Source organism: Ruegeria sp. CL5, from assembly GCF_056536485.1.
In genome coordinates this window covers 280,841-336,480 of record NZ_JBQFPS010000001.1, presented here as the reverse complement: position 1 = coordinate 336,480, position 55,640 = coordinate 280,841, and the positions used below count along the sequence as shown (strand labels likewise).

Here is a 55,640-nt window from a genome sequence, read left to right as displayed (position 1 = left end):
CTTCAATCCTGGCTCACTGAAAAACGGCATGAGCTGCATCAGGTCCCGGAGATTTCGGGCGAGGAGCGCGGAACCGCCGCAAGTATTTCCAATCTTCTGCTGGCTTGCGGCCCCGATGCGGTTTTGACCGGAATCGGTGGTCATGGCGTTGCGGCAGTCTACGAAAGCGGCCAGCCGGGGCCAACGATAGGTATTCGATGCGAACTGGATGGTTTGCCGATCCAGGAAATATCTAGCGCGCGATACGCGTCGCAACATCCGGGCAAGGGGCATCTGTGTGGGCATGATGGTCACATGGCAATGGTTTTGGGTGTCGCTTTTGTTCTTGGTGATAAGCGCCCAGCAAAAGGGCGCGTCGTTCTGATTTTTCAGCCTGCTGAGGAAACTGGGCAGGGTGCTATAGCCTTTCGCGCCGACCCCAAGTTCGCCAATATTGCACCGGATTACGTGTATTCTTTGCACAATCTTCCGGGTCTGGAATTGGGTGCGGTCGAGCTGTGTTCGGGCCCGGCCAATTGCGCCTCCCGCGGGATGCGGATCGTGCTGACAGGCAAAACCTCGCATGCAGCCGCACCGCAAGACGGGCTTTCACCGGCTGGAGCCTTGGCTGAGCTTATACCTGCATTAGCCGCATTGGGACACGGTGGGGTGCTGGATGCAGATTACGCTCTGACCACTGTAACCCATGCGCGACTAGGTGAGACCACGTTCGGGGTCGCACCTGGCATGGCCGAGCTTTGGGTTACTCTGCGGACGGTATCAGATACGCGAATGACCGGTTTGATCCGCGAGGCGGAGCAGCTTGTGAGCACAAGCGCTCAAGCGCATGGGCTGGATGTCGAAATCAGCTATGACGATGTGTTTGAGGCTTGTGTAAATACGGATGAAGCCGTGCAAATTCTGTCAGAGGCTTGCCAAACACGCGATATACCTTGCAAACTGGTGCCGACGCCACAGCGGTTCTCGGAAGATTTCGGGCAGTTCGGCAAAGGCGCGAAAACTGCGATGTTCTGGCTTGGAGCAGGCCGGGATCATCCGCAACTGCACAACCCCGACTATGATTTCCCAGATGCTCTGATCCCGATCGGGACCGACATATTTCTTGCAGCGATCGAACAAACGCTCAAGGCTTGAGCTTTCTGGGCTGGCTTTCTGCCCATTCGGGCCACCAGCCCATATATTCAACGCCGGCAACCAAAAGACAGACAAGGATTGCGCCGAACACCAGTTTCACCCGCCGTTCCGAGGGCGGATTTCGCCCCCATTGCGACATGCGAAGGAAGTGGCGCAAATTCATCAATCCTGATCTTCGACAAATCGAACCTTGCCAATAAACGGCAAATTGCGATTGCGTTGCGCATAGTCGATCCCATAGCCCACGACAAATTCATCAGGGATTTCGAACCCGATCCAGTCCGAACGGAAATCGACCTCGCGTCGGCTGGGTTTGTCCAGAAGGGCGATGGATTTCAACCGTTGTGGCTTGCGGGTGCGGAGCAGCTTAGAGACGTGATTAAGGGTATGGCCGGTGTCCACAATATCCTCGACCACCAGTACATCACGACCTTCAATAGCGCCGCGCAAGTCTTTGAGAATGCGTACTTCTCGGCTGCTTTCCATCGAGTCTCCATAGGACGATGCCTCAAGAAAATCGACCTCAATGGGCAGGTCTAGCTCACGCACTAGATCGGCGATGAAGACGAAACTGCCGCGCAGCAGGCCGACAACAACCAGCTTGTCGGTACCGCCAAACTCGGCTGTGATTTCGCGGCAAAGTTCTTCGATCCGGGCGGCAATTGCCTTGGCCGAGATCATCTCATCTATCACATATGCGCGTTGGCTCATCGCTGCCCCCTTGATCTTTGGCGCGCAACATACGAAATCACGCGCCATTGTCACCAGTTAATCCCGGATATCATGCCAACCCACTCCGAGACCCGCCCGCTGCCTTACACCGCTCAGCAGATGTATGATCTGGTCGCGGATGTTGCAAAATACCCTGAGTTTTTGCCCTGGTGCGCCGCGGCCCGTATCCGTCGGACCTATACCGCGGGCGAAGGCAAGGTGATGGAAGCGGATCTTGTTATTTCATTCAAGGTGTTCCGCGAACGCTTTGGCAGCCGGGTTACGTTGTTTGATGCTCATAAACGGATCGATACCGAGTATCTGGACGGTCCGTTCAAATACATGCGTTCCGATTGGGAGTTCGAAGATACGGATGACGGCTGCAACGTCTCGTTCCACGTTGACTTCGAGTTCAAAAATGCGGTTCTGCAAGGGATCATCGGTGTCGTGTTCAACGAGGCCATGCACCGTATCGTGCGCGCATTCGAACAACGTGCTGCCGTCCTCTACGGCTAAGGCTTTACGCCCGTGACGCGCGCGCTAGACTGCGCGCCATGACCGATCTCACATCCGCCCTTGCCGAATTCGCCGCTGGTCCTGTGTCGACCACTTCACAGGCTCGAATCGTGACATCGCTTTCCGCGTTGGATTGGCTCGCCGTGGGGCGGGCGGGTGCGGAAGAGCCTGTTTCCCGCATCGTCCGCCAGATGGTTTTTTCCGAAAGCGGTGCAGCACAAGCACGCCTATTCGGGGGTGGTGAAGCCCCTTTGCGCGCTGCGGCGCTGGTGAATGGTACCGTTTCCCACGCGCTTGATTACGATGACACCCATTTTGCCCATATCGGTCATCCATCGGTTGCTGTGTTTCCGGCAGCCCTTGCGCTTGCGGCGTGGGAGGATCGACCGCTCGTCGATTTGCTCGAAGCAGCGCTTGTTGGGATGGAATTGTCGATCCGCGTTGGACTGTGGTTGGGCCGCGGTCACTATCAGGCAGGCTTTCACCAGACCGCCACGGCGGGCGCGTTTGGGGCTGCTGTAGCTGCGGGGCGCATTATGTCCTTCGATGCCAAGCAGATGCGTGATCTGTTGGGGCTGACCGCAACAAGAGCATCCGGACAGAAATCACAGTTCGGAACCATGGGCAAACCCTATAATGCCGGGCTTGCGGCCTCGAATGGCGTTGAGGCGGCTCAGTTGATCCGCAATGGATTTCAACCCGGTTCTGACGCGTTGGAAGGTCCGTTTGGGTTTGGGGCGACACATCTGGGGGCAGACGATATCAATGCAGCGCTCGATGGGTTGGGTGATGAATGGTTGTTCGAAAACGTAAGCCACAAGTTTCACGCCTGCTGCCATGGCCTGCACGCGGCGCTTGAGGCCGCGCGCGATCTTGACATTGCCGAACCAGAGGTGGCCGAGATCAAGGTTAAAACGCACCCCCGCTGGATGAGCGTTTGCAATCAACTGCAGCCGACTAGCGGGTTGGGTGCGAAGTTTTCTTATCGCACAGTGATCGCAATGCAATCGATGGGGTACGATACGGCACTACCGGGCAGCTATACTGCCAAGATTTGCGCGGACCCGAGGCTTCAATCCCTGCGGGATCGGATTAGTGTAGAGGCAGATGAAAGCTTGTCCGAGACCCAAGCTCATCTGTCCCTCTTGCGCCGCGATGGCGCCCGCCGCGAGGCCAGCTATGATCTGCTCGCCGCGATGTCTCTTTCAGACCGCGAAGATCGGGTTAGGGACAAAGCATCAAAACTGATCGGGGGGGATGAAGCAGATGCGGTCTGGTCGATGCTGCGCACCGGTGGGCGCGCAGCGGATTTGGCAGATAGACTAAATGATTAGGCGACTCGCCAGTGCAGTGGGAAGCCGGGATCGAAAACTGTGACAGGACCGTCCGCGCATTCGATTTTGGCGGGATAGACAACCTCATCGCCCTTTGTCAGCGTGATGGTCTCTTCGTTCACCGGCAGGCGATAAAAGGCCGGGCCGTTAAGGGAGGTAAACGCTTCCAGTTTGTCCAACGCATCAGCGCGCTCGAACATTTCAGCCAGCAGTGACATCGTATTGGTCGCAGTGAAACACCCAGCACAGCCACAGGCCATTTCCTTGTTCGCATCCGTGTGCGGCGCGCTGTCAGTGCCAAGGAAGAAACGCGCATCACCCGAGGTTGCGGCGGTCAACAGCGCCAGCCGATGCTCTTCGCGTTTGGCGACTGGCAGGCAGTAATAGTGCGGCTTGATGCCACCAACCAAGATATGGTTGCGATTGATGATCAGGTGGTGCGTCGTAATCGTCGCACCCAGATCTTTCTCGTTCGCCTTGACGTAATCCACGCCGTTTGACGTCGTGATGTGCTCCATCACCACCCGCAGCCCGGGTGTTGTTTTGCGAATTGGATCAAGAACGCGGTCGATGAACACGGCTTCGCGATCGAAGATATCGATTTCGGGATCCGTGACTTCGCCGTGCACACACAGCGGCAGACCGATCTCGGCCATCTTCTCCAGCACCGGGCGCACCTTGTCGAAATCGCGGACGCCCGAAGAAGAGTTGGTTGTTGCCCCAGCCGGGTAAAGCTTGACCGCCTTGATCAATCCCGTCGCATGCGCCGCTGCGACATCGGCAGGGTCCGTGTCTTCGGTCAGGTAGAGCGTCATCAGTGGCTCAAACGTCATATCATCGGGCAAAGCGGCCAGAATACGCTCTCTGTAAGCGGCCGCATAATCGCCGGTCACAACGGGCGGAACCAGATTCGGCATGATGATGGCACGGGCAAAATGGCGCGCGGTTTCAGGCAGGACGGCTTGCAGCATCGCGCCATCGCGCAGATGCAGATGCCAGTCATCGGGGCGGCGGATCGTCAGGGAATGGGTCATGGCCCCCGGCTAGCACAGCCGCTTGGGTGGTGAAAGACCCTGTTGCCCTTGCCGGTGAGGCAGATCGTCGTAAGTCTCTGACGGATGGCGGTCTTGACCTCTGGTTGTGGTCATGACCTGTTGGGGCGGAGAAAAAAGGGGAACTCATGACACAGCCAAACTCCATCGATGCCGTGCAGGACCTTTTGGGTTCTGAGGGCTATGTCTGTGGCCGGGCTTTGGCGACGGTTGTGTTTCTTTCGCTGAAGCTTGGTCGGCCTCTGTTTCTGGAAGGTGAGGCGGGCGTCGGCAAAACCGAAATTGCCAAAGCGCTGGCCGCGGGATTGGGGCGTCGCTTGATCCGGTTGCAGTGTTACGAAGGCCTTGATGCCTCCTCCGCTGTGTATGAATGGAATTTCCCCGCCCAGATGGTGGCGATCCGTACCGCCGAAGCGTCGGGCGGTGCGGATCGAGGCGCGCTACAGACCGAGTTGTTTTCGGACGACTATCTGATCGAACGCCCTTTGCTGCAGGCCATGCGCCCGGATGAAAACGGGGCGCCTGTGTTGCTGATTGACGAATTGGACCGGACCGACGAACCATTTGAGGCTTTCTTGCTGGAGGCGCTCAGTGACTTTCAGGTAACGATCCCTGAGTTAGGTACTGTTAAAGCGCCTGAACCGCCGATCGTGATCGTCACTTCGAACCGCACACGAGAGGTACACGACGCGCTGAAACGCCGTTGCCTCTATCACTGGGTGGATTATCCGGACTTTGACCGAGAGATCGAAATCCTGCACGCCCGAGCGCCTGAAGCGGCTGAGGCGCTGAGCCGCGAGGTTGTCGCCTTTGTTCAGCGCCTACGTACTGAAGATTTGTTCAAGAAACCGGGGGTGGCCGAGACCATCGATTGGGCTAAATGTCTGCTGGCGCTGGACGTCATCAACCTCAGCCCCGAGGTGATTGGCGATACGTTGGGTGCGATCCTGAAATACCAGGACGACATCCAAAAGCTGCAAGGGTCCGAGGCCAAGCGCATTCTCGATCAGGCCAAGGCCGACCTCGAACCGGCCTGATGCTTCATCCGCTTGCAAATATTTCGGGGGTGTGATGGCCGAACAACTCCCACTCGATATCCCGGACAACCCCAAGCTGGCCCAGAACATCACCCATTTTGCGCGCGCTTTGCGTAAGGCCGGGCTGCCGATTGGAACCGGACGTGTGGTTGATGCGATTCGCGCGGTGCAGGCTGCGGGCTTCACCGAGAAACGAGATTTCTACTGGACGCTACATGCCTGTTTCGTAAACCGGCCTGAACACCGCACGGTTTTTGCGCAGGTCTTCCGCCTGTATTGGCGCGATCCGCGCTATCTCGAACATATGATGTCCATGATGCTGCCCGCCATTCGCGGTGTGCAGGAGGAGCGCAAAGCGGATGCGGCTGAAAAGCGCGCGGCTGAGGCGTTATTGGATGGCGTCGAACGCGACTTGCCGGAAACGACGGAGCAGGAAGAAGGAAGTGAGATCGAGATCGACGCGACCCAAACCGCATCCTCCGAAGAACGCTTGCGCAACCTCGATTTCGAACAGATGAGCACATCCGAGATCGCCCAGGCGAAACGCATGCTGTCGCGCCTGAATCTACCGGTCAAACCCATCGAGTCTCGGCGTGGTCTGGCCAGTCATCTCGGTCACCGCATCGATCGCGCACGCACCCTGAGGTCAGCCATGCGGCAGGGTGGCGAGCTACGCGATATCGCGCGCCTGCAACCAAAACCTCGCTGGCCGAATTTGGTAGCGCTCTGCGACATTTCCGGATCGATGAGCCAGTACAGTCGGATCATTCTGCACTTTCTTCACGCGGTTTCGAATGCCAAAGGCGCAGGTTGGGCCAAAGTGCACGCATTCACGTTTGGCACACGCCTGACCAACATCACCCGCCATCTGCATCAACGTGATGTCGATGCAGCGCTGACCGCTGCCGGGGCCGAGGCGCAGGACTGGGAAGGCGGAACACGGATCGGAGAATGCCTGCATCAGTTCAACCGCGACTGGTCGCGGCGTGTCATGGGGCAGGGGGCGGTCGTGTTGTTGATCACCGACGGTTTGGAACGGGGCGATCCCGAGATGCTGGAAAAGGAAATCGAGCGTTTGCACCTGTCGTCGCGACGCTTGATCTGGCTGAACCCATTGCTGCGCTGGGATGGGTTCGCGCCAAAGGCTCAGGGCGTTGCGACAATGCTTCCACATGTCGACAGCTTCCGCGCCGGGCATTCGATTGCGTCGCTGGAAGATCTGGCCGCCGTGATATCTCAGCCTGACGATCAGGGTCAGAAAGCGCGGCTGATGGCCGCGCTTTCTGACTAGATATTAAGACAGCTGTTCTTCATTGCACTTTCGCGCCATCTCCATGGCTTTGTAAGTGCCAGTCAGATCGACTGTGAAGGCGAACTCTTTTTCCGGGAACACGACCATCACCTTCTTCTTGGCAAGGTCATCGGCGAATTGCGGGTCGTCCGACAGGACATATCCGCCTGAATAGCCCTTGGTGATATTCCCCTTCATGCCAGTGGCCTCACCAACATAAATGTTGTCGCCGATGAGGATGGCGACGGCTTCTTTCTCGCCCTTCTTGATATTGGTTTTTGCCTTGGTGAAAACACCCACATAGCCGACACCGCGATCTTCGGTCAGCCCCATCTGCACGACATTTTCCGAGTCATCCACTGCTTCGATCAGGCAGGATTTCTTGTCTTGATCGATGAAGACTTTCCAGCCTTCAACCTCACCGTACTTCAAAAATGTATCAGCCCATCCGGCGCTGGCAGCCATCATGCCAAGCGCCGTTCCCAGTGTAAGAATACGTTTCAACTGTTTGTCTCCGCTTTGAAATATGCAGGGGTGATTTCGGGAAGTACCCGAAACTGCGTCCAAGCTAGAGTGCAGTCAGATGACAATCAATCTTTTGTGAATATGAGTTCAAAACCGGCCTGTAAGCGCCGGAAACTTAGACCTTGGACCGCTTTTCATTGTTGTAAAGCTGACTATGTTGAAGCCGAGCACGGTCGGAGGTCTCAATGGAACGATTCGATAGCAGCCCGGAAACCGCATTGGAATGGTATCGCGCCGGTAAGGGCGCGGCTCTGGCGACTGTAGTCGAGACCTGGGGCAGCGCACCACGCCGCGTCGGTGCGCAGCTCGTTATTGCAGGCGACGGTCGGATCGAAGGTTCGGTTTCAGGCGGCTGCGTAGAGGGCGCAGTGATTGTCGAGGCGTTGGAGGCCATCGAAGAAGGTGAGGCCCGGCTGCTGGAATTTGGGGTCAGCGATGATGACGCATTTGCCGTCGGATTGGCCTGCGGTGGGACGATCAGGGTTCTCGTTGAACCGGTTGGAAAAGTCCTGCCCGAACCGATGCTGGCTGAACTGGTCGCCGCACGGGCGCGGCGTGAACCTTTGGCGTATGAGGTAAACACTGAAACCGGCCACCGAGCATTGCGTCGAAACGCCTATACCGAACGATTGCGCATGGATAGGTCTGGGTTCGAAGAAGATGGTCAAACCTTTGTTGCGGTTCACAATCCTCCTTTGCGATTGATCGTGGTTGGAGCTGTGCATATTGCCCAAGCACTTGTGCCGATGGCACGCCTCGCTGGCTACGATCCAGCGATTGTTGATCCACGCGAAGCTTTTGCCTCGGACGCTCGATTTCCCGGAGAGACTATCCTGACAGACTGGCCGGATGAGGCGGTGTCGAAATTGGGGCTGGACACAAGAACGGCGCTTGTTCTGCTGACCCACGATCCCAAGCTAGACGACCCAGCGCTTCAGGCCGCATTGTCAGCCGATGTGTTTTACATCGGAGCACTTGGGTCCAAGCGCACCCACGCCAAGCGTATCGATCGGATGAAACAATCTGGGTTTACAGACGAGCAGATTTCACGGATTCACGGACCGATCGGGCTGGATGTCGGTGCGGCCAGCCCTTCCGAGATCGCTGTGGCCATCCTTGCACAAATGACAGCGGTTCTGCGGGGCAAGGCGTGAAGTTTGGTCCGGTAGCCGTTGCCGACGCCAGCGGCGCGATTCTGGCTCATTCCGTCAAGGCAGGTGACCGGAGGTTGCGCAAAGGTATCACGCTGACGCCCCAGCATATCGACGAATTAAAGCAGGCCGGTCTGACTGAGGTAACGGTCGCCAAGCTTGAGCCCGGCGATTGTCATGAGAATGAGGCGGCGGCAATGCTGTCTGCAGCCCTAGTGCCGGACCCTGCAAAGGCCAACCTGCGCGTGACCGACTCCTTTACAGGGCGGGTCAACTTGCTGGCTGATGGTCCAGGCGTGGTAATCTTGGACACTGATGCATTGCAAAACTTCAATCGGGTCGATCCGATGATCACGGTCGCAACCGTACCGCAGTACCAACAGATGACGGCAGGCGGCATGGTCGCGACGATCAAAGTCATCTCGTATGCGGTGCAGCAAACCGACGTTCGCCGTGCAGCCGAACAGGCGCAGAACTCCATTCGACTTTCGGTGCCGAAATACAAGAACGCCGGGCTCGTCATCACCGATATTGCCGGCGGGCCTTCGAACGAAAAAGGTATTGCCGCCATTCGCGGACGGGTTGAGGCATTGGGGATGGACCTGTGCGACGTTATAGTTGTACCACATCGACAGGGTGATTTAGCAGCCACGCTAAAGTCCGTTCGCGGCGAGATCGTCATGATTCTGACCGGATCGGCCACGTCGGATGAAAATGATGTGGCACCGGCCTCTGTTCGAGAAGCCGGAGGCGCAGTCGACCGATTTGGGATGCCGGTTGATCCGGGAAACCTGTTGTTTCTGGGGTCTTTAGGTGGTCGCCCAATCATCGGTCTGCCTGGATGCGCCCGTTCGCCTGCACTGAACGGGGCGGATTGGGTGCTGTCTCGAGTCGCTTGCGGGATCGAGACGACGGGTGCTGACATCGCAGCGATGGGTGTCGGAGGGCTACTGAAGGAAATCCCCACACGGCCGCAACCTCGCGCTGCCAAACAAAAGTGACGTAACGGCATTTTTGCCGTTTCGATCATACGCTTCATGATTAGTGAGATGAGCAAAGAAGTTGCGGAAAAATCGGGCAAATATTTTTGTTCTCAAACAAAATTTCCCGTGTTTAACTTGGGACTAAGGAAAAACAATAAATTGGGAGGATCTCATGACACAGGTCTCAATGACCGTGAACGGGAAAGCCGTTAATGGTGATGTTGAAGGCCGGACGCTTCTGTCCAGCTTTTTGCGTGATCATCTGTCGCTGACTGGAACACATGTCGGATGTGACACAGCACAATGTGGTGCGTGCGTCGTGCATGTGAACGGTGAGGCGGTCAAATCCTGCAATATGCTGGCCCTGGAAGCGAATGGTGCCGATGTGGGTACGATCGAAGGGCAGGCTGCAGAAGATGGTTCGCTCAACGTCATTCAGCAGGCCTTTCAGGATCATCATGGGCTGCAATGCGGGTTTTGTACTCCTGGCATGGTGATGAGCGCTGCGGCACTGCTCAAGGATAATCCGCGCCCGACCGAAGGGGAAATCCGGAAGTACCTTGAGGGTAATCTGTGCCGGTGCACAGGCTATCACAACATCGTCAAGGCGATCATGGCCGCTTCGGGCCAGGACGTTTCCAGCATCGCCGCCGAGTAAGGCGGGTAAGAATTTTCGGCGAAAATTCTTTTCCAGGGAGGAGAACAAGCAATGCCCAAAGACAGTGGCATCGGAGCCAGTTCCAAGCGGCGTGAAGACGTACGCTTTCTGACCGGAGCAGGCAATTACACCGACGACATCAACGTACATGGCCAGGCCTATGTACATTTTCTACGGTCCGACATCGCACATGGCCGGATCACCAATATCGACACATCTGCTGCCGAGGGCATGCCGGGTGTGGTGAAGGTTTTCACCGGCAAGGATTTTGAAGGCGTGGGCGGAATGCCCTGCGGTTGGGAAGTCACCGACCGGCACGGCGCCCCGATGCAGGAACCCCCGCACCCCATTCTGGCACAGGGTAAGGTCCGCCATGTAGGCGATCCGATTGCCGCTGTTGTGGCCGATAGCCTCGAGCAAGCCCGCGATGCGGCTGAGGCGATCGAGCTGGCGATCGAGGAACTGCCCGCGGTTCTGGACATGAAGGCTGCGGCGCAGGATGGCGCGACGCTTGTCCACGACGATCTGAAGAACAACATCTGCTATGACTGGCACTTGGGCGAAGAAGACAATGACAAGGTCAACGCGGTCTTTGCCGATGCGGCTCACGTCACCACGCTGGATCTGGTCAACAACCGATTGGTTGCCAACCCGATGGAGCCGCGCGTGGCCGTGGCCGAGTACAGCCGAGGCACGGATGAGTACACGCTCTACACCACGTCGCAGAACCCGCACGTGATCCGTTTGTTGATGTGCGCGTTTGTTCTGGGCCTGCCCGAGCACAAGGTGCGTGTGGTCGCCCCGGATGTGGGCGGCGGCTTTGGAACCAAGATTTTCCACTATGCGGAGGAGGCATTCTGCACCTTCGCTGCCAAGGTCTGCAATCGTCCCGTCAAGTGGACCTCCAGCCGGTCCGAGGCGTTCATGTCGGATGCCCATGGTCGCGACCATGTAACGACGATCGAGTTGGCGCTGGATGCGGAGAACAACTTCACCGGTTTGCGCACCAACACTCATGCCAATCTGGGTGCTTATCTATCGACCTTCTCCAGCTCGGTTCCGACCTGGTTGCACGGCACGCTGATGGCGGGGAACTACAAGACGCCAGTCATTCAGGTGAATGTGCGGGCGATGTTCACCAACACGGTGCCGGTGGATGCCTATCGCGGCGCGGGCCGGCCTGAGGCGACATTCCAGTTGGAGCGGGTCATCGACAAGGCCGCGCGAGAGTTGGGCGTTGATCCGATTGCGCTGCGTCGTCAGAACTTCATTACCCAATTCCCGTATGACACGCCGGTCGCGCTGACCTATGACACCGGGGATTATAACGGGACGATGGACAAGCTTGAGGCCGCGGCCGATCTATCTGGCTTTGCCGCTCGGCGGGCGCAGAGCGAGGCCAATGGCAAGCTTCGCGGTTTAGGTGTCAATTGTTATATCGAGGCCTGCGGTATCGCGCCATCAAACATCGTTGGCATGTTGGGGGCCCGGGCGGGTCTATATGATGCTGCCACGGTGCGGGTAAACGCCACCGGTTCGATCAGCGTTATGGTGGGCGCGCACAGCCACGGGCAGGGGCATGAGACGGCCTTCCCGCAGGTTGTGGCCGACATGATCGGTATCGATGAGTCGATGGTCGAGATTGTTCATGGCGATACCTCGAAGATCCCGTTCGGGATGGGCACCTATGGCTCACGCTCGCTGGCGGTTTGCGGTTCGGCCATGGTCAAGGCGACAGAGAAGGTAATCGACAAGGCCAAGAAGATCGCGGCCCACCTTCTGGAAGCCTCCGAGGCCGATATCGAGCTGAAAGACGGTCAATTCAGCGTCGCGGGCACTGACAAGTCGGTGGCCTGGGGTGATGTGACACTGACGGCTTATGTACCGCACAACTTCCCATTGGAGGTTGAGCCGGGGCTGGAGGAGACCGCGTTTTATGACCCGGCCAACTTTACCTTCCCGGCCGGCGCCTATGCCTGCGAGGTCGAGGTGGACCCCGAGACCGGTCAGGTCAGCATCGAGAAGTTCACCGCCGCAGATGACTTTGGCAATATCGTCAATCCGATGATCGTGGATGGTCAGGTACATGGTGGTATTGGTCAGGGCATCGGTCAGGCGCTGTTAGAGAACTGCGCCTATGACGAGAACGGCCAACTGCTGAGCGCGTCCTTCATGGACTACGCGATGCCACGCGCCGATGATCTGCCATTCTATGAGGTCGACCATTCCAGCCAGACGCCGTGTACACACAACCCGTTGGGTGTGAAGGGCTGTGGCGAGGCCGGAGCAATCGGTTCGCCACCTGCCGTTGTCAACGCGGTTTTGGATGCGCTGAATTCGGGTGGAAAGGCTGTTGATCACATTGACATGCCGATGAGCCCGTCGCGTGTTTGGACGGCAATGCATGGTTGAAAGATTGGGGTGCGAGGGGCCAACCCCTCGCGCTCCCCGAGATATTTATAGCCAGATGAAGGGCGGATCCACGCCTTTCGGAAAGGAAGAACGAAATGTACAATTTCGAGTTTGAGAAGCCTTCGACCATTGCTGACGCGGTTGCCGCGTTGGCGGGTGAGGATGCGCAGGCGTTGGGGGGTGGTCAGACCCTGATCCCCACGTTGAAGCAACGATTGGCGGCGCCATCAACGCTGGTTTCGGTCAGCGGGATTGCCGAGATGAAGGGCGTCTGTGTCGAGGATGATGGTTCAGTTGCCATTGGTGGTGCCACGATCCACGCAAATGTAGCAGCGGATGCAGCGAGCAGCTATCCGGCGCTGGCGGCCTTGGCTGGTCAGATCGGAGATCCGGCGGTGCGTAATCGCGGCACCATTGGTGGCTCTGTCGCCAACAATGATCCGGCAGCCTGTTATCCGGCGGGAGTGCTGGGTTCAGGGGCGACCGTTGTCACTAATACGCGACAGATTGCGGCAGATGACTTCTTTCAAGGCATGTTTACGACTGCGCTGGAAGAGGGTGAAATTATCACCTCGGTGCGTTTTCCCGTGCCGCAAGCTGCGAGCTATCAGAAGTTCTTGCAACCAGCGTCCCGTTTTGCACTGGTCGGGGTCTATCTTGCCCGGTTCGCGGATGGCGTGCGGGTTGCTGTAACCGGCGCCAGCGAAGATGGCGTGTTCCGCTGGTCCGAGGCCGAGGAGGCCTTGAACAAAGAGTTCCGTACGGATGCTTTGATGGGTCTGCACATCAATCCGATGAACATGATCGGAGATTTGCATGGCAGCAAAGAATACCGGGCGCATCTGGTCGGCGTGATGACAAAACGGGCCGTCGAAGCCTGCAGTAAATCAGGTTCGTAGCCAAATAAATAAGCCCCGGTGAAAGCCGGGGCTTTACTTTTTTCTGACCCGAGGCGGCTTGGCCGGTCGCCAATATGCGCCAGTGTCTTCTCGGGCCGTCTGATACCGTTCGACGCGGTCGCGAGCTGCCGATCCTCCTGCAGCAAAAAGGTGACCGATCAGGCATTCGAGTACAGCCATGGCCCCGGAGAAGCTGGAAAAGTGATGTTGAGTGCGGGTGCTGGCTGGCAGCACGACATCCGGGTCAACACCAGGGGCAATAACCTCGCTATCCGACAATAAGACGATCCGCATCCCGCGTTTACGCGCAAAACGCATGGATTGGATAGTGTCCGAGGAATAGGGATGAACGGTGATAGCGAACAAGCAGTCCGCTGAATCGGCCTCGAGCAGATCATCGACGGCTGACCCCATGTGCCGGGGAACCAATTGAAATCCGGGGTGTGCCATCCGACCGGCATAGTGAAAATAATAGGCCAAAGCATAGCTGGCTCGGGTTGCTGTGATATAGCAGCGATTTGCTGACAACATGTGGTCCATGACCTGCTTTACCAACGCGGGATCAGCCAGACGCAGGGAGCGGGTTACGACATTCAGCTCATTTTGCGCGAACCCTGCTTGAGCCGCGCTGAAGTCATCACCTGACCGCATGCGGCCCAACCAATCTTGGCCCAACCGATCCTCGCGATCGGTGACAAGGGTCTGCCGAAATGGTTTTCGAAAAGCTTCGAAACTGTCGAAGCCCAGACGGTACGCCAGACGCACGAGGACATTTGAGCTTACACCGATTTTCTCAGCCGTAACGCGGACCGGGTCGAGCCCAAAATCCCCGGGATGGTCGATGATGTATTTTGCTGCAGCCTGCATCTGTTGAGGCAGGGATTCGATATCGGCGCGCAGCTGCTCGGTCAGTTGGGCTGGTTTGTTTTGCATCGTTAAAGAAAAACAAATGTTATGGAGAATGCAAATTGAAAACACTCGGGCTGCATATATTTCGGGATCAGATTAAGCCGTTTGGAAATGTCAGAAGGTAGTTTGGGGATGTCGGTAAGCGAAGCCCTGCCTTACATATTGGTCGCGCCAAATGGAGCGCGCAGAGGGCACCGGGATCACCCTGGCTTGCCCGTCACAATGGAAGAAATCGTCGAAACGGCGAAAGCCTGCAGCCTGGCAGGTGCCAATGGATTACATCTGCATGTCCGTGATCAGGCGGGTCAGCATTCTCTGGATGCAGGTTTGTATCGAGAGACGCTTGCGGAATTGCACCACGCCGTACCGCAGATGGACATCCAGATTACCACAGAGGCTGCCGGAATTTTTGACGTTCAGACCCAGTTCGATTGCTTGAAGAATGCCAAGCCGGATTGGGCTTCGATTTCGGTACGCGAGATTGCTAGGTCGCCGGAGCTTGCGCCAAGTGTTTATGCGCTGTGCGCGGAACAGGGGACGCGCGTTCAACACATTCTCTATGACGCTACCGACGTTGAGTTGCTGGTCCGGTGGCAGAAGGATGGAGTTGTTAAACCCCATCAGGTCGAACGTTTGCTTGTACTTGGCCGCTACTCGACAACGCAGGAATCGACACCGGAAGATCTGGATGCATTCCCGGCTACGACAGACCCATGGATGGTCTGTGCCTTTGGCGGGCAAGAGCATGCTTGCCTGCAAAAAGCTGTACAGCTTGGCGGTGATGTGCGCGTGGGGTTTGAAAACAGTATTACGGGCTTTGATGGTCAGGCCTGGGCCGATAACGCCGCATCCGTTGCCGCTCTGATTGATCTTTTGAAAAGGACTTCGAAATGAGTCACGTTTTTCCGCGCCACACTAAGTCTGAATTGCCGGTCGCTGCAGGTGGTGAGGGTTGTTATCTGATTGATTCAACCGGTCGCCGCTATCTGGATTGCGGGGATGCAGCGGTTTCGTGTCTTGGTCATTCCAATGATACTGTGGTCAAAGCGGTGCAGCAGCAGGTAGAACAGATCGCGTTTGCCCATACCGGCTTCATGACCTCGGAACCGGCTGAGGCGCTTGCTGATTTGTTGATCGAACATGCTCCGGGTGATTTGGACCGCGTGTATTTCGTGTCGGGCGGGTCCGAGGCGACCGAGGCTGCAATCAAGTTGGCACGGCAGTACTATCTGGAATCAGGGCAGCCTGAGCGCCGTCATGTCATTGCACGTCGGCAAAGCTATCACGGTAACACACTGGGGGCACTGTCGGCGGGGGGCAACGAATGGCGACGGGCTCAGTTTGCGCCGATGCTGATCGAGATGACCCATATCGCACCCTGTTATGAATACGCTGAAAAGCCTGAGGGCGAGAGCAGCTACGACTACGGGCAGCGTGTGGCTAATGAATTGGAGGCCGAAATATTGCGTCTGGGGCCCGATACGGTGATGGCCTTCATGGCAGAACCCGTGGTCGGCGCGACTTTAGGGGCCGTTCCTGCGGTTGAAGGATATTTCAAACGTATTCGTGAGATTTGTGATCAATATGGTGTTCTGCTGATCCTTGATGAAGTGATGTGTGGCATGGGGCGTACCGGCCATCTGTTTGCTTGTGATCATGACGGCGTGGCACCGGATATTTTGTGTATAGCCAAGGGGTTGGGGGCCGGGTATCAGCCAATCGGGGCGATGCTGTGTTCGGCTCGGATCTACGACGCAATCCAAAACGGATCGGGATTCTTCCAACACGGTCACACTTATATTGGTCACCCGGTTGCAACAGCTGCCGCATTGGCGGTCGTGACGGAACTTACGCAGAACGATCTGCCATTGAGGGCGGCGCTGATGGGCGAGAAACTGCAGTCAGCCCTGACCACTGCGTTTGGTCAGCATCCCCATGTTGGCGATATCCGCGGGCGTGGTTTGTTCCGGGGGATCGAACTTGTGGCAAATCGCGAGACCAAAACGCCGTTTGATCCAGCACTTGGAGTTGCGGGCAAGATCAAGAAGGCGGCGTTTGCGGAAGGATTGATTTGTTATCCGATGTCCGGAACACGCGATGGTCAACATGGGGATCATATCCTTCTGGCGCCTCCATTCATTATAGAAGGCAAGCAGATCGATGAGTTGGTCGCCAAGTTGGATCGCGCGATCTCAAACGTTATCTGAGAAAACTGAAAGCTGTCTTCTCAATCAAATAGTTCGCGGCACGTTGAAAATCCGCAGAGCGGATTCGAGACGAGCCAGGCATGAAAAAAGGCTCCGTCCAGACTGGCGGAGCCTTTGAACACGTCCTGAAGCGCGGTTACTTCTGCGGCAGAGGGCCGATCATCATGATCATCTGACGGCCTTCCATCTTGGGCATGTTCTCTATCTTGCCCAGATCCTTGACGTCTTCGGCCACACGTTCCAGCAGCTCACGCCCCAGGTTCTGGTGCGCCATCTCGCGGCCCCGGAAACGCAGGGTGACTTTGACCTTGTCGCCGTTTTCAAGAAACTTGAACACGTTGCGCATCTTGACGTCATAGTCATGCGTGTCGGTGTTGGGCCGGAACTTGACCTCTTTCACCTCGATGATCTTTTGCTTCTTGCGGGCTTCGCTTTCGCGTTTCTGCTGTTCGTACTTGAACTTGCCGAAATCCATGATTTTGCAGACCGGAGGGTTCGCGTTAGGCGAAATCTCGACCAGATCGAGACCGACATCGGCGGCCATCTGCATGGCTTTTGCGGGATGAACCACCCCGACATTTTCACCTTCGGCGCCAATCAGGCGAATTTCGGGAGCACGGATCTTGTCATTGACGCGCGGGCCGGTATCTCGCTGTGGCGGCGCGTTGTGAGGTCTGCGGGCTATGGGTTCATTCCTTTGATGATTGCAGAATTTCGAGCCCGGAATTTAGACCGGGCTGAGAGGTGTTTCAAGCGGCATAAATTGCAAGCCGCATGAATTTTCGATGAATTTCGGGAGTTTTTGCAGGTTTAGGGTGTCGATAACCCTTCCGGCAAACCCCTTTAGCCTACAAAGGCCTTTTCAATCACGAATTCCTTGGGTTCGGAATTGGCGCCTTCGCGCAGGCCGAACTCTTCCAGAATTGCTTTGATGTCATGGTTGAAGGCAAGGCTGCCACAAACCATGGCCCGGTCGGTGTCCGGCTTGATGCCACCTTCGATGCCCAGATCGGCAAATACGGTACCATCTTTCAGCAATTCGGTGATGCGACCCATCTTTGGGCTCTCTTCCCGCGTGGTGGTCGGGTAGTAGCGAATCTTGTCGGCAAAGCCTTCGCCCATCAGTTCAGCCAGCAGTTCGTCCTGTTTGACGTTCTCGATCAGCTCACGACCATAGTCCAGCTCGGCCACGTCGCGGCAGGTATGGGTGATGATGACTTCGTCATAATCTTCGTAGGTCTGCGGCTCGCGCAGCAGCGATGCGAAGGGGGCAAAACCTGTTCCCGTAGCAAAGAACCAGATGCGCTTGCCGGGCAGCAGCGCGTCATGGACCAGTGTGCCAACAGGCTTGGGCCGCAGGATGATCTGATCGCCGGGCTGAATGTGCTGCAGCTTCGAGGTCAGCGGGCCATCCTGCACTTTGATCGAGTAGAATTCCAGTTCTTCATCCCATGAAGGCGAGGCGATGGAATAGGCACGCAGCAGCGGTTTGCCGTTGTCGCCTAGCAGACCGATCATCACGAACTCACCCGAGCGGAAACGCAGCGACGCCGGGCGCGACACCTTGAAAGAAAACAGGCGGTCGGTCCAGTGCTTGACCTCGGTCACGGTCTGAGCGTCGGGCAGGACGGGGGCCTTTACGGCGGTTGCTTCACTCACGGGCTTCATCTCTGTCATAATTTCACCACCGGTCTGCTAAACCGGTATCTCCGTTTAATCTTTGATCCAAGTCAGGAAAAGGGGCAGATTGCCCCTTTCGTATCACAAGCTGCCGATGGCGAGTTAGCCGCGCAGGCGGGCCTGGTAGTTATTGTCCTGCCAATTGGCGCGGGCCAGCCATTGATCTTCGGGTTGACGGTTGGCCAGTGCGTGATCAATTTCGACCTCATCAAAGCCGCTGCGACGCGCCATGGCGTATTGGTCGGCAAGTATATGGCCTTTGGCCCGCAGGCGGCCTTTGTAACCCTTCAGGCGCAGAACGCGCGCAATGGTGAAGCCGCGCCCATCTGCCGACGATGGAAAATCCACACGCACCATCTGGGCGCTGCCCAGCCGGTCAAATAGTTCATCGGGGTCAGTGTCCGAAGCGATATCCAGCGCAACCACGTCATTCGCTGCGTCGTCCAGCGTGACATAGCCATCGGTCCAGTCATCCGGGGCAAAGCCCTCATCGTTTATGATTACGTTCATGTTTTCTCTCCGATGCGGACCATTTTTCCATCGACAAAATGGATGCCGCATTCTTCCTTGTTCTGATCGCGCCAGCGCCCGGCGCGTGGGTCTTCGCCCTCTTTGACCGGCGAGGTGCAGGGCGCACAGCCAATCGAAGGGTATCCTTTGGCCACTAGCGGGTGCCGGGGCAGATTGTTTTCGTCCATATAGGTGCGCACGTCTTCGGGCGCCCAATGGGCCAACGGGTTCACCTTGATCCGGCCCGTGCCATCCTCGACTTCAAAGAAATTGAGCGCTGCGCGCGAGCCAGCCTGAAACCGCTTGCGCCCTGTAATCCAGCCGCAATAGCCGGTCAGGGCCCTTTGCAGCGGAAAGGTCTTGCGCAGGTTGCAGCAAGCATCTGTATCGCGCATCCGCAACGCACCGTAAGGGTCGTCACGCTGAATGTCGTCCTCGTCCGCGCGAATGATCTGAACATTCGTCAACCCAAGGCGCTCGCTGACTTCCTGCTGATACTCCAGCGTCTCGGTGAACAGCATCTGGGTATCAACGAACAGGACGGGCGTGGCCTTGTCGACCACCGCCGCCATATGCAGCAATACCACCGATTCAGCCCCAAAGCTTGAGACAAGCGCAAGTGCTTCGATCTCTTCGATGGCGCCGTGCATCACGTCATGAGCACTATGATGACGGAACCGGGTATTCAGCGCGTCGGCCTTTTCGGTCAGTTCGCGTCTGTTGGAACCCAGTTCCGTCTGGATCAGGTCAAGCGGCATTGGCCCGCGCCTCGGGGTAAAGCACGGCCTTGAACGGAGCCATTCCAACGCGGCGATAAGTTTCGAGGAAAGTTTCCTCGGCGCTATCACGCAGCTCAAGATAAGCCTCTACGATGCGTTCCACGGCTGGAACGATCTCATCATAGGCAAAACCCGGACCCGTGCGATCACCGACGGCTGCCGTCTCGGTCGCATCACCGCCCAGCGTGATCTGGTAGTTCTCAACACCTGCGCGATCCAGACCCAGGATGCCGATATGGCCCACATGGTGGTGACCACAAGCGTTGATGCAGCCCGAGATTTTGATCTTCAAGTGGCCGATATCATGCTCCAGCTTCATGTCCTCGAACCGGGTCGCGATTTCCTGAGCAACCGGGATCGAACGGGCCGTTGCCAGCGCACAATAGTCCATGCCCGGGCAAGCGATGATGTCGCTGATCAGCCCGATATTGGCTGTGGCCAGTTCGTATTCTTTCAGCTTCGCATGGATCGTAGGCAGGTCCGATTTGTGGACATGCGGCAGGATCACGTTCTGCTCGTGGCTGATGCGTAGCTCGTCATAGGCGAACTCTTCGGCCAGATCGGCCATCACGCGCATCTGCTCGGCAGTTGCGTCGCCCGGCGTCTGGCCGTGCTTCTTGATCGAGATGGTGACGATCGCGTGGTCTGCGTTCTTGTGTGGCGCGATATTGGTGTCGACCCACGACCGGAAAACCGGATCGTTGGTGTAGGCGCTCTCGAACGAGGCAACCGAACCCTCACGGAAGGCCGGAGGCGCAAAGTGACCTTTGATTTCTTCCAGCAGGTTTATGTCAGCACCTTTGAACTGCGGGCGGACCTGCAAGAAGCGCTCGTTCACCTTGGCGCGGATGGCGTCGATGCCATGTTCATGCACCGTAATCTTGATGCGGGCTTTGTACTTGTTGTCGCGTCGGCCAATCTGGTTCCACACCGAAACAGTCGCTTCGAGATATGCCAAGAGATCGTCGAAGGCGACAAATTCGGATAGTTCTTTGCCGATCATCGGCGTACGACCCAAACCGCCACCGACGATGACGCGGGCACCGAGAACGCCGTCACGCTCGACCAGTTGCAGTCCGATGTCATGCGCCTTGATCACGGCGCGATCGTTTTCGCTGCCGGTGATGGCGATCTTGAACTTACGCGGCATGAATTGGAATTCCGGGTGATCGGTAGACCACTGGCGCAGCAGTTCAGCATAGGGGCGCGGGTCGGCGATCTCATCCGCGGCAGCACCGGCGAAGTGGTCGGCTGTCACGTTACGGATGGTGTTGCCTGAAGTCTGAATGGCGTGCATACCAACCTCGGCAAGCGCGTCCAGCATATCCGGCACGTCGTTCAGTTTGGGCCAGTTGTACTGGATGTTCTGACGGGTGGTGAAATGGCCATAGCCCTTGTCCCACTTCTCGGCCAGTAAGGCCAACTGACGCATCTGTGCACTGGACAGAGTTCCGTAGGGTATCGCAACGCGCAGCATATAGGCGTGCAACTGCAGATACAGGCCATTCATCAGGCGCAGGGGCTTGAATTCGTCTTCGGTCAGCGAACCGTCTATGCGGCGCTCAACTTGCGCGCGAAACTGTGCGTTGCGTTCTGCCAAAAATGCTGTGTCGAACTCGGAGTAGCGATACATGTTTAGCTGTCCTTAGTTGCAGCCCCGGACCTGGGGCCTTGAAGGGGAGAGAGAAGAGCCTGAAATCAGACCCGGGGCTGCGGGGAGGTTTCCTGTTTGCCGTGGGCATAGTTGGACGGACCAGTCCGGCGGAAATCCTCCCGGAAATGGGTGGGTTCAGGTCCTTTGTCACCGGCGATCGCGTCGGCGAGATACGCGCCAACGATCTTGTTTGCCTGACGCGCGGCATCCAGCAATCGAACCTGCGCATGGGCTTCATCGGTGATCAGCTCGGCCTCGGACAGATCGCGCGACCAGCGGTCATCTTCGGTCTGATAAATCACATCGCCTTCCAACAGGTCGTTGGCGGTGACGACTTTAGGGGTAAAAGCGCGGGCCATCAGGCAAACTCCTTATGAAAAACCGAGATCAGGTGCAGGCCGAACACGGCTTGGGCTAAGCCGGGCTTGTTCATGCGTTCATCTGACTGTTTGACCTGCATCGGATCATCTCGTGACTGAATTGACTTGAATGGCAATATAGGAAATATTCCCGGTAAATCGCCATATGCGCCGACAAATAAGGACACATGTTCTTTTGCGGGCTGCAGGCGGAACCTTTGTCCTGAATTGGAAGGAAATTTGGAATGTCGGTGCGGATAGACGACACGGATCGGAAAATTCTAGCCGAGCTGCAGCGGGACGCGAGCCAGTCGCTGGATGAAATCGCGGCCCGTGTCGGCAGTTCGAAGACGCCAGTTTGGAATCGCATTCGCAAGCTGAAAGGGGCAGGAGTCATTGGGCAGCAGACGGTTCTGTTGGATGCTGAGGCGCTTGGATTCGAGGCCACTTTCTTTGTGCTGATTCGTACGTCGGAACATGAAGCGGAATGGCAGCAGAAGTTCCTGAAAGCTTTGCGAGACCGTCCTGAGGTGCAGGAAGCGCATCGGTTGGCGGGCGACATCGACTACATCCTGAAGGTGCGAGTTAAAAATGCGCGTGCCTATGATGCATTTTACCAGGCACTGATATCAGAGGTTAGGGTGCACAACGTTACGGCTTTGTTGTCGATGGAAGAGATCAAATCGACCACCATGCTGCCATTAAAATCTGTCGGTTGAATTAAGGCGAGTGATTGGGGGCGCTGCCCCCGTCGCCCAAGGGCGACTCCCCGGGGATATTTTTGGCCATATGAAGAACGGATCCGGGATCGACTGACCGGCTGATGTTTTATGCGCGTCTGGGATTCACGGTTCCACCATCAGTTTGGTTAGCCCATGGAAATGATAGCTGTTCGAGTATTCAGGTTCATCTGCAAGCCGCAATTTTGGATGTCTGTTGAACAGGATCGGAAGCGCGATACGCATTTCCAATCGTGCCAGAGGGGCGCCGACGCAGAAATGGAGACCTCCGCCAAAACTGGTGTTGGCGCTGATGTCTCGTGTTGGTTTGAACGTATCAGGTTGGTGCCAGACCGTTGAGTCACGATTGGCGGCCCCCAGAAGCAATGCGACCTGATCTCCGCGGGAAAAGCGGTGCCCCAATAGCTCGACCTCTTCATAGGCATAGCGTGTGAACATATGAAGGGGCGGATCATATCGCAGAATTTCCTCGACGACCCCATCAATGGAGTTGGGTGACAGCGCAAGCTGCTGGGTGCGTGTTGTCAGTAGGGTTTTCACGCCATTGCCGATGGCATGCACCGTCGCTTCGTGACCGGCATTCAGCAAAAGGATACAGGTTGTTATCAGTTCATCGCGTGAGAGTTTTTCGCCGTCTTCTTCCGCTGCGATTAACCGCGTGATCAGGTCATCGCGCGGGTCTCTACGTCGCAGTTCGATGTAGTCTTCAAGATAGGCCGTAAACTCTTGCGAGGCCTGAACAGCATCATCCTCGATTTCGCGGGTTCGGTTTGCCTGATACATGGACACCATCGCGTGGGACCAATGCAGGAATTTTGGTGCCATCTGTTCGGGAACGCCCAGTAGGCGGCAGATCGTAATGACAGGAACCTGTGTGCAATAGGCCTGCAATAGATCGAAGGGGCCATCGGGAAATCTCTCGATCAAATCGTTGCATAATTCTTCTATGGCGGGCTCCAACGCGGCAATCGCGCGGGATGTAAAGGCCCGCAGGACTAACGATCGCAGCCTTGTGTGCCTGGGTGGTTCGAGTTCCAACATTGAATGCGACTCAACCTCGAGCCACGGGGCAAGGTGGCTTGGGCCGGGTTTTGCAAATTCCGTTGGTATTTCGCGCCCAAAGCGCCGATCACGCAACAATGTATGCACCGCCTTGTACGAAGCGGCTGCAACCAAGCCATACTCCTCCCAGTAGAACAGATCGCCGAATTGACGCGCAGTGTAATAGAACGGGTAGGGATTTTGCACGAATGCCGGGTCAGTCGGGGATTGGTGGAGCGTCTTCATGCGCTGCACACTTGCCATGGGCGTCGCTGAATGCAAGACCCTAGATATGCAACGGATTTGGATCATTGCAGGGTTTTTGTGCGCAGTTGGTTTGTTGTCGGCTGGGGTTTGGACATATGGCTATCGTCAGGCCTTGTCGCAGCTGAGCGAAAAGGCCGAGGCGGATCTGGAGCTGGCGGCGGACCGGTTAAGCACACAGATGCAAGTATATCAGGAAGTGGCTGCGTTGATGGCGGACCATCCTGCATTACAGGCGCTTGGTGCCGGGGCGCAGCAGCAAGCAGCACGAAAAGTGTTGCTGGATGTGGCTGACAAGACCGCTGCGGTTAATGTGATCTACCTGGACACAGATGGGCAGGCTCTGGCGGCGGCACAGCCCGTGGCGCAGCGCGATATGTCTGAGCACCCGGCTTTTAAACGCGCCATGCAAGGCGCGTTAGGGAGCGCGCATGGAGTCGAAGACGAGAGTGGGGATCGTATATATTCGTACGCAGCGCCAGCGTTTGGAGATTCAGGGCAAATAATGGGTGCACTGATGGTTCTGGCCGACGTGCAGGATGTCGAGCAGACATGGCGTGGAAGTACGGATGCGGTGTTCTTTGTTGATGCGGATGGGGTCGTTTTTATTTCGAACCGCTCGGACCTGTTGCTTTGGCACCGTGCGCAAGGCCAGCAGGGTTTGATGTCACCAGCAGGTGAGAATGTTGAATTTGCGTCGTCACGAGTTGCCGGGCATGAAGTTTGGAAACTGAATTGGGGGCGTTATCTGCCTCGCCGTGCGTTGCACCTGACTCTCGACCTGCCGGTGATTGCGATGACTGCCGAGATGCTGGTTGATGTCGCGCCTGCTCGTCGTCTGGCAGGATTACAAGCAGCAGCGGTTGCAGCGATCTGTTTCGCGTTTGGAGCGTTGTTGTTTCTGGCCTCAGAACGTCGGCGAACATTAGCGGATGCCAATACTGTATTGGAAAGCAGGGTGGCCCAGCGCACGCGAGCGCTGACAGCGGCAAACTCGGCTTTGCGCCGTGAAGTCGCTGAGCGTGAAGAGGCCGAGGCGGCGCTTAAGCAAGCTCAGGCTGAACTGGTTCAGGCGGGAAAGCTGAGCGCTTTGGGCAAGATGTCAGCGGGGATCAGCCACGAACTGAACCAACCGTTGATGGCTATCCAGCAATTCGCTGATAATGGGTCAGCATTTCTGGAACGCGGTAAAGAAGAAAAAACCGGCGAAAACCTGAGCCGTATTTCCGACATGGCTGCGCGTATGGCCCGGATCATAAAAAACCTGCGTGCATTTGCCAGAAACGAAAGCGAGCCGATGGGGCGCGTCAACTTGGTTGAAGTTTTGAACACGGCTGCCGAATTGACTGAGTCTCGATTACGAGAGGAAGGCGTCGAATTGAGTTGGGAGCCGCCAAATTCGGCGGTTTACGCATGGGGAGGTGAAGTGCGTTTGGTGCAGGTTTTCGTCAACCTGATCAATAATGGCGCAGACGCCATGGCCGAACGGGCAGCACGCAAAATCTCGATCACTTTGACGGAGGGGCGGCCCATTCGTGTTTCGGTCAGAGATACCGGGCCGGGTATCGAAGACCCAGATCGCGTGTTTGAACCATTCTACACCACGAAAACCGTGGGTTCGTCCGAAGGAATGGGTCTGGGACTATCCATCTCCTACGGTTTGGTTCAAAGTTTCGGGGGTGACATTCGCGGCATGAATACCGGCGACGGTGCTGAATTTACCGTCGAACTGGAACCCTTCAGCGAGGATAAGGCTGCATGATCCGCAAAGTGCTTTTGGTCGACGACGATGCCGCTGTTCGTGAAGCTTTGGCACAGACGCTTGAATTGGCAGAATATGAACCGGTTACAGCGGGATCATTTGTTGCGGCGAAAGATCATATTCATAGCGAATTTGACGGTGTGATAATCTCGGATATTCGGATGCCTGGCCGCGATGGGTTCCATCTACTGAACTTCGCGCGCGAGGTTGATCCTGAACTACCAGTTGTTTTGCTGACCGGCGAAGGAGATATTCCAATGGCTGTGCAGGCCATGGGACAAGGCGCTTTCGATTTTCTTGAAAAACCCTGTGCGGCAGCAGATCTTCTGGCGGTTCTGGAGCGTGCGATTGCCGCGCGGTCAGAGGTGTTGCGTGATCGTGAGCTCAAGCGCGAGTTAGAGCGAGGCGATCCTGCAGCCCGAATGCTATTCGGTTTGTCAGAGCAGGCCGAAGCCTTGCGAGAGCGCGTGCGGAGCGTGGCACCGACACACGCCGAAGTCTTAGTCACCGGACCGGCGGGCAGCGGAATATCCAAAGTGGCCGAGGTTGTGCATCTGATGTCTCCGGTCGGGCAGGGACCGTTTGTCAAGCGCCCGGCCGCCAGCCTGACGCCTGAAGGTTTGTTAACGGCCTGTGGGGACGCGGCTGGCGGGTCGCTGTTTCTTGATGAGGTTTCTGCAATGCCGGATTCCACTCAATATGCTGCGCTGGAACTGATCGAGCAGGGGACAGATGCGCGAATAATAGCAGGCACAACTTCCGACTTGTCAGAGCTTTCTGGGCAGGGGCGGTTCAACGTCGATCTGTTCTATCGCCTTGATGTCATGCGGGTTCGCATTCCCGCTTTGTCCGAGCGCCCAGAGGATATTCCGATCATTTTTCGCCGTTATGTGGCACAGGCGGCGGAACAGGCTGGTATCGCCGAGCCTGAGATAACACCTGAACATCTGGCCTCTCTCATGGCACAGGAATGGCCGGGAAATGCGCGTTCTTTGATGTCTGCCGCCATGCGATTTGTGTTGGGAATGCCAGAAGAGGTCGGGCAGGCTGCGGACCTGGGGCTGAGCGAACAAATGGCTCGGGTCGAGAAATCACTGTTGGTCGCCGCACTAGGGCGCCACAATGGCAAGGCTTCTGACGCGGCCAAGGCTCTGAAACTGCCCCGCAAGACGTTCTATGACAAGTTGGCTCGCTACGAAATACGACCAGAAGATTATCGTCGGTAGGCAGATCCTCCCGCCTATTTTGCCAGTATTAACATACCAGAAAAACTGTTGGGCAGTGCAGCCCGCATATGCGGGCTGCGATCGCACATTGCCCAGACGAATCGATTCGGTCGGGTTGATTTGATTTTGTGCGAAAACTCGCACTCGACGTGGTTGCTCTGTGCGAAATTTCGCACAGAGCATTGCGGTAGCTTTCTTGATTTGCGAAAAAGGCCATTAAACGCATTGATAATAAACAATAATTATTAATTTGGTTAGTAACGGAACAAACCGTTGAGAGGGAGAGATTGATTCGCTTCACTCCGCTTCATACGGCGCGGACTGAGCGCTTGATCGAAGTTTTAGGGAAATCTGGGAGGAAAAGACTGATGAAATTCCTAACAACGGCAGCAACTGCAATTGCACTTTCTGTCACTGCGACGGCCGGGATGGCGGCCTGTGATGACGGTGAGATCGTGGTCAAGTTTGCCCATGTGACCAATACTGACAAACATCCCAAGGGTATTGCCGCCTCGCTGTTGGAGCAGCGCGTCAACGACGAGATGAACGGCGTTATGTGCATGGAGGTCTATCCGAACTCGACCCTCTACAATGACGATAAAGTGCTTGAGGCGATGCTGCAGGGCGACGTGCAGCTGGCCGCGCCATCGCTGTCGAAGTTCGAGAAGTTCACCAAACAGTTCCGCCTGTTCGACCTTCCGTTCATGTTCAAGAACATCGATGCCGTGGATGCATTCCAGGCCTCGGCTGATGGTCAGGCGATGAAAGACAGCATGCAGCGTCGTGGCCTGCAAGGTCTGGCATTCTGGCACAACGGCATGAAACAGATGTCCGCGAACAAACCTCTGGTTGATCCGTCGGATGCTGACGGCCTCAAGTTCCGCGTACAGTCCTCGGATGTTCTGGTGGCACAGATGGAAGCCATCGGTGGTAGCCCTCAGAAAATGGCATTCTCGGAAGTCTATGGCGCACTGCAGCAGGGTGTCGTGGACGGGCAGGAGAACACCTGGTCGAACATTTACGGCAAGAAGTTCTTTGAAGTGCAGGATGGTATCACCGAGACCAATCACGGTATCATCGACTATCTTGTGGTCACTTCTGTGGACTGGCTGGATAGCTTGGACCCCGAAGTCCGTGATCAGTTCCTGACAATTCTAACCGAAGTGACGGAGACCCGGAACAAGGAAGCCTTTGCGGTGAACGAAGCGGCTAAGGCCTCGATCACTGACGCAGGCGGTATTATTCGTGATCTGAACCCTGAGCAGCGTCAGGCTTGGGTCGATGCGATGAAGCCCGTGTGGGACAAATTCGCTGACGACGTAGGTCAGGACAAGATCGACGCCGCACAGGCGATCAACGCCGGGTTCTGATCCCGGATCAAGCCGCGTGTCCGGGGACTGGGGAGTTATGGACGCGTAGGTCAGGCGGGCCTTGATGGCCCGCCACACTCCCTCCACTCTCATCAAAAAAATGCGGGGACAGAGAGATGTCTGGTGCGAAATCCGGCCAAGGCGGGCTGGTCGACCATATCGAAGAAACCATGATTGCGTGCCTCTTGGGCCTGATGACGATTGTCACCTTCGCCAATGTGATCGCGCGGTTTGTGTTTAACTCTAACATTCTTTGGGCGCTGGAGCTGACTGTTTTCACCTTCGGTTGGTTGGTGCTGCTAGGCGCATCTTATGCGGTGAAGAAGCATGCGCATCTGGGTGTGGATGCGATCCTGAACATGCTGGCCCCCGCGCCGCGCCGGGTTTTGGCGCTGATAGCGGTTGCGTGCTGTCTGGTGTTTTCGCTGCTCTTGCTCAAGGGGTCGTATGACTACTGGGCGGTGTTTGCCGATCTGCCGCCAACTTCGGGTCGCTGGTTTCCGACCGGCTTCGACATGAGTGCACGCAGCCAGAGTTTTTACGAGGTTGACGATATCCCCATGGTCGCTCCGCTGCGGTTTCTGGAAGATATGATCAACTACGGTGAGTACTACGAGAAACTGCCCAAGGTCGTTCCCTATTTCGTTTTGCCTCTGTCGATGTTGCTGCTGGTGATCCGTTTCGCTCAGGTTGCCGTTCAAATCTGGCGCGGCGAAACCGATCGCCTTGTTGCCAGCCACGAGGTTGAGGACGAGATCGAAGAGGTTCGCGCGCAGCAGGGGGAGCATGACTGATGGATGTTGTTCTTCTCTTCTCGATGGTCATTGGTCTGCTGCTGATCGGTGTTCCGATTGCGGTCTCGTTGGGCCTCAGCTCGACCCTCTTCCTGCTGATCTATTCCGACAGTTCGCTGGCCTCGGTCGCGGGCACGCTGTTTGAGGCGTTCGAAGGGCACTTTACGTTGCTCGCGATCCCTTTCTTTATCCTGGCGTCGTCCTTCATGACGACAGGCGGCGTTGCACGCCGGATCATTCGGTTTTCGATTGCCTGTGTGGGGCATCTGCCGGGCGGGTTGGCAATTGCGGGCGTGTTCGCCTGTATGTTGTTCGCCGCGCTTTCGGGCTCATCGCCAGCTACCGTTGTGGCCATCGGATCGATCGTCATCGCAGGGATGCGTCAGGTTGGTTATTCCAAGGAATTCGCCGCTGGTGTGATCTGTAACGCTGGTACTTTGGGCATCCTGATCCCTCCGTCCATCGTGATGGTTGTCTATGCTGCCGCCGTCGAAGTTTCGGTCGGGCGGATGTTCCTTGCAGGTGTCATTCCAGGTCTGATGGCAGGTCTGATGTTGATGATCACCATCTACGTTATGGCCAAGGTCAAGAACTTGCCCAAAGGAGACTGGAAAGGTTGGGGAGAAGTCTTCACCTCGGCGCGCGAGGCCGGTTGGGGCTTGTTCCTGATCGTCATCATCCTCGGTGGTATCTACGGAGGTATCTTTACTCCGACCGAGGCCGCTGCGGTTGCAGCTGTCTACGCCTTCCTGATCGCGAGCTTTGTCTACAAGGACATGGGGCCGCTCAGCACCGAAGGCGATGCTAAGAACATCTCGCTGTTGAAAAAGCCATATGCTCTGGTCACGGCCTTTGTGCACCCCGACACCAAGCATACGCTGTTCGAAGCTGGCAAGCTGACCGTCACGCTGCTGTTTGTTATCGCCAACGCGCTGATATTGAAGCATGTTCTGACCGATGAACAGGTCCCGCAGCATATCGCAAGCGCTATGCTGTCCGCGGGACTGGGGCCGGTAACGTTCCTGATTGTGGTTAACGTGATCTTGCTGATCGGCGGTCAGTTCATGGAACCCTCAGGCCTCTTGGTCATCGTGGCGCCTCTGGTCTTTCCGATTGCGATTGAGCTGGGCATCGACCCGATCCATCTGGGCATCATCATGGTGGTGAATATGGAGATCGGGATGATCACGCCGCCGGTTGGTCTGAACCTGTTCGTAACCTCAGGCGTCGCGGGTATGCCAATGATGAGTGTTGTGCGCGCGGCGCTGCCGTTTTTGGCCGTGCTCTTCGTCTTCCTGATCATGGTGACGTATATCCCGTGGATTTCGACCTTCCTGCCCAACACCTTCATGGGACCAGAGATCATAACCAACTAGATCGGATTCACCGATCATATGAACCGGGCGGCGTAATTCGCCCGGTTTTTTTGTGCCTTGAAACTGATGCTTAAGCGCATATCTGAGCGTCAGAGGACGACCTCACCATCATGAATGATCATTCGGGACGACCCGAACTCGGAAAGTGAGGTGTTCTTATGCCCTGGATATTACTGTTGTTCGCTGGCCTGCTTGAGATTGTCTGGGCCGTCGCAATGAAGCAGACCGCAGGTTTTACACGCTTGTGGCCGACAGCGATCATGGGTGTCGCAATGATCGGGTCATTTGGTCTGCTTGCGATGGCCATGCGGGAATTGCCGCTTGGAACGGCCTATACCATCTGGACCGGAATCGGAGCTGTCGGTGCGTTCACCGTTGGCATCGTGTTTCTGGGCGAAGCGCTGACACCGATGCGGATCGGTGCGGCGATTCTGATTGTGACCGGTTTGGTCATAATGAAACTGGCCTAAGTCTACTTAGGCCTTTTCAAGCGCGCGAATGATGCCCGAGAAATCTTGGGCTTTCAGGCTTGCGCCACCGGCAAGTGCCCCGTCGACATTTGATACTCCAAAAATCTCGGCGGCGTTGCTGGGTTTTACCGACCCACCATAGAGCAACCGGACCGAGCGGCCCACGCCCTCACCAAAGCGGCGTTCCAGCCGGGCGCGGATGAAATCGTGCACTTCGCCGATCTCTTCCAGGGTTGGCACTTTGCCGGTCCCAATCGCCCAAATGGGTTCATAGGCAACAATGAGATTTTCGCCGGTCGCCTGATCCGGGATTGATCCCGACATCTGACCTCCGATGATGTCCAGTGTATTCGCCGCTTCACGCTGTTCAAGGCTTTCGCCAACGCAGATTATCGCTTTTAGGCCCGCGTCCATCGCTGTGCGGGCCTTGGCGCGAATGTCTTCGTTCTGTTCGCCATGGTCCTCTCGACGTTCGGAATGACCGAGTATTACTGCGTCTGCCCCTGCATCAAGCAGCATCTCGGCGCTTAGATCCCCTGTATGCGCACCCGAAGTCACGGCGTGGCAATCCTGTCCGCCGACAGTGATTCCCGAGCCTTCGACAGTAGTACCAGCGCGATGAAGCAATGTGGCAGGCGGGCAGATCAGTATTTCGACGGGGGAAGAGGGATGTGACGCGCTCAACTCTTTTAGTTCGTTCAGCGCAACGCCGGTTCCATTCATTTTCCAATTGCCTGCCGCCAACTTACGCCGCATTGCGATCCCTCCGGTTTTGTGCGTTCTGCACCCCGGATATCACCGGCAAGCAGCGCTGACAATTCCGGTTGCGCACCGCGAATTGTGTGGACAGATTGCACGCGTAAATGCAGAGGGCAGCATGATAGACAACCTAGACCTTGCAAAGCTGGACCAGCGTGAGCCGGCGGAGCTGGATAAGCTGAGACATGCCATTGGCCGGGTCGGATTTCTGACGATTTCCAATACCGGACTCAGTGCTGAGCGCGTTCAGCAGGTGATTGGCGAATACCGCAACTTTTTTCGGCAACCTGAACAGATCAAGCGGACTGTAGACATGGCCACCACCGGTGCTAACCGCGGCTGGGGCGCACCTCGTTCTGAGCAAGTCGATCCTACGGCGAACCCGGATTTCAAAGAAGTGTTTGACTGCGGCTATGAACTGTCTGCCAACAATCCCTATGCAGGCCGCGAACTGAGCGTGTATGCCCCAAACCTCTGGCCGGAATTTTCCGGCGAGTTCCGGACAATAATCCAAGGCTATTATTCGGACGCTTGCGGCATTGCCATGCGCGTTTTGCGTGCCATTGCCGTTGCCATCGGTCGGGATGCGAACAGTTTTGATGCCGCCTTTGATACGCCCATGGCCTTGCTGCGCGGTAACTTCTATCCGCAACGACCTGATTGGGCAGGAGAAAACGATTTTGGAATCGCTGCTCACACTGACTATGGCTGCCTGACATTGTTGGCCACCGATGGTACTCCGGGGCTAGAGGTGCGTATGCCTGATGGCGATTGGCAGGCTATAAACGCCGCGCCGGGGCAGTTCATTATCAATTTTGGCGAAATGTTGGAGTTCTGGACAGACGGTGAAGTCACGGCAACCGAACATAGAGTCAAAGGGAGTTCAGACGAGCGAATCTCGGTCCCGCTGTTCTTCAATCCCTCTTATGACACCAATGTCGCCCCGCCGGATTCAGGCAAGATAATTCGGGCTGGAGAGCACTTGACGCAGCGATTTAATGAAACTTACGTGCACCTGCAGGCAGCGTCTTAACGCTGCGTCGCCAGAGTATCGTCGAACTTGATCGATTCCCCGCAGCCGCAAGCATCGACCACGTTCGGGTTGCGGAACTTAAAGCCGGATTCGAGCAGTGAAACCTCATAGTCGATCTCGGTCCCAAACAGGAACATCTGTGCCATTGGCGCGATCATCACGCAGGCGCCATCCTGCTCGACCACCTCATCGTTTGGGTCGGCTTCATCGACATAGTCCATGGTATATTCCATACCAGCACAGCCGCCTTTCTTGACGCCAATGCGCAGACCGGCGTGACCGCCAGAATTCATCAGCCGAACAATCTGTTCGGCGGCTTTGGGTGTCATGGTCACGGCTTGTTTGCCGGGAATGCCAAACATGATGGGCTCCGTATTCGCGCGTTATCTCCAATCTAAGGCCGACGCTCGTCGGGCTCAAGAGAGGGAGGGCACAATTCCCACACATGTGGCGGGTTGATCGGGAATTCGGGTTGGCAATATCGCGCGGGATATGGTCGGATGACGTGGAATTATTGGTCTGACAGAGGCGAAGTAAGATGGCATTAAGTGCAAAGCAGTTGTTTGGTCGAAGTATTTCCACTGGGTTGGTTTACATTGCACTGGCTTATCCGACATTCGCCGCCGGTGATGACAAACGGCACCCGGTCAATTGTGCCACAGCACCGGGTGATCTTCGTGCGATCGCGGCAGAAAAGAAGCATGCGGAGGAACAACAAGCGGAAAGCGTTGTCTCGATCCTACCAGCCGGAGCTTTATTGGGATTGATAACCGGGACCGAGAACAAACACCTAAAGATGCTTTCAGGCGATTACGTCGAACAGTTGGATGCGAGAGCCGCGGAAATCAAATCGACCTGTGGAATCAACTAGTAGCAACCGGAAAAGACCGCCCTCGGGCAAGGGCGGTCAATATCCGGGCTAGGTCAATTTGGGGACAGCAGACAGGTTTGCGACCCGGTGCGCCAGCACAGTATGTATCACTGCGCCTACAACCGAAAAGTACCGGCTTTTTGTGTCACAATGTCTACGCATTTGTAACAGGCGCGTAACCGTTTCACGACAAACGATAAAACCTGATGAGAAAAGGGGTTACATGAACCCCAGCTCAAGCCGCGCTTCATCTGACATCATCTCCATACCCCAAGGCGGTTCCCACGTCAGTTCGACGTCAACTTCCTTGACGCCCGCAACGGGTTCAATGGCTTCCACGATCCAGCCGGGCATCTCGCCGGCGACTGGGCAGCCGGGAGCCGTTAGGGTCATAATGACTTTGACCGCGTTTTCATTGGTGATGTCGATGGTATAGATGAGACCCAGATCATAGATATTGACCGGAATTTCAGGGTCAAAAACTGTTCGGCACGCGTCCACTATCGCGTCGTACAAAGGATGTTCGATGGTCGAAGGCGCAATGAGCGGGCTGCCTTCGAACTGTTCGCTGGGGTGGGTCATTGATGCCTCGGGTCTGTTACCTGAGAAATTATATAGGGAAACCGCCGACCAGCGTCCAGAGGGGCAGTGGCGCCCGGAATGGGCGCCAGTACAAAATCACTCGTTGATATCGTGATTGAAGGTTTTGACCTGTCCGTGAGGCAGTGCGAACATGCGGCGTAATGCGAGCCAGGATACCAGCGAAAGAACCGCAAAGATCAGCAATAGAACGGGCAGGGAAGGCACCAGCCCTGGTATCAGCAACAGCAATCCTGTGATGGCTGCTCCGATGGCAAAGCCAAGAAAGATGAAGCCTGGCAGGGCGACCTCAAGGATGGCCAGAGCGAGCGCCGCAGCCAGCCAGACCCACCAAGTAAGCCAGAAAGGTTCAGCCATCATTTTCCTCCTTTCAGCATGTTAAAGGCATTCCCAAACGCTTCAATAGCATTTGCCGGTACCACAATTGTCTGCGAGCCGCTGCCATTACCCAAAGCGTTCAGTGATTCCACTTGCTTCAAGGCGACCTGGTATTGCGCAGCTTCCAATCCATTATCTTGAATCGCCTTGGCCACAACCTGAGTCGCGTAGGCTTCGGCCTCGGCCTGGATACGGCGGGCTTTGGCGGTCTGTTCAGCGGCATAAAGCTCGGCATCGGCTTGCAGCTCAACGGCACGCTTCTGACCTTCGGCCTCTGTTACCTGTGCGCGGCGCGCGCGCTCGGCATTCAGCTGCTGCAGCATTGCGTCACGGGTGGCCTGGTCGAGGTTTACGTCCAGAATCTCGGCGCGGGTCACTTCGATACCCCAATCGTCAACAGCAGTTTCGACACTTTCCTGAATGCGTTCAATCAGTTGCGCGCGGTTCGACTGAACTTCATCCAAGTCCATCTTACCAATCTCCGCACGGACGATGCCGGCCACAGTTGTGGCAATCGCACCGTCTACGTCACGGATACGGTATACAGTTTTTTCAGGTTCCAGAATACGGTAGAACACCGAGGTATCGATCTGCACCAGAACATTGTCCTTGGTGATCGCGTCTTGAGTTGCGTTGGGCAACTGACGCTCAAGGATGGATATCTTATGGCGTGCAACATCAAGAAAAGGAACGATAAAGTTGATTCCGGGCCCAAGGACCGAGCGCAAGCGGCCGAACCGTTCAACCACGTATTTCTCGGATTGAGGCACGATCTTGATGCCCTTGAAGATGACAAGTGCAATTAGCGCTGCCGCCAGCAGATAAATAATGTTCGAAGTAAGCAGTCCGATAATCTGGTCTTCTGTCATATCTGTCCTCATTTATTGTGTACTATAGTATACATTTGGGGATTGAGTCGCCCGATTTCAACTCTGGTATGGATTGAGTGCGCCCAAATGCAAATCTTTGAAACAGTTAATGCGGTGCGAATTCTTTGCCTGTGACCGCTTTGCATCCTACCTGTGTTTGCGGTATCGGGCGGGGATGAAACTGATAATTGATACTGATCCCGGCATCGATGATGCGATGGCCATCGCCTATGCCGCTGCAGCTCCGGAAATAGAGTTGGTTGGCCTGACGACCGTCTTTGGCAATACTCATGTGCATCAATCCAGTCGCAATGCGCGCTATCTGGTTGATAAACTTGGATTGAATATTCCAGTAGCTGAAGGGGCGCCATTTGCACGTGGTGAAGACCGCCACGCGCCGTCCGAGCATGTACACGGGCCTGAAGGGTTCGGTGATTTTACCGATATCCCGCATATTGGCGAGAACCACGCGCTGACAGGCGCAGAGTTCCTGGTTGAAATGGCGCGCGCGCATCGCGGTGAATTGGTCGTTTGTGCTGTTGGCCCGCTCACCAATATTGCGGATGCAATCAAGCTTGACCCGGATTTTGCCGACAATGTGGCCAAGCTGGTGATCATGGGTGGCGCGGTTTACTGCCCGGGTAACATTACCGAGCATGCCGAAGCGAATATTTACCATGATGCCAAGGCTGCCGATGAAGTATTCGCTGCGTCTCTGCCGACCGTGCTGGTTGGCTTGGATGTGACCTTGAAAACGCTTTATGAAACTGCCGACTTCGAAGGGTTGGCTCAGAAATCCCCCGATATGGGTGGTTTTCTGCGCGACATCTCGCGGTTCTATCTGAAGTTCTACAAAGAGGTTGGCGGGCTTGAAGGTTGTGGCCTGCACGATTCGACGGCAGTGATCGCTTGTACGCATGAGCCAATGTTCGATGTGGTTGAAACTGGTTTGCAGGTGTCGCTCGAAGGACCTGACATCGGGGCCACACGTATTAACCCTTCGCGGCCTGCAGTACGCGTATGCCGGAATGTGGACGGGGCAGGGGTTGTACAACTGTTTACCGAACGCGTTGCATCTCTGCCCTGACGGGTTGCATTGAACCAGTAGATCGGGCAAAGCCTGCCCGGTTCCGCGACCCGAGGCCCCAACATGACCGACCGTTTCTCGTTTGACCTGAAATCCACAGGCGGCAAGGCCCGCACCGGCGTGATCAACACGCCGCGCGGCGAGGTGCGGACGCCTGCATTCATGCCCGTCGGGACTGCGGCGACGGTTAAGGCAATGATGCCCGAAAGCGTCCGCGCAACCGGTGCGGATATCTTGCTGGGCAACACTTACCACCTGATGCTGCGTCCTACGGCCGAGCGGATCGACCGCCTGGGTGGTTTGCACAAGTTCATGAACTGGGAACGCCCGATCCTGACAGACTCGGGCGGGTTTCAGGTCATGTCGCTGGCTGGTTTGCGCAAGCTGACTGAGAAGGGCGTGACCTTCAAATCCCATATCGATGGGTCAAAGCACGAATTGACCCCTGAACGTTCGATGGAGATCCAGCGCCTTTTGGGATCGGACATCGTGATGTGTTTCGACGAATGCCCGGCATTGCCTTCGGATCGGGACCGCATCGCCGAGTCGATGCGATTGTCGATGCGATGGGCCGAACGGTCTCGGGACGCGTTCGGTGATCGCCCCGGACATGCCTTGTTCGGAATCATGCAGGGTGGGTTGGAACAGGACCTGCGTGAAGAAAGCGCAGAAGCGCTAAAACAGATCGGTTTTGAAGGCTACGCGGTTGGTGGGCTCGCGGTGGGCGAGGGGCAAGAGGCCATGTTCAGCTGTCTTGATTATGCACCAGAATTCCTGCCTGAGGACAAGCCGCGCTACCTGATGGGTGTGGGCAAACCCGACGACATCGTGGGTGCCGTGGCACGCGGAATCGACATGATGGATTGCGTGCTGCCTTCGCGGTCCGGACGTACCGGGCAGGTGTTTACGCGCTACGGTGTGGTCAACATCAAGAACGCCCGCCATGCTGACGACCCGCGTCCTCTGGATGAGCATTGTACGTGCCCTGCGTGCTCAAATTATTCCCGCGCCTATCTGCACCATGTATTCCGGTCAAATGAGATGATCTCGGGAATGCTGCTGACCTGGCATAACCTTCACTACTTTCAGGAAATCATGCAGGGCATGCGTGACGCGATTTCCAACGGAACATTTGCGCAGTGGCAGGCGCAGTTTCATGCACAACGAGAGCAGGGCGATATAGAACCGCTCTAGATTGCGTCTCATGCGGTGACAAACATCGCCCTGTTTGCTATATTGTTCTCAGTTTGTTTCATCAATTTCATTGTTTTGTTAAGGAGGATTCCATGCCTCGCTTACTTGTTTCTATAGCAATCGTTCTTTGTGCATCCTCGGCCCACGCAGATGTCTGGACCTTTGAAACCCCGTCTGAAAACATCCAATGTGTTGTCGGGCAGGATGCCGGAACCTCGGATTTGTCTTGCACTATAATTGAGCGTAGCGGCGCGCCTGCTTTGCCACGACCTGCGGATTGCCAGTCTGATTGGGGACATGAATTTTTCATGACCGATAAAGGCGCTGTCCGCATGCTATGCCAACCCGTCAATCAAAATCGCAACGGTTATGATCGCGCAGAATATGGCGTAACCGGGACGTTTGGTGGATTTATCTGCCATTCCTCGGAAAAGGGTTTGGAATGCAGGAATGAAGTCGGCCACGGGTTCTTTTTATCTCGCGCCAAGCAGCGGATATTTTAATCCCAACTGACAATTTATTGGAGGTTTTGTCAGCGCGCCGGGCCAAAATCGGTGGATATGTCTGCCGGACGCCTTGAAGTCCCCAATTCATCGGGTCATGCTGCATCACGACAAACGGCGATGAGGTTGAAATGGGGGAACAGGTGCCCCACCTTTATCGTCCAAGACAGGAGACAGCCAATGGTTGCCTGATCCAGGGACCAGCGCCGTCTTGCCAATGATAAGGATAGAGCATGCAAGAGCCTCTGAATTCCTCATACCCCGTCCTGCCGCTGCGCGACATCGTGGTATTCCCACATATGATCGTGCCGCTATTCGTGGGCCGAGACAAATCGGTCCGCGCACTGGAAGAGGTGATGCAGGATGACAAGCAAATTCTGTTGTCGAGCCAGATTGATCCTGGTGAAGACGACCCAGAGATCGACGGTATCTACCGCTCGGGCGTTCTGGCCAATGTACTGCAACTGCTGAAGCTGCCCGATGGCACCGTTAAGGTGCTGGTCGAAGGGCAGGCACGTGTGCAGATCACAGAATTTCTTGAAAACGATCAGTTTTTCGAAGCCCGCGCCGAGTATCTGACCGAAATTCCCGGCGATGTCACCACGACTGAGGCGCTTTTGCGCACTGTCGCGGATGAGTTTGAGCGCTATGCCAAAGTGCGCAAGAACATTCCCGAAGAAGCACTGGCTGCAGTCGGCGAAACCACTGAGCCTGCGAAACTCGCTGATCTTGTGTCGGGTCATCTAGGCATCGAGGTCGAACAGAAGCAGGAATTGCTTGAGACTCTTTCCGTCAGCGAGCGGCTTGAGAAGGTCTATGGCCTGATGCAGGGCGAAATGTCCGTTCTGCAGGTCGAGAAGAAAATCAAGACCCGCGTCAAATCTCAGATGGAGAAGACGCAGCGCGAGTACTATCTGAATGAGCAGATGAAGGCCATTCAGAAAGAGCTCGGCGATGGTGAGGACGGCAGCAACGAAGTCGCTGAACTGGAAGCCAAAATCAACGAGACCAAGCTTTCGAAAGAAGCGCGCGAGAAGGCCGAGGGTGAGCTGAAAAAGCTCAAGAACATGTCGCCGATGTCGGCCGAGGCCACTGTTGTGCGCAACTATCTGGACTGGATCCTTGCTCTGCCATGGGGCACCAAATCCCGTGTCAAAAAGGATCTGGGCCGTGCGCAGGACATTCTGGACGCTGATCACTATGGTCTTGAAAAGGTCAAGGAACGGATCGTTGAATACCTCGCAGTTCAACAGCGTTCGAAAAAGCTGAAAGGCCCGATCCTGTGCCTTGTTGGCCCTCCGGGCGTGGGTAAGACCTCACTGGGTAAGTCCGTCGCCAAAGCCACGGGGCGCGAGTTTATTCGCATCTCGCTGGGTGGCGTGCGCGACGAATCCGAGATCAGGGGTCACCGTCGGACTTATATCGGTTCGATGCCCGGTAAAATCATTCAGGCGCTGAAAAAGGCGAAGACCACGAACCCGCTTATCCTGCTCGACGAGATCGACAAGATGGGACAGGACTTCCGTGGCGACCCGGCCTCAGCGATGCTGGAGGTGCTGGATCCAGAACAGAACAACACGTTCATGGATCACTACTTGGAGGTCGAATATGACCTGTCCAACGTGATGTTCCTGACCACGTCGAACAGCTACAATATGCCCGGGCCTCTGCTGGATCGGATGGAGATCATCCCGCTGGCTGGTTATACCGAAGACGAAAAAAGTGAGATCGCCAAGCAGCACCTGATCGGCAAGCAGGTCAAAAACCATGGTCTGAAAGACAAAGAGTTCGAACTTACCGATGAGGCACTGCAATCGATCATCCGCACCTATACTCGCGAGGCGGGCGTACGGAACCTTGAACGTGAAATCGCCAAGGTGGCGCGAAAATCGCTGACCAAGATCATCAAGAAAGAAGCGGAAACCGTGACGGTGACGCCGGAAAATCTGGATGACTTCCTCGGCGTGCCTAAGTTCCGCTACGGACTCGCCGAACAGGACGATCAGGTCGGCGTAGTCACCGGCTTGGCCTGGACCTCGGTCGGGGGCGACTTGTTGCATATCGAGGCGCTAAAACTGCCCGGTAAGGGTCGGATGAAGACCACTGGGAAGCTGGGCGATGTGATGAAAGAATCCATCGACGCAGCATCGTCGTACGTTCGGTCGATTTCGCCTCAGATCGGCGTGAAGCCACCGAAGTTCGACAAGATCGACATCCACGTCCACGTGCCCGATGGCGCGACGCCCAAGGATGGGCCGTCAGCGGGCTTGGCGATGGTGACCTCGATTGTTTCGGTTCTGACAGGTATTCCGGTACGCAAGGACATCGCTATGACAGGCGAGGTCTCGCTGCGCGGGAATGCTATGCCAATCGGTGGTTTGAAGGAAAAACTGCTGGCTGCTCTTCGTGGTGGGATCAAAACCGTTCTGATCCCTGAAGAGAACGAAAAGGATCTGGCAGATATTCCGGATAACGTGAAGGAAGGGCTGGAAATCATCGCGGTCAAGCATGTTTCGGAAGTTCTTGAGCAAGCACTTATCCGTGCGCCTGAGTCTATTGATTGGGACGAGGCTGCGGAAGAGGCTGCCGCGGCGGCTGCAAAAGCGGCCGAAGGTGCCGCACCGTCTGCGACAGCTCATTAAGACTGCTGATAAAGTTAAGAGGCGGGGTCATCCCCGCCTTTTTTTGTTTAAAGGCCGATGACCGGTTTGGACGGATCGAGCACTTCTTCATCAGCGATGTAAGCCTGAAACTTTTTATCCGACAGGGCCGAACGTACAGCGAGTGCGAAGATCACCATCGAAAATACGACACAAAGCAAAATGTCCCAACCGAATGGGATTTGTCTCTGCGCACCGTCTCCAAATTGCCCCATGTAAGATATCAGCCCCAGGCCGCAGAAATATGGCATCAGCCAAAGGGCTTCTGTCGCGTCCATCTCATCAAGTCGGTTGTGAAAGCGGATCAGCAGCAGCGCCATGCCAATAAGCAAGGCGATACCAAGCCTCCAGACCGTGTCCCAACCGCTCCAATAAACGATCAACGTCGAAATGGCGAAGGCTGTGATTGCGACAAGTTTGACCGCGGGGATACGGATCGAGCGGGGTTGATCAGGTAGCAGATCGCGGAGGCACACCACGGCGATGGGGCCGACCGCAAATGAAAGGACGATTGCGGCCCCGTTCAAGGCGATGACTGTAGTGAACGGTACGGTGAGCAAGAACAGCGTGCCGATCAGAAAGTTCAGCGCCAGTGCCCACAAAGGGACGCCAAAGGATGAGAGCATCTGCAACCGCTTCGGCAGGAATCCATTTTGCGACAGGGCCATTGCGATCCTTGCATTTGAGCCTGTCGCTACAAGCCCATTGCCAAAAGGGCCAATAATCGAACCAATGTTCAAAAGGCTGAGAAACCACAACAGCCCAACTGACATGATGACGCCATCCAACGGCCCTTGACCGCCAAAGCTCAGGTGCGCCCAGCCTTGGCTGATCATTGTGGGGTCCAGTGCTCCTATAAAGGCAACCTGTAGTCCGAGGTAGATCAGTGCACACAGCACAATGGAAAGAACCAATGCGGCCGGTATAGCAAATTTCGGATTGCGAACTTCCCCAGCCATATCAACCACATGTCGGAATCCAATGAAGGAAAAAATCACGCCGCCAGTAGATACGGCCGCCATGATACCCTTAAGACCATAGGGGGCGAATCCATCTGGCGTCGTAAAGTTTTGCGTTTCAAATCTTGATGCGATCAACAGAACTGACAAGACAACTGGGATCGCAACTTTAGCCCAGGTCAGTGTCGCATTTACCTGTGTGAAAAACTTAACCCCCAGCGCGTTTACCGCAACGAATAACAGCATGAATAGCAGTGCAACAGAGACACCGGCCCCGGTCAGTTCCCCAGTTTCTGCCGTATGGAGCCAAGACGCGTATGGCGCGAGGTATTTAAGCATGGCCTCAACCTCGATTGGGGCGGTCGTATTGTAGCCAATCCAGGCGGTCCAACCCATCGCCATCGACACGATATTGCCATGCGAAAACTGCGGGACGCGTGCGATGCCGCCGGGGATAGGCAGCATCGCCGAGATTTCGGCAAATGTGATCGCCAGAATGAACATCGCAACGGCGCCGATGATCCAGGAAAGAATAGCGGCAGGGCCGGCATGCTGCACGGCGAGCAGTGGGCCGAATAGCCAGCCCGACCCGATGATGCCGCCGACTGAAATGAACGTAAGTCCAACGAGGCCGATTTCCCGCTTCAGTTTCGCCATTTGTTAACCCATCCAGGAAATCCGTTGGTTCGAAAAACCGCCATTTCAGGATAAGCAGGCCGTAGGAAACATGGCAAGTCTCTATAATCATGCAAGAATCTCAGTGCCTAAAGCAACGAATTGGAAAGATTTTCCAGTCGTTTCGAGCACTTTCTGCCACGAGTGTTTATCTTCAGGGTATCATAACGCTGGACCCGGGTTGGAATATCATTCACGCTGAGAGCCCGCGCCATTGTAGGAGACCCCAGGATGCCTCGGTACAACGATCTGTTCGAACTTTCGGTGGAAGATATGGAATTGATTGAAGAGGCAATGCGCCATGCGATTTCGGCCAGGTCCGTCGCACTTGTTGATGAAGGCAATGAGGACAGAGAGGCCCGCGAAAACTTTGTGCGCAAGGCACACGAATTACTCGGCAGGCTACATGACCAGAAGATATTCTATCGCCCGAAGTCCGGCGTGTATGTCGGTGGGTAATGCAGGGTGTGCTGCGCGTTTGATCTGAAAGGATCCCAGCACTTTACTTGCAGCTAATAAGTTATTGAAAACATGGTGGGTGATAAGAGATTTGAACTCCTGACATCTTCGATGTGAACGAAGCGCTCTACCACTGAGCTAATCACCCTTGGCGGGCTCAAATAAAGAAACCAAGAAATATTCGCAAGCTGAAATCGTTATCCGTTGGCGGTGGAGCGGGGATTTCACGATGCGTTTGCTTTGTTCAAAGTTACTTGCATTGGAAAAATCCGTGATTAAGCAAAAAACTTGAAAACGCCGCTTGACGCTGCACAGCGGTGGCCATAATACACCCCAACGTTCAGAGATGAACGGGCAGTGGGCGGTTGTAGCTCAGTTGGTTAGAGTACCGGCCTGTCACGCCGGGGGTCGCGGGTTCGAGCCCCGTCAACCGCGCCATCACTGTCAGCCTTTGATCCGGGCAAACGGATCACACATAGACCCAAAATGCGCGGTTGTAGCTCAGTTGGTTAGAGTACCGGCCTGTCACGCCGGGGGTCGCGGGTTCGAGCCCCGTCAACCGCGCCATTTTCCTTTGAAATCAGACACCCATACCCACGCTATCGCATTGCAGGGTGTCTTGAGGTCTGGCATGACGTTTCCGTCCGACTTAGTTCTGTCCGAGAGGGTGCTCATGACAAGCTTGAACCGGGTCGTGATGGCCCGCCGCAGCCGTCAGTGGATTCATGAGCTCAATCCGCAGAAGCTGGAGGCTTTCGAGATTTCAGGTTCCTGGGGCAAGCAATTCGCCTTTCAGAACTATACGCAAGCCTGGCAGCGTCAGCTTGATATCTGCTGCGGACCATTGCTGGATGAACACGGACAAGTCCGGCAATTTGACCTGATCCTGGCCAATCAGGTCTGGGAACATCTTGATCGACCTTATGAGGCGACTTTGAACGTGTTGGAGATGCTGCGACCTGGCGGTTACTTCTGGCTCGCAGTGCCTTTTTTCATTCCGTTTCACGCAGCTCCGCAGGATTGTTCTCGGTGGACTGCGCGAGGATTGAAGAATTTGCTAAGTGAGTGCGGTTTTGATCCGACTGGCATCAAGGCAGAGCAGTGGGGCAATCGCCATGCAGCCCAACGAAATCTGGAACTGGATTGGCCACCGACCTACGATCCCGAGACCGACGAATTGGAAAATGACCCGGATTTCCCAATTTGCGCATGGGCATTGGCCCGGAAATCGATTCAGTAGTTGGTAAGCCGGAGAAAATCCGCTAGTTCTTGCTTTGTTCTAATTTTTCGATTGGAGACTCGGCGCTGCTCGCTTATCTCTGAAAGACGTATCTGTTGGGGGCCAGAATGGCTGAGCTGAAGAATATCGAGGTGCGCGGCGCGCGCGAGCATAACCTCAAAAGCATTGATGTCGACATTCCGCGTGATCAGCTGGTGGTGATCACCGGTCTTTCTGGCTCGGGCAAGTCCTCGCTGGCGTTTGACACTATCTACGCCGAAGGTCAGCGCCGCTATGTCGAAAGCTTGTCGGCTTATGCGCGGCAGTTTCTGGATATGATGGAAAAGCCCGATGTAGATCACATCAGCGGCCTGAGCCCTGCTATTTCGATCGAACAGAAGACGACGTCCAAGAATCCCCGCTCAACCGTGGGGACCGTGACCGAGATTTACGACTATTTGCGTCTGTTGTTTGCTCGTGCTGGAACGCCTTACAGCCCGGCCACAGGGCTGCCTATCGAGGCGCAGCAAGTGCAAGACATGGTCGACCGGATCATGACCATGGAGGAGGGCACCCGTGGCTATTTGCTGGCCCCAATCGTGCGGGACCGGAAGGGCGAGTACAAAAAGGAATTCCTGGAACTTCGCAAACAAGGGTTCCAGCGCGTCAAGGTTGATGGCGAGTTCTACGAGTTGGATGAACCGCCAACGCTGGATAAGAAGTTCCGACATGATATCGACGTCGTGGTTGATCGCTTGGTTGTACGTGAAGGGATGGAAACGCGCTTGGCTGACAGCCTGCGGACAGCGCTGGATCTTGCCGATGGGATTGCAATTCTCGAAACCGCACCGAAAGAGGGCGACCCCGAGCGGATCACGTTCAGTGAGAATTTTGCCTGCCCGGTCAGTGGGTTCACGATCCCCGAGATCGAACCCCGTCTGTTTTCATTCAACGCGCCTTTCGGAGCATGCCCCGATTGCGACGGTCTGGGGGTTGAACTGTTCTTTGATGAACGCCTCGTTGTGCCGGACCAGACGCTGAAGCTGTATGATGGGGCTTTGGCGCCGTGGCGGAAGGGGAAATCCCCGTATTTCCTGCAAACCATCGAAGCCATCGCGCGGCACTATGAGTTCGACAAAAACACGCCGTGGAAGGATTTGCCCGATAAAGTTCAGCAGGTGTTCCTGCGTGGTTCTGGCGATGAGGAAATCCAGTTCCGCTATGACGAAGGTGGTCGCGTTTATCAGGTCACGCGCAGCTTCGAGGGCGTCATACCCAACATGGAGCGCCGATATCGCGAGACTGACAGCGCCTGGATTCGCGAAGAATTCGAGCGTTATCAGAACAATCGTCCCTGTGGCACCTGCGAGGGATATCGTCTGCGCGCAGAAGCGCTGGCTGTAAAAATCGCAGGGCTGCATGTGGGGCAGGTGGTCCAGATGTCGATCCGAGAGGCATTGGCCTGGATTGAGGATGCGCCGAACCATCTGACTGCGCAAAAAAACGAAATCGCTCGGGCCATTCTGAAAGAAATTCGCGAACGGCTCGGCTTTTTAAATAATGTGGGTTTGGAATATCTTACATTGTCACGTTCAAGTGGCACTTTGTCCGGTGGCGAGAGCCAGCGCATTCGTTTGGCCAGCCAAATCGGATCGGGCCTGACCGGGGTATTGTATGTTCTGGACGAGCCATCGATTGGTCTGCATCAACGCGACAATGACCGGCTGTTGGGGACACTCAAGAACCTGCGCGATCAAGGAAACACCGTTATCGTCGTAGAGCACGACGAAGAGGCCATTCGCGAGGCTGACTATGTCTTCGATATTGGACCCGGGGCTGGTGTTCACGGCGGGCTGGTCGTCAGCCATGGCACGCCTGAACACATCGCTGGTGATGCGGCTTCGATTACCGGTCAGTACCTGTCTGGGACGCGTGAAATAGCGGTACCTGCAGAGAGGCGAAAAGGTAAGAAGCAGAAGGTGAGCGTGGTCAAGGCCACCGGAAACAACCTGAAGAACGTCACGGCAGACTTTCCGCTGGGCAAGTTCGTCTGTGTTACTGGGGTCTCAGGAGGCGGTAAATCCACCCTGACGATTGAGACGTTATTCAAAACGGCCTCGATGCGGCTAAATGGTGCGCGTCAGACACCGGCGCCTTGCGAGACGATTAAAGGTCTAGAGCATCTGGATAAGGTGATTGATATCGATCAGCGTCCGATAGGCCGGACTCCGCGTTCAAATCCAGCGACTTACACCGGGGCCTTTACGCCGATCCGCGACTGGTTTGCGGGCCTGCCTGAGGCCAAGGCGCGTGGCTACAAACCCGGTCGCTTCAGCTTCAATGTAAAAGGTGGACGCTGCGAGGCCTGTCAGGGTGACGGTGTGATCAAGATCGAGATGCACTTCCTACCTGATGTCTATGTGACTTGTGAAACCTGTAAGGGCGCGCGCTATAATCGCGAGACGCTTGAGATCAAATTCAAGGGTAAGTCCATCGCGGATGTGCTTGATATGACTGTCGAAGATGCGCAAGAGTTCTTTAAGGCCGTGCCTTCGATCCGAGACAAGATGGATGCCCTTGCGCGCGTCGGGCTGGGATATATTAAGGTCGGTCAGCAAGCAACAACGCTGTCAGGTGGTGAAGCGCAGCGCGTGAAGCTGTCGAAAGAGCTCAGCAAACGTTCGACCGGGCGAACACTATATATCCTTGATGAGCCGACAACCGGTCTTCACTTCGAAGATGTTCGTAAGCTCCTAGAAGTGCTGCACGAACTGGTGGATCAGGGAAATACGGTTGTGGTGATCGAACACAATCTGGATGTGGTGAAAACCGCCGACTGGATTATCGACATCGGTCCCGAGGGAGGCGACGGAGGCGGCCAGATCGTGGCAGAGGGCACACCAGAAGATGTCGCGGAATGCGAGCGCAGTCATACCGGACATTACCTAAAGCCGATGCTGAATACTGAACGTGTGGCCGCTGAATAGCGAACTCTAGTAGAGGATGTCGGCAACCGCGCCGATGAGGTTCAACACTTTGCGCGTGTCCGGGTCGATTGAATAGACATAGTCACCGGCACGCACATAGTTGCCACCGCGCCGCAATCCATAGCGATAAGGGTCGTCAATCCAGATGTAGTCATCAAGCCGATCACCCTTTCGGTAGAGCTTTTTGGCCTGCCCGGGTGGCACGCAAGGCACAGCCTTTTTAGCAAGCCCCGGAGGGCAATGGCCAGCATTGCTACGCACCACACCAGATTGCGGAGCGATTCGTTCGACCTGCAACTTGGACTTGTTCTTACCTTTACCATTGCCATTCCCGGCCAACGCTAAGGCTGGGCTCAGCGTAATAAGGGAGATCATTGAAAGGCAGGTCAGAATTTTCATCGAGGCGCACTCCGGCGTGAGTGTTTGTATTTGCTTGTACAATACCCAATCACGTAGGAGCGCGCCTCCTTGTATTCCAGCCCTGTGCGGTTTTCCGCTGCCAGAGTGTTAGCTTCGGCCGCGCTTCTCGAACCGTGGCAACATGGCGCTGAAATCGCGACCTAAGCCATTTTCGTGTTCGACAAACTGTTCATATAGCTTCGTTGCGATTTCTCCCATGGGAGTATCGGCATCAGCGCTTTCTGCAGCCTGTTGGCTGAGGCGAAGATCTTTCAGCATCAACTCGGCGGCAAAGCCAGGGGTATAATCATTGTCAGAAGGGCTTTCGGGGCCAACACCCGGCGCGGGGCAATACGCATTCATCGTCCAACTGTAGCCAGAAGAAGTACTTACCACATCAAACATTTTTTGACGGTTCAATCCTAGCTTGTCTGCCAGTGCAAATGCCTCGCAGGTGGCAATCATGGTGACGCCGAGGATCATGTTGTTGCAGATTTTGGCGGCTTGACCAGCGCCCGCCTCGCCGCAGTGAACCGCTTTCTGGCCCATGATTTCAAACAACGGGGCGGCTTTGGCAAAAGCGGTGTCAGAACCACCAGCCATAAAGGTCAGCGTGCCGGCCGCGGCACCGCCAATTCCACCAGAAACCGGAGCATCCACCGAGAGCAGACCGGCGTCTGTGGCTTGCTGGGCCACGGCGCGGGCGCTGTCGACATCTACCGTCGAACAGTCGATCAGAACCGCACCGTCCTGCATCGCAGGAATGACCTCATTGGCCACAGCACGCAGTATCTGGCCATTGGGAAGCATGGTGATGACCGCCTCTGCGCCAGAAACGGCTTGAGCCCCTGACGCGGCCATCGTCACACCATTGATCGAAATGTCTGCCATGTCATGGCCGACCACTTCATGACCGGCCGCTGCCAAATTGGCTGCCATTGGGGCGCCCATGTTGCCCAGTCCAATGAATGCGATTTTCATCCCTTACTCCTCTGAAAAGGTCAGCGCCTTCTCACCTAATGGTTGCAACATATTCGAGACTGCTGCCGCAGGTACGTTCATATCTGCAAATTGCCAGTTTGGATTGCGGTCCTTGTCTATAATCTGTGCACGAATGCCTTCCAGAAAATCTCCGTGTTCCATCGCGCGATAGGTAAAGCGATACTCCATCTCCAATGCCTTGCGCAGGGTCAAATTCGGTCCGCGCAACCGATGCAGCATTTCGATGCAACAGGCCATCGAAATCGGAGCATTTCGTTTGAGGCCATTGAGAACTTTCGACGAGAATTCCTGGCCGTCGCTACGCAGGATGTTCAGGATATCGGTCAGGCTTTCTCCGCCGAAAAACGCGTCGATCTGTGGTTGGAGCTCGGTCAGTTTGCCTTTCGGGAGAGTTTCAGTGTGCTCTTCAACAAATTCTGCACGACCGGAAGCTTCCAGCATTTCGATAAGGCCCGCCCAGCGGTCTTGCGGAATGAAATGATCCGCGAAGCCAGCAAAGATTGCGTCATCGGGGCCCATTCGGTAGCCGGTTAATCCCAAATACTCGCCTAGACGCCCTGGCGCCAGCGCCAACATCAGTGTTCCGCCCACATCAGGGACCAGACCGATCGAACACTCCGGCATAGCAATCTGCGAGCTTTCGCCAACGATGCGATGACTGCCATGGCAGCCGATGCCAACACCGCCACCCATGGTGAAGCCTTGCAGGAAGCTGATAACAGGTTTGGGGTATTCAAAGATTGTAGCATTCATCCGATATTCGTCGCGCCAGAAGGTACGGCCGTAATCGTAATCGCCATTGGTGCCAGTTGCGTATAGCTCTGCAATGTCGCCACCGGCACAAAAAGCCTTTTCACCCTCGGCGTCAAAAATGATCAAATCGACTGCATCATCCTCACGCCAACTCCGGAGAGCGGTGTCGATGGCCATGCACATCTCATAGCTAAGTGCATTCAGGGCCTTTGGGCGAGTTAACGTGATGCGCCCGGCGCGCCCTACGGTACGTATATCGATGTTAGCCATTGGACCCTCAGCGGTTCGCCAGCATTTGCCGTGCAACGATGACGCGCATAATCTCGTTGGTGCCTTCAAGTATCTGGTGCACGCGCAGATCGCGCACAAGCTTTTCGATGCCATAGTCGGCCAGATAACCGTAGCCGCCATGCAATTGCAGGCACTGGTCAACCACCTTCGATCCGGTTTCGGTGACGAATTTCTTGGCCATGGCGCAGAATTTGGTGGCATCAGGCGCACCTTGATCCAGTTTCCACGCAGCTTGCCGTAGGAAGGTGCGGGCGGCCTGCAATTCGATCTCCATATCGGCGAGGCGGAACTGCAGCGCTTGGAACTGATCGATGGATTGGCCGAATGCTTTGCGCTCGGACATGTATTGCAGCGTCAAATCCAATCCATTCTGCGCTGCACCTAATGAGCATGAAGCAATATTCAGGCGTCCGCCGTCCAGCCCCATCATGGCGTATTTGAATCCGTCGCCTTCTGTACCGACCAAGTTTCCCGCGGGGATCTTACAGTCATCAAACTGGACCTGCGCGGTGGGCTGGCTTTTCCAGCCCATTTTCTGCTCCAGAGCGCCAAAGCTAAGGCCGGGGGTCCCGACTTCGACATAGACTGTCGAAATTCCCTTGGGACCATCCTCACCCGTGCGGACCATGCAGACATAGGCATCCGAATAACCGCCGCCCGAGATGAAAGCCTTAGAGCCGTTCAGGGTGTATCCCTCGTTCGTGCGTTCAGCCCGGGTTTTCAAAGCGGCAGCGTCTGAGCCGGAACCAGGTTCCGTTAGGCAATAGCTGAGCACCGTCTCAAGGCTGAGAATGTAAGGCATGATGCGCGATTTCAGATCATCACTGGCAAAGCTGTCCAGCATTTTGGCGCACATGTTGTGGATCGAAAGGAAAGCCGCGACCGAGGGGCAGGCCATCGACAGGGCTTCGAACACCAGCGTCGCATCAAGGCGGCTCAGGCCTGATCCGCCACCTTCTTCCGAGACGTAGAGGGCGCCAAATCCAAGTTCGCCGATCTTGGGCCAAAGATCTTTCGGGATCGTGCCGTCAGCTTCCCATTGGCGCGCGAATGGGGCGATATGTTCCTGGCCAAAGGCATAGGCCATATCAAAAATGGCCGTCTGTTCTTCGGTCAACGCGAAATCCATGGCGGTGGTCCCTGTATACTGCAGAATTGAACAAGCGTTTTATTCTTCAATCCTTACAGAAATTTTTCAACGGCGGCAAACGCTGCGGACGGGTTTGGGAGAATTACTTGCCTGCGCTATACTGAGGAAATTCAAAAGATCGATTTTATGGAGTATTCTGATGCCGTCACACAAAATGGCCGTGATCGCCATTCACGGAATGGGAAGCCAATACAGACCCCAAGGGCAACCTGCATCGACAACCCCAACATTTTCGAAAGGACTGAAGCGGCGTGTCGCGAACCGGATCGGAGCCGATATGAGCCATGTAATCTGGCATGAGGTTGTTTGGGCGCAAATCCTGCAGGGGCGGCAGAAAGATTATCTGCGCAAGATCAACCGTAGTTTGGGCTATGACAAGCTGCGCGAGTTTGTTGTGTGTAACTTATCCGATGCTGCCTCGTATCGCCCGACGCCGGATGACGGTGACAAAATCTATGATGCGATCCACAAGAAAATCGAGAATGTGATGGGTGTGGTCAAACATCAGGTAGGCCATAACGGCCCCGTCCTGATACTGGCCCATTCACTGGGTGGGCACATAATGTCCAACTATATCTACGACATGCAGAGGCATCTGCGGCAGGGTGGATCACCGGTTCATCCGACACATGTAGAAAACATGAAAACAGTCGCGGGGATCGTGACCTTCGGATGCAATATTCCGATCTTCTTGTTCGCGTATCCCGAGAATGAGATATTCCCGATTATGGCTCCTAATCGCGAGCTTCCACCCGCGCTCCGGTTTACGACATGGTGGCACAACTACTATGATCGTCACGATGTTCTTGGGTTTCCGTTGGGCAAAAGCGCGCCGAGCTATGCGCAGCTGGCACAAAGCAGAGCCTTGAAAGACAAACCAATCAATGCGGGCAAAATATTTACGTCTTGGAACCCGTTCTCGCACAACGGATATTGGACAGACCGGGACCTGTACGAACCGGTGGCAGAACGGATTAAGGATATTCTGGCCGCAGTCTGAAACTACAAATCAGCGTGAAATTCTTCGATCAGATGGCTAACCACGGCTTTCCCTGGATCATCTCCGCGCGCGACAGCCTCGGCATGAACGCGACGTTGGCGGGTTGAAGAAGTGCCGGTCTCGGCAATGTGCCTTAGACGTGCAATCTCGGTCATCGTGCCGAGCGCTTCCGTATCTTCAGCCAGCATACCCATGAGTTCACCCATCAGTTCGGCCATCGGCTTGATCGAGCGATCCCCGAAATCAATCAGCCCTTCGCCAACGCCATAGCGTTGCGCTCGCCAGCGATTTTCGCCGATCAGGAACTTGTCATATTGCCGCCAACGTAGATTGCGCGCTTTCAGACGGCATAACATCCTGGTCAGGGCTTGCGCCAAAGCCGCCAAAGACAATGTGTGTTCCAGCCGGGGCTGGACATCCATGATCCGGGTTTCGAGCGTTGGAAAGCGATGCGAAGGGCGCAGGTCCCACCAGATTTTTGAGGTATCTTCGATTACCCCGAGTTCGACCAAAACTCCGGTTGTACGTTCATATTCGCCCCAACTACCGAATACCGGAGGTAAACCGGTTCTGGGCAAGTTATCGAATACGGTCAACCGATAGGAGGATAGGCCCGTATCCTCGCCGTTCCAGTAAGGTGACGAAGTAGACAAAGCCAGGAGATGCGGCAGAAAGTAAGACAGCTGTGGCATCAGATCGGCGCGCAGGGCCTGGTTTTCGATCCCCACATGCACGTGCATCCCGCAGATCAGCATTCGGCGTGCAACGCCGCCAAGAGCGTGCTGCAATGCGTCATAGCGCTCTCTTCTTGTATGATGCTGATCTTTCCAGTTTGCGAATGGATGGCAGGAAACCGCGATTGGTGCCATATTGTATTCAGCCGCGCGCTTTGAGACACAGGACCGCAACCGCTTTAGGTCTTCTCGGGCGGATTTGATGGTGGCGTGCGGGCGGGTTCCGACTTCAATCTGGCATTGCAGAAATTCGGGGCTGACCTGACCTTCGAAATCACTTTGACAAGCTTCGATCAACGCGGTCGGGGCATGCGCAAGCTGCATGCTGTCGCGATCAACCAGCAGATACTCTTCCTCGATGCCTAACGTGAATTCCTGCTGCATGGCGGTCCTCGTCGTTCAATTCCAATCAGTGAATACGGAATTTTCTCTTTTGCCAAGGGTTTGGCTCAAGGGTTCTTGCAGAGGTGCCGCGAGCAAAGGTAAGGAAAGGCGCAACGTAGATTGGAGCCATCCTCGTGAAACCCAGAAAATTTCCACAGATCAACGCTGCTCTGGACGAGTTAGGAGTGAAGCTGATCGACAAGGTCACGGAACACGATGAACGGGCGCGGCTTGAAGCCTTTGAGCGGGCAGGGGGGCTGACCCGCCCTGCATATGCCCTTTCACCGGGGATGGAAGAGTTCGATATCGCACAGTTGGTGGACGCGTACACGCGACACGCCGACGATCTTGCGGCGCTAAAAGATCCTGCGCGCAATCAGACAGGTTATGTAACCAACAATGGGTACTATGACAGCCCGGATGCGGATGCGCTTTATCTGATGATCCGCCGCTTTCAGCCAAAACGCGTGATCGAGGTCGGCTGCGGAAACTCGACCCGCGTGACGCGCCAAGCGATAATCGACGGAGGCTTGGATACGACCATCACCGCAATTGATCCGTATCCGCGTGCCGATATCGCTCATGTCGTCGATCAGTTCGAACAAAAGCGACTGGAAGAGGTCGATCCCACAGTATTCGGACAGCTTGAAGCCGGAGACGTTCTTTTCATCGATTCAAGCCACGTGGTTCGGATAAGCAATGACGTGGCTCATTTATTCTGTCGGATCATTCCGGCGCTGAAACCGGGCGTTGTCATCCACGTCCACGATGTTTTTCTGCCTTACGAATATCCTAAGCGGTTCTTCTATGATTGTCCGGGTTGGGGCGAGCAATACATGCTGCACGCCTTGCTGCAATCTGGCTTCTATTCAATGCTTTGGCCCGGATATTATTTGCAACAGGAACGCCCCGACGCGGTGGAGGCATTACCGTTTCTGAAAGACGGTCGCGCGCAGAGCATATGGGTGCAGCTCAAAGAAAAATGATCAACATGTGATCCGGTTTGCTAAAAGTCCCGTAATCCTCTGCATAACAAGCTGGAGAGGAGTTAACAGCCATGTTCCGTCGCACATTCATGGGCGCTGCCGCCGCATTTGCACTTGCACTACCCGTCAAAGCACAGGCAGCAGATATCGTCGATACGGCAGTCGCCGCCGGGTCGTTCAACACGCTGGTCGCTGCGGTTCAGGCCGCTGGCTTGGTTGATACGTTGAAAAGCGATGGGCCTTTCACTGTCTTTGCACCCACAGACGAGGCTTTTGCCGCTCTGCCCGAAGGCACGGTTGAAACTCTTCTTCTACCAGAAAACAAAGACCAACTGGTAGCGATCCTGACCTATCATGTTGTGCCAGCCAAAGTGATGTCTGGTGACATCGCTGGGAAACGAGCAAAGGTTCTGACCGTACAAGGTGATCGTCTAAGCGTGAACGCAAAGAATGGTGTGAAAGTTAACGGCGCCGAAGTTGTGCAGGCTGATATCGAAGCCAGTAACGGCGTCATTCACGTTGTAGATGAAGTGATTATCCCCGAATAAATCTACCACTTCCACAAACGTAAAAGCCCCGTTCCTGATGGACGGGGCTTTTTTGAGTTCCGAGTAGAAATCTGCCGTTTATACCAAACGTACCTGAGTGCCGACCTTCACCAGAGGATACAGCTCTTCCACATGTTGGTTATAAAGACCGATACAGCCGGACGAGCTTTGGCGTCCGATCTTGCGGGTATCGTGGGTGCCATGAACCAAATAGGCAGGCCAGCCAAGATACATAGCGCGGGTCCCCAACGGGTTCCCGGGTTCGCCACCCTCCATGCGAACCGGCAACGACGGATCGCGTTCGCGCATTGATGCAGTTGGAGTCCAGCTTGGGTTTTCCGACTTGCGCGTGACTTTGGTATATCCGCGCTTGGTGAGCTCTTCGCTCATCGGGACAGAGCTGGGATAGAGTTTATAGGTCCCATCGGGTCCCCAGTAATGCACAGCCCGGCTGGTGATATCGGCCAGCAACGCACCGACGCCCAATTCGTCAAAGTGATCCTGCCAATTCTGCTGCGAGAATGACGACACATTGCGACGGACGGGTAATTGTGTGCTGATCGCTTCTTCATCCTGCGGGAAAGCATCGATGCTTTGGGCGCGTAGGATGGCTGGTGTCGCAATCAGAGATGCGGCGGCCAACAGGGCATGGCGACGGGTCAAACGATTTTGTGACAATGTTGCCTCCGGAATGATACGAACTGCTCGATTAGTTGAATCGCCGATAAAATATTGGTGATTGCCAGATTTTTCCAGAGGTGGGTCTCTGAATTTCTTGTGAAGTGTCTGAACCAGCGAGAACAGGCCCAAAACGAAAGAAGCCCGGCCTGCGTTAGGCCGGGCTTCCCGATTAATGAACTAACAGATCAGTCCATGGCTTTGAAGTTGAACTCGCCGCCTTCTTTGATACCCGACGGCCAGCGCGATGTGACAGTCTTGGTACGCGAGTAGAACTTGAAGCTGTCCGGGCCGTGCTGGTTCAGGTCACCGAACATGGACTTCTTCCATCCTCCGAAGGTGTGATAGGCCAGCGGAACCGGGATCGGGACGTTGATGCCAACCATGCCGATATTGATCCGGCTGGCAAAATCACGCGCGGTATCACCGTCACGGGTGAAGATCGCTGTGCCGTTGCCGTATTCATGATCCATCGCCAGCTTCAGCGCTTCTTCATAAGAACCCGCGCGGACGGTCGACAGGACCGGGCCAAAGATCTCTTGCTTATAGATGTCCATGTCGGGCGTGACGTTGTCGAACAGGTGCGGGCCGACAAAGAAACCGTCCTCATAACCCTGC

56 protein-coding genes and 3 tRNA genes (2 of these 59 running past the window's edge) are annotated in these 55,640 nt (G+C 55.6%); 33 read left to right on the top strand and 26 right to left on the bottom strand.

From position 1 onward, the window contains the following. On the top strand, positions 1-1,134 hold the 3' portion of the coding sequence (locus tag ACR0IU_RS01705) for an amidohydrolase (protein WP_480715027.1). It extends 12 nt beyond the left edge of the window; only the last 1,134 of its 1,146 coding nucleotides appear in the window; the start codon falls outside the window, past its left edge; it ends in the stop codon at positions 1,132-1,134. Here the strand turns inward: ACR0IU_RS01705 and ACR0IU_RS01700 are convergent. After that, entirely contained in the window at positions 1,124-1,297 is a 174-nt protein-coding gene (locus ACR0IU_RS01700) for a hypothetical protein (RefSeq protein WP_010439693.1), read from the bottom strand. The two genes, ACR0IU_RS01705 and ACR0IU_RS01700, sit on opposite strands and share 11 nt — an antisense overlap. Continuing rightward, positions 1,297-1,845, bottom strand: a complete 549-nt coding sequence (gene hpt / locus ACR0IU_RS01695; RefSeq protein ID WP_480651069.1) for a hypoxanthine phosphoribosyltransferase — start codon at positions 1,843-1,845, stop codon at positions 1,297-1,299. The genes ACR0IU_RS01700 and hpt overlap by 1 nt, the downstream gene beginning before the upstream one ends. A gap of 72 nt (positions 1,846-1,917) precedes the next feature. On the opposite strand from hpt, the gene ACR0IU_RS01690 reads away from it, so the two are divergent. After that, entirely contained in the window at positions 1,918-2,361 is a 444-nt protein-coding gene (locus ACR0IU_RS01690) for a type II toxin-antitoxin system RatA family toxin (RefSeq protein WP_170539340.1), read from the top strand. A 38-nt stretch (positions 2,362-2,399) separates the two neighbouring features. Further along, positions 2,400-3,695, top strand: a complete 1,296-nt coding sequence (locus tag ACR0IU_RS01685) for an MmgE/PrpD family protein (RefSeq protein ID WP_480715026.1) — start codon at positions 2,400-2,402, stop codon at positions 3,693-3,695. On the opposite strand, the gene pyrC is transcribed toward ACR0IU_RS01685, so the two are convergent. After that, positions 3,692-4,729 (bottom strand): dihydroorotase, encoded by a 1,038-nt coding sequence (gene pyrC, locus ACR0IU_RS01680; protein WP_480715025.1) that lies wholly within the window; start codon positions 4,727-4,729, stop codon positions 3,692-3,694. The two genes, ACR0IU_RS01685 and pyrC, sit on opposite strands and share 4 nt — an antisense overlap. 146 nt (positions 4,730-4,875) lie before the next feature. On the opposite strand from pyrC, the gene ACR0IU_RS01675 reads away from it, so the two are divergent. Then, entirely contained in the window at positions 4,876-5,784 is a 909-nt protein-coding gene (locus ACR0IU_RS01675) for an AAA family ATPase (protein WP_170770645.1), read from the top strand. A gap of 34 nt (positions 5,785-5,818) precedes the next feature. Continuing rightward, positions 5,819-7,075: a vWA domain-containing protein gene (locus ACR0IU_RS01670; RefSeq protein ID WP_480715024.1), complete on the top strand. Its 1,257-nt coding sequence runs from the start codon at positions 5,819-5,821 to the stop codon at positions 7,073-7,075. A 3-nt stretch (positions 7,076-7,078) separates the two neighbouring features. Here ACR0IU_RS01670 and ACR0IU_RS01665 read toward each other — a convergent pair whose 3' ends face one another. Further along, positions 7,079-7,579: a hypothetical protein gene (locus tag ACR0IU_RS01665; RefSeq protein ID WP_010439711.1), complete on the bottom strand. Its 501-nt coding sequence runs from the start codon at positions 7,577-7,579 to the stop codon at positions 7,079-7,081. A gap of 206 nt (positions 7,580-7,785) precedes the next feature. Here ACR0IU_RS01665 and ACR0IU_RS01660 point away from each other — a divergent pair, with 206 nt between their 5' ends. The 5 genes from ACR0IU_RS01660 to ACR0IU_RS01640 all read left to right on the top strand — a co-directional run bounded on the left by ACR0IU_RS01660 (position 7,786) and on the right by ACR0IU_RS01640 (position 13,703). Next, a complete protein-coding gene (locus ACR0IU_RS01660) occupies positions 7,786-8,754 on the top strand; it encodes an XdhC family protein (RefSeq protein WP_480715023.1) in 969 nt (322 codons plus the stop codon). Then, on the top strand, positions 8,751-9,752 hold the full coding sequence (locus tag ACR0IU_RS01655; RefSeq protein ID WP_480715022.1) for a molybdopterin-binding protein: 1,002 nt from the start codon (positions 8,751-8,753) through the stop codon (positions 9,750-9,752). The genes ACR0IU_RS01660 and ACR0IU_RS01655 overlap by 4 nt, the downstream gene beginning before the upstream one ends. Before the next feature lie 154 nt (positions 9,753-9,906). After that, positions 9,907-10,392, top strand: coding sequence for a (2Fe-2S)-binding protein (locus ACR0IU_RS01650; RefSeq protein ID WP_170469791.1), 486 nt, complete (start codon positions 9,907-9,909; stop codon positions 10,390-10,392). Between the two features lie 51 nt (positions 10,393-10,443). Further along, positions 10,444-12,804 carry a xanthine dehydrogenase family protein molybdopterin-binding subunit gene (locus ACR0IU_RS01645; protein ID WP_480715021.1) on the top strand — a complete coding sequence of 787 codons (2,361 nt, stop codon included), beginning with the start codon at positions 10,444-10,446 and terminating at the stop codon, positions 12,802-12,804. A gap of 95 nt (positions 12,805-12,899) precedes the next feature. Further along, positions 12,900-13,703 carry an FAD binding domain-containing protein gene (locus ACR0IU_RS01640; RefSeq protein ID WP_480715020.1) on the top strand — a complete coding sequence of 268 codons (804 nt, stop codon included), beginning with the start codon at positions 12,900-12,902 and terminating at the stop codon, positions 13,701-13,703. Positions 13,704-13,736: 33 nt separating this feature from the next. Here ACR0IU_RS01640 and ACR0IU_RS01635 read toward each other — a convergent pair whose 3' ends face one another. Next, complete coding sequence (locus tag ACR0IU_RS01635) at positions 13,737-14,636, bottom strand: MurR/RpiR family transcriptional regulator (protein ID WP_480715019.1); 900 nt, start codon at positions 14,634-14,636, stop codon at positions 13,737-13,739. A 108-nt stretch (positions 14,637-14,744) separates the two neighbouring features. On the opposite strand from ACR0IU_RS01635, the gene ACR0IU_RS01630 reads away from it, so the two are divergent. Further along, the gene (locus ACR0IU_RS01630; protein WP_480715018.1) at positions 14,745-15,506 is read left to right on the top strand and encodes a beta-keto acid cleavage family enzyme; all 762 of its coding nucleotides are present in this window, start codon (positions 14,745-14,747) and stop codon (positions 15,504-15,506) included. Then, on the top strand, positions 15,503-16,819 hold the full coding sequence (locus tag ACR0IU_RS01625) for an aspartate aminotransferase family protein (RefSeq protein WP_170770660.1): 1,317 nt from the start codon (positions 15,503-15,505) through the stop codon (positions 16,817-16,819). The genes ACR0IU_RS01630 and ACR0IU_RS01625 overlap by 4 nt, the downstream gene beginning before the upstream one ends. A 136-nt stretch (positions 16,820-16,955) precedes the next feature. Here the strand turns inward: ACR0IU_RS01625 and infC are convergent, their stop codons facing one another. The 6 genes from infC to ACR0IU_RS01595 form a co-directional block, all read right to left on the bottom strand. After that, positions 16,956-17,417 carry a translation initiation factor IF-3 gene (gene infC, locus ACR0IU_RS01620; RefSeq protein WP_238528775.1) on the bottom strand — a complete coding sequence of 154 codons (462 nt, stop codon included), beginning with the start codon at positions 17,415-17,417 and terminating at the stop codon, positions 16,956-16,958. Positions 17,418-17,662: 245 nt separating this feature from the next. After that, a complete protein-coding gene (locus ACR0IU_RS01615; RefSeq protein ID WP_170584204.1) occupies positions 17,663-18,496 on the bottom strand; it encodes a ferredoxin--NADP reductase in 834 nt (277 codons plus the stop codon). A gap of 105 nt (positions 18,497-18,601) precedes the next feature. Next, a complete protein-coding gene (locus ACR0IU_RS01610) occupies positions 18,602-19,009 on the bottom strand; it encodes a DUF934 domain-containing protein (protein ID WP_480715017.1) in 408 nt (135 codons plus the stop codon). Further along, the gene (locus tag ACR0IU_RS01605) at positions 19,006-19,767 is read right to left on the bottom strand and encodes a phosphoadenylyl-sulfate reductase (RefSeq protein WP_480715016.1); all 762 of its coding nucleotides are present in this window, start codon (positions 19,765-19,767) and stop codon (positions 19,006-19,008) included. The genes ACR0IU_RS01610 and ACR0IU_RS01605 overlap by 4 nt, the downstream gene beginning before the upstream one ends. Further along, entirely contained in the window at positions 19,757-21,421 is a 1,665-nt protein-coding gene (locus ACR0IU_RS01600) for a nitrite/sulfite reductase (protein WP_480715015.1), read from the bottom strand. The genes ACR0IU_RS01605 and ACR0IU_RS01600 overlap by 11 nt, the downstream gene beginning before the upstream one ends. A gap of 65 nt (positions 21,422-21,486) precedes the next feature. Further along, the gene (locus ACR0IU_RS01595) at positions 21,487-21,801 is read right to left on the bottom strand and encodes a DUF2849 domain-containing protein (protein WP_170469818.1); all 315 of its coding nucleotides are present in this window, start codon (positions 21,799-21,801) and stop codon (positions 21,487-21,489) included. Between the two features lie 245 nt (positions 21,802-22,046). On the opposite strand from ACR0IU_RS01595, the gene ACR0IU_RS01590 reads away from it, so the two are divergent. Next, positions 22,047-22,520 carry an Lrp/AsnC family transcriptional regulator gene (locus tag ACR0IU_RS01590; protein WP_010439761.1) on the top strand — a complete coding sequence of 158 codons (474 nt, stop codon included), beginning with the start codon at positions 22,047-22,049 and terminating at the stop codon, positions 22,518-22,520. Positions 22,521-22,646: 126 nt separating this feature from the next. Here the strand turns inward: ACR0IU_RS01590 and ACR0IU_RS01585 are convergent, their stop codons facing one another. Continuing rightward, positions 22,647-23,828: a cytochrome P450 gene (locus tag ACR0IU_RS01585; protein WP_480715014.1), complete on the bottom strand. Its 1,182-nt coding sequence runs from the start codon at positions 23,826-23,828 to the stop codon at positions 22,647-22,649. On the opposite strand from ACR0IU_RS01585, the gene ACR0IU_RS01580 reads away from it, so the two are divergent. From ACR0IU_RS01580 to ACR0IU_RS01555, 6 genes are all read left to right on the top strand, one after another. After that, the gene (locus ACR0IU_RS01580; protein WP_480715013.1) at positions 23,827-25,608 is read left to right on the top strand and encodes a sensor histidine kinase; all 1,782 of its coding nucleotides are present in this window, start codon (positions 23,827-23,829) and stop codon (positions 25,606-25,608) included. The two genes, ACR0IU_RS01585 and ACR0IU_RS01580, sit on opposite strands and share 2 nt — an antisense overlap. Then, positions 25,605-26,834: a sigma-54-dependent transcriptional regulator gene (locus ACR0IU_RS01575; RefSeq protein ID WP_480715012.1), complete on the top strand. Its 1,230-nt coding sequence runs from the start codon at positions 25,605-25,607 to the stop codon at positions 26,832-26,834. Before ACR0IU_RS01580 ends, ACR0IU_RS01575 begins: the two co-directional genes overlap by 4 nt. A gap of 368 nt (positions 26,835-27,202) precedes the next feature. Further along, positions 27,203-28,204 (top strand): DctP family TRAP transporter solute-binding subunit, encoded by a 1,002-nt coding sequence (locus ACR0IU_RS01570; RefSeq protein ID WP_010439772.1) that lies wholly within the window; start codon positions 27,203-27,205, stop codon positions 28,202-28,204. 116 nt (positions 28,205-28,320) lie between these two features. After that, a complete protein-coding gene (locus tag ACR0IU_RS01565) occupies positions 28,321-28,998 on the top strand; it encodes a TRAP transporter small permease (RefSeq protein WP_170469832.1) in 678 nt (225 codons plus the stop codon). Further along, complete coding sequence (locus tag ACR0IU_RS01560; RefSeq protein ID WP_010439778.1) at positions 28,998-30,374, top strand: TRAP transporter large permease; 1,377 nt, start codon at positions 28,998-29,000, stop codon at positions 30,372-30,374. Before ACR0IU_RS01565 ends, ACR0IU_RS01560 begins: the two co-directional genes overlap by 1 nt. A 158-nt stretch (positions 30,375-30,532) precedes the next feature. Further along, complete coding sequence (locus tag ACR0IU_RS01555) at positions 30,533-30,844, top strand: DMT family transporter (protein WP_480715011.1); 312 nt, start codon at positions 30,533-30,535, stop codon at positions 30,842-30,844. A gap of 6 nt (positions 30,845-30,850) precedes the next feature. Here the strand turns inward: ACR0IU_RS01555 and tpiA are convergent, their stop codons facing one another. Continuing rightward, positions 30,851-31,600: a triose-phosphate isomerase gene (tpiA, locus tag ACR0IU_RS01550; RefSeq protein WP_480715010.1), complete on the bottom strand. Its 750-nt coding sequence runs from the start codon at positions 31,598-31,600 to the stop codon at positions 30,851-30,853. 121 nt (positions 31,601-31,721) lie between these two features. Between tpiA and ACR0IU_RS01545 the strand changes: the two genes are divergently transcribed. Then, the gene (locus tag ACR0IU_RS01545) at positions 31,722-32,636 is read left to right on the top strand and encodes an isopenicillin N synthase family dioxygenase (protein WP_480715009.1); all 915 of its coding nucleotides are present in this window, start codon (positions 31,722-31,724) and stop codon (positions 32,634-32,636) included. On the opposite strand, the gene ACR0IU_RS01540 is transcribed toward ACR0IU_RS01545, so the two are convergent. Beyond that, positions 32,633-32,998, bottom strand: coding sequence for a HesB/IscA family protein (locus tag ACR0IU_RS01540; protein ID WP_170469848.1), 366 nt, complete (start codon positions 32,996-32,998; stop codon positions 32,633-32,635). The genes ACR0IU_RS01545 and ACR0IU_RS01540 overlap by 4 nt on opposite strands. Before the next feature lie 176 nt (positions 32,999-33,174). On the opposite strand from ACR0IU_RS01540, the gene ACR0IU_RS01535 reads away from it, so the two are divergent. Then, a complete protein-coding gene (locus tag ACR0IU_RS01535; protein ID WP_170770676.1) occupies positions 33,175-33,507 on the top strand; it encodes a hypothetical protein in 333 nt (110 codons plus the stop codon). Between the two features lie 219 nt (positions 33,508-33,726). Here the strand turns inward: ACR0IU_RS01535 and ACR0IU_RS01530 are convergent, their stop codons facing one another. The 3 genes from ACR0IU_RS01530 to ACR0IU_RS01520 all read right to left on the bottom strand — a co-directional run bounded on the left by ACR0IU_RS01530 (position 33,727) and on the right by ACR0IU_RS01520 (position 35,354). Continuing rightward, entirely contained in the window at positions 33,727-34,089 is a 363-nt protein-coding gene (locus tag ACR0IU_RS01530) for an SUF system Fe-S cluster assembly protein (RefSeq protein ID WP_010439793.1), read from the bottom strand. 96 nt (positions 34,090-34,185) lie between these two features. After that, on the bottom strand, positions 34,186-34,464 hold the full coding sequence (locus tag ACR0IU_RS01525) for an NfeD family protein (protein WP_170469854.1): 279 nt from the start codon (positions 34,462-34,464) through the stop codon (positions 34,186-34,188). Then, positions 34,464-35,354 (bottom strand): SPFH domain-containing protein, encoded by an 891-nt coding sequence (locus ACR0IU_RS01520; RefSeq protein ID WP_010439798.1) that lies wholly within the window; start codon positions 35,352-35,354, stop codon positions 34,464-34,466. Before ACR0IU_RS01520 ends, ACR0IU_RS01525 begins: the two co-directional genes overlap by 1 nt. A gap of 175 nt (positions 35,355-35,529) precedes the next feature. Here ACR0IU_RS01520 and ACR0IU_RS01515 point away from each other — a divergent pair, with 175 nt between their 5' ends. From ACR0IU_RS01515 to lon, 4 genes are all read left to right on the top strand, one after another. Then, a complete protein-coding gene (locus tag ACR0IU_RS01515) occupies positions 35,530-36,441 on the top strand; it encodes a nucleoside hydrolase (protein ID WP_170770678.1) in 912 nt (303 codons plus the stop codon). Positions 36,442-36,504: 63 nt separating this feature from the next. Next, complete coding sequence (tgt, locus tag ACR0IU_RS01510; RefSeq protein WP_480715008.1) at positions 36,505-37,635, top strand: tRNA guanosine(34) transglycosylase Tgt; 1,131 nt, start codon at positions 36,505-36,507, stop codon at positions 37,633-37,635. 92 nt (positions 37,636-37,727) lie between these two features. Beyond that, positions 37,728-38,138: a DUF6636 domain-containing protein gene (locus ACR0IU_RS01505; RefSeq protein WP_480715007.1), complete on the top strand. Its 411-nt coding sequence runs from the start codon at positions 37,728-37,730 to the stop codon at positions 38,136-38,138. Positions 38,139-38,371: 233 nt separating this feature from the next. Further along, a complete protein-coding gene (gene lon, locus ACR0IU_RS01500) occupies positions 38,372-40,780 on the top strand; it encodes an endopeptidase La (RefSeq protein WP_480715006.1) in 2,409 nt (802 codons plus the stop codon). Between the two features lie 47 nt (positions 40,781-40,827). Here lon and ACR0IU_RS01495 read toward each other — a convergent pair whose 3' ends face one another. Beyond that, complete coding sequence (locus ACR0IU_RS01495) at positions 40,828-42,414, bottom strand: APC family permease (protein WP_480715005.1); 1,587 nt, start codon at positions 42,412-42,414, stop codon at positions 40,828-40,830. Between the two features lie 249 nt (positions 42,415-42,663). On the opposite strand from ACR0IU_RS01495, the gene ACR0IU_RS01490 reads away from it, so the two are divergent. After that, positions 42,664-42,891: a hypothetical protein gene (locus tag ACR0IU_RS01490; RefSeq protein ID WP_170469869.1), complete on the top strand. Its 228-nt coding sequence runs from the start codon at positions 42,664-42,666 to the stop codon at positions 42,889-42,891. A 73-nt stretch (positions 42,892-42,964) separates the two neighbouring features. On the opposite strand, the gene ACR0IU_RS01485 is transcribed toward ACR0IU_RS01490, so the two are convergent. Then, positions 42,965-43,039 (bottom strand) — tRNA-Val (locus ACR0IU_RS01485). A 213-nt stretch (positions 43,040-43,252) separates the two neighbouring features. On the opposite strand from ACR0IU_RS01485, the gene ACR0IU_RS01480 reads away from it, so the two are divergent. From ACR0IU_RS01480 to uvrA, 4 genes are all read left to right on the top strand, one after another. Beyond that, positions 43,253-43,329, top strand: a tRNA-Asp gene (locus ACR0IU_RS01480). A gap of 52 nt (positions 43,330-43,381) precedes the next feature. After that, positions 43,382-43,458 (top strand) — tRNA-Asp (locus tag ACR0IU_RS01475). A gap of 106 nt (positions 43,459-43,564) precedes the next feature. Beyond that, positions 43,565-44,131 (top strand): class I SAM-dependent methyltransferase, encoded by a 567-nt coding sequence (locus ACR0IU_RS01470; RefSeq protein WP_480715004.1) that lies wholly within the window; start codon positions 43,565-43,567, stop codon positions 44,129-44,131. A gap of 107 nt (positions 44,132-44,238) precedes the next feature. Then, positions 44,239-47,097: an excinuclease ABC subunit UvrA gene (gene uvrA / locus ACR0IU_RS01465; RefSeq protein ID WP_480715003.1), complete on the top strand. Its 2,859-nt coding sequence runs from the start codon at positions 44,239-44,241 to the stop codon at positions 47,095-47,097. Positions 47,098-47,103: 6 nt separating this feature from the next. On the opposite strand, the gene ACR0IU_RS01460 is transcribed toward uvrA, so the two are convergent. The 4 genes from ACR0IU_RS01460 to ACR0IU_RS01445 form a co-directional block, all read right to left on the bottom strand. After that, positions 47,104-47,496 carry a hypothetical protein gene (locus ACR0IU_RS01460; RefSeq protein ID WP_480454811.1) on the bottom strand — a complete coding sequence of 131 codons (393 nt, stop codon included), beginning with the start codon at positions 47,494-47,496 and terminating at the stop codon, positions 47,104-47,106. A 108-nt stretch (positions 47,497-47,604) separates the two neighbouring features. Next, positions 47,605-48,477, bottom strand: coding sequence for a 3-hydroxyisobutyrate dehydrogenase (mmsB, locus tag ACR0IU_RS01455; RefSeq protein WP_480715002.1), 873 nt, complete (start codon positions 48,475-48,477; stop codon positions 47,605-47,607). Positions 48,478-48,480: 3 nt separating this feature from the next. Next, complete coding sequence (locus ACR0IU_RS01450) at positions 48,481-49,521, bottom strand: enoyl-CoA hydratase/isomerase family protein (protein ID WP_480715001.1); 1,041 nt, start codon at positions 49,519-49,521, stop codon at positions 48,481-48,483. Positions 49,522-49,528: 7 nt separating this feature from the next. Continuing rightward, positions 49,529-50,671 (bottom strand): acyl-CoA dehydrogenase family protein, encoded by a 1,143-nt coding sequence (locus tag ACR0IU_RS01445; protein ID WP_480715000.1) that lies wholly within the window; start codon positions 50,669-50,671, stop codon positions 49,529-49,531. 160 nt (positions 50,672-50,831) lie between these two features. Between ACR0IU_RS01445 and ACR0IU_RS01440 the strand changes: the two genes are divergently transcribed. After that, positions 50,832-51,692 (top strand): hypothetical protein, encoded by an 861-nt coding sequence (locus tag ACR0IU_RS01440; protein WP_480714999.1) that lies wholly within the window; start codon positions 50,832-50,834, stop codon positions 51,690-51,692. A gap of 2 nt (positions 51,693-51,694) precedes the next feature. Here ACR0IU_RS01440 and ACR0IU_RS01435 read toward each other — a convergent pair whose 3' ends face one another. Then, a complete protein-coding gene (locus tag ACR0IU_RS01435) occupies positions 51,695-52,810 on the bottom strand; it encodes a carboxylate-amine ligase (protein ID WP_170778763.1) in 1,116 nt (371 codons plus the stop codon). Positions 52,811-52,944: 134 nt separating this feature from the next. On the opposite strand from ACR0IU_RS01435, the gene ACR0IU_RS01430 reads away from it, so the two are divergent. Then, on the top strand, positions 52,945-53,796 hold the full coding sequence (locus tag ACR0IU_RS01430) for a class I SAM-dependent methyltransferase (protein ID WP_480714998.1): 852 nt from the start codon (positions 52,945-52,947) through the stop codon (positions 53,794-53,796). A 71-nt stretch (positions 53,797-53,867) separates the two neighbouring features. Beyond that, positions 53,868-54,344 carry a fasciclin domain-containing protein gene (locus tag ACR0IU_RS01425; RefSeq protein ID WP_170469899.1) on the top strand — a complete coding sequence of 159 codons (477 nt, stop codon included), beginning with the start codon at positions 53,868-53,870 and terminating at the stop codon, positions 54,342-54,344. A gap of 78 nt (positions 54,345-54,422) precedes the next feature. Here ACR0IU_RS01425 and ACR0IU_RS01420 read toward each other — a convergent pair whose 3' ends face one another. Next, on the bottom strand, positions 54,423-55,022 hold the full coding sequence (locus ACR0IU_RS01420) for a L,D-transpeptidase (protein ID WP_170539434.1): 600 nt from the start codon (positions 55,020-55,022) through the stop codon (positions 54,423-54,425). Between the two features lie 188 nt (positions 55,023-55,210). Further along, positions 55,211-55,640, bottom strand: partial view of a CoA-acylating methylmalonate-semialdehyde dehydrogenase gene (locus tag ACR0IU_RS01415; protein WP_039535334.1) — the final stretch only. It continues 1,070 nt past the right edge of the window; the window shows 430 of its 1,500 coding nt (coding positions 1,071-1,500); its start codon lies beyond the right edge, outside the window — the gene reads right to left on this strand; the stop codon is at positions 55,211-55,213.

What these genes read in the sequence shown, in the direction of transcription:
- ACR0IU_RS01700 (WP_010439693.1), bottom strand. Translation starts at nt 1,297, where the DNA reads ATGAATTTGCGCCACTTCCTTCGCATGTCGCAATGGGGGCGAAATCCG.
- hpt (WP_480651069.1), bottom strand. Translation starts at nt 1,845, where the DNA reads ATGAGCCAACGCGCATATGTGATAGATGAGATGATCTCGGCCAAGGCA.
- ACR0IU_RS01690 (WP_170539340.1), top strand. Translation starts at nt 1,918, where the DNA reads ATGCCAACCCACTCCGAGACCCGCCCGCTGCCTTACACCGCTCAGCAG.
- ACR0IU_RS01685 (WP_480715026.1), top strand. Translation starts at nt 2,400, where the DNA reads ATGACCGATCTCACATCCGCCCTTGCCGAATTCGCCGCTGGTCCTGTG.
- pyrC (WP_480715025.1), bottom strand. Translation starts at nt 4,729, where the DNA reads ATGACCCATTCCCTGACGATCCGCCGCCCCGATGACTGGCATCTGCAT.
- ACR0IU_RS01675 (WP_170770645.1), top strand. Translation starts at nt 4,876, where the DNA reads ATGACACAGCCAAACTCCATCGATGCCGTGCAGGACCTTTTGGGTTCT.
- ACR0IU_RS01670 (WP_480715024.1), top strand. Translation starts at nt 5,819, where the DNA reads ATGGCCGAACAACTCCCACTCGATATCCCGGACAACCCCAAGCTGGCC.
- ACR0IU_RS01660 (WP_480715023.1), top strand. Translation starts at nt 7,786, where the DNA reads ATGGAACGATTCGATAGCAGCCCGGAAACCGCATTGGAATGGTATCGC.
- ACR0IU_RS01650 (WP_170469791.1), top strand. Translation starts at nt 9,907, where the DNA reads ATGACACAGGTCTCAATGACCGTGAACGGGAAAGCCGTTAATGGTGAT.
- ACR0IU_RS01645 (WP_480715021.1), top strand. Translation starts at nt 10,444, where the DNA reads ATGCCCAAAGACAGTGGCATCGGAGCCAGTTCCAAGCGGCGTGAAGAC.
- ACR0IU_RS01640 (WP_480715020.1), top strand. Translation starts at nt 12,900, where the DNA reads ATGTACAATTTCGAGTTTGAGAAGCCTTCGACCATTGCTGACGCGGTT.
- ACR0IU_RS01635 (WP_480715019.1), bottom strand. Translation starts at nt 14,636, where the DNA reads ATGCAAAACAAACCAGCCCAACTGACCGAGCAGCTGCGCGCCGATATC.
- ACR0IU_RS01630 (WP_480715018.1), top strand. Translation starts at nt 14,745, where the DNA reads ATGTCGGTAAGCGAAGCCCTGCCTTACATATTGGTCGCGCCAAATGGA.
- ACR0IU_RS01625 (WP_170770660.1), top strand. Translation starts at nt 15,503, where the DNA reads ATGAGTCACGTTTTTCCGCGCCACACTAAGTCTGAATTGCCGGTCGCT.
- ACR0IU_RS01615 (WP_170584204.1), bottom strand. Translation starts at nt 18,496, where the DNA reads ATGACAGAGATGAAGCCCGTGAGTGAAGCAACCGCCGTAAAGGCCCCC.
- ACR0IU_RS01610 (WP_480715017.1), bottom strand. Translation starts at nt 19,009, where the DNA reads ATGAACGTAATCATAAACGATGAGGGCTTTGCCCCGGATGACTGGACC.
- ACR0IU_RS01605 (WP_480715016.1), bottom strand. Translation starts at nt 19,767, where the DNA reads ATGCCGCTTGACCTGATCCAGACGGAACTGGGTTCCAACAGACGCGAA.
- ACR0IU_RS01600 (WP_480715015.1), bottom strand. Translation starts at nt 21,421, where the DNA reads ATGTATCGCTACTCCGAGTTCGACACAGCATTTTTGGCAGAACGCAAC.
- ACR0IU_RS01595 (WP_170469818.1), bottom strand. Translation starts at nt 21,801, where the DNA reads ATGGCCCGCGCTTTTACCCCTAAAGTCGTCACCGCCAACGACCTGTTG.
- ACR0IU_RS01590 (WP_010439761.1), top strand. Translation starts at nt 22,047, where the DNA reads ATGTCGGTGCGGATAGACGACACGGATCGGAAAATTCTAGCCGAGCTG.
- ACR0IU_RS01580 (WP_480715013.1), top strand. Translation starts at nt 23,827, where the DNA reads ATGCGCTGCACACTTGCCATGGGCGTCGCTGAATGCAAGACCCTAGAT.
- ACR0IU_RS01585 (WP_480715014.1), bottom strand. Translation starts at nt 23,828, where the DNA reads ATGAAGACGCTCCACCAATCCCCGACTGACCCGGCATTCGTGCAAAAT.
- ACR0IU_RS01575 (WP_480715012.1), top strand. Translation starts at nt 25,605, where the DNA reads ATGATCCGCAAAGTGCTTTTGGTCGACGACGATGCCGCTGTTCGTGAA.
- ACR0IU_RS01570 (WP_010439772.1), top strand. Translation starts at nt 27,203, where the DNA reads ATGAAATTCCTAACAACGGCAGCAACTGCAATTGCACTTTCTGTCACT.
- ACR0IU_RS01565 (WP_170469832.1), top strand. Translation starts at nt 28,321, where the DNA reads ATGTCTGGTGCGAAATCCGGCCAAGGCGGGCTGGTCGACCATATCGAA.
- ACR0IU_RS01560 (WP_010439778.1), top strand. Translation starts at nt 28,998, where the DNA reads ATGGATGTTGTTCTTCTCTTCTCGATGGTCATTGGTCTGCTGCTGATC.
- ACR0IU_RS01555 (WP_480715011.1), top strand. Translation starts at nt 30,533, where the DNA reads ATGCCCTGGATATTACTGTTGTTCGCTGGCCTGCTTGAGATTGTCTGG.
- tpiA (WP_480715010.1), bottom strand. Translation starts at nt 31,600, where the DNA reads ATGCGGCGTAAGTTGGCGGCAGGCAATTGGAAAATGAATGGAACCGGC.
- ACR0IU_RS01545 (WP_480715009.1), top strand. Translation starts at nt 31,722, where the DNA reads ATGATAGACAACCTAGACCTTGCAAAGCTGGACCAGCGTGAGCCGGCG.
- ACR0IU_RS01540 (WP_170469848.1), bottom strand. Translation starts at nt 32,998, where the DNA reads ATGTTTGGCATTCCCGGCAAACAAGCCGTGACCATGACACCCAAAGCC.
- ACR0IU_RS01535 (WP_170770676.1), top strand. Translation starts at nt 33,175, where the DNA reads ATGGCATTAAGTGCAAAGCAGTTGTTTGGTCGAAGTATTTCCACTGGG.
- ACR0IU_RS01530 (WP_010439793.1), bottom strand. Translation starts at nt 34,089, where the DNA reads ATGACCCACCCCAGCGAACAGTTCGAAGGCAGCCCGCTCATTGCGCCT.
- ACR0IU_RS01525 (WP_170469854.1), bottom strand. Translation starts at nt 34,464, where the DNA reads ATGGCTGAACCTTTCTGGCTTACTTGGTGGGTCTGGCTGGCTGCGGCG.
- ACR0IU_RS01520 (WP_010439798.1), bottom strand. Translation starts at nt 35,354, where the DNA reads ATGACAGAAGACCAGATTATCGGACTGCTTACTTCGAACATTATTTAT.
- ACR0IU_RS01515 (WP_170770678.1), top strand. Translation starts at nt 35,530, where the DNA reads ATGAAACTGATAATTGATACTGATCCCGGCATCGATGATGCGATGGCC.
- tgt (WP_480715008.1), top strand. Translation starts at nt 36,505, where the DNA reads ATGACCGACCGTTTCTCGTTTGACCTGAAATCCACAGGCGGCAAGGCC.
- ACR0IU_RS01505 (WP_480715007.1), top strand. Translation starts at nt 37,728, where the DNA reads ATGCCTCGCTTACTTGTTTCTATAGCAATCGTTCTTTGTGCATCCTCG.
- lon (WP_480715006.1), top strand. Translation starts at nt 38,372, where the DNA reads ATGCAAGAGCCTCTGAATTCCTCATACCCCGTCCTGCCGCTGCGCGAC.
- ACR0IU_RS01495 (WP_480715005.1), bottom strand. Translation starts at nt 42,414, where the DNA reads ATGGCGAAACTGAAGCGGGAAATCGGCCTCGTTGGACTTACGTTCATT.
- ACR0IU_RS01490 (WP_170469869.1), top strand. Translation starts at nt 42,664, where the DNA reads ATGCCTCGGTACAACGATCTGTTCGAACTTTCGGTGGAAGATATGGAA.
- ACR0IU_RS01470 (WP_480715004.1), top strand. Translation starts at nt 43,565, where the DNA reads ATGACAAGCTTGAACCGGGTCGTGATGGCCCGCCGCAGCCGTCAGTGG.
- uvrA (WP_480715003.1), top strand. Translation starts at nt 44,239, where the DNA reads ATGGCTGAGCTGAAGAATATCGAGGTGCGCGGCGCGCGCGAGCATAAC.
- ACR0IU_RS01460 (WP_480454811.1), bottom strand. Translation starts at nt 47,496, where the DNA reads ATGAAAATTCTGACCTGCCTTTCAATGATCTCCCTTATTACGCTGAGC.
- mmsB (WP_480715002.1), bottom strand. Translation starts at nt 48,477, where the DNA reads ATGAAAATCGCATTCATTGGACTGGGCAACATGGGCGCCCCAATGGCA.
- ACR0IU_RS01450 (WP_480715001.1), bottom strand. Translation starts at nt 49,521, where the DNA reads ATGGCTAACATCGATATACGTACCGTAGGGCGCGCCGGGCGCATCACG.
- ACR0IU_RS01445 (WP_480715000.1), bottom strand. Translation starts at nt 50,671, where the DNA reads ATGGATTTCGCGTTGACCGAAGAACAGACGGCCATTTTTGATATGGCC.
- ACR0IU_RS01440 (WP_480714999.1), top strand. Translation starts at nt 50,832, where the DNA reads ATGCCGTCACACAAAATGGCCGTGATCGCCATTCACGGAATGGGAAGC.
- ACR0IU_RS01435 (WP_170778763.1), bottom strand. Translation starts at nt 52,810, where the DNA reads ATGCAGCAGGAATTCACGTTAGGCATCGAGGAAGAGTATCTGCTGGTT.
- ACR0IU_RS01425 (WP_170469899.1), top strand. Translation starts at nt 53,868, where the DNA reads ATGTTCCGTCGCACATTCATGGGCGCTGCCGCCGCATTTGCACTTGCA.